44 protein-coding genes (1 of these 44 running past the window's edge) are annotated in these 57,671 nt (G+C 72.5%); 22 read left to right on the top strand and 22 right to left on the bottom strand.

The features are described 5' to 3' along the window. Nucleotides 1–256, bottom strand: partial view of a TetR/AcrR family transcriptional regulator gene (locus tag ABT041_RS10320; RefSeq protein ID WP_351182126.1) — the 5' portion only. 449 nt of this gene lie to the left of the window's left edge; the window shows 256 of its 705 coding nt (coding positions 1–256); its start codon is at nucleotides 254–256; its stop codon lies off the left edge, out of view. A 158-nt stretch (nucleotides 257–414) separates the two neighbouring features. Here ABT041_RS10320 and ABT041_RS10315 point away from each other — a divergent pair, with 158 nt between their 5' ends. From ABT041_RS10315 to ABT041_RS10305, 3 genes are all read left to right on the top strand, one after another. Beyond that, nucleotides 415–1,899 carry a flavin-containing monooxygenase gene (locus tag ABT041_RS10315; protein WP_351182123.1) on the top strand — a complete coding sequence of 495 codons (1,485 nt, stop codon included), beginning with the start codon at nucleotides 415–417 and terminating at the stop codon, nucleotides 1,897–1,899. Continuing rightward, nucleotides 1,896–2,855, top strand: a complete 960-nt coding sequence (locus tag ABT041_RS10310; RefSeq protein ID WP_351182120.1) for an AurF N-oxygenase family protein — start codon at nucleotides 1,896–1,898, stop codon at nucleotides 2,853–2,855. The genes ABT041_RS10315 and ABT041_RS10310 overlap by 4 nt, the downstream gene beginning before the upstream one ends. A 157-nt stretch (nucleotides 2,856–3,012) precedes the next feature. Beyond that, entirely contained in the window at nucleotides 3,013–4,620 is a 1,608-nt protein-coding gene (locus ABT041_RS10305; RefSeq protein ID WP_351182117.1) for an FAD-dependent oxidoreductase, read from the top strand. Between the two features lie 106 nt (nucleotides 4,621–4,726). Here ABT041_RS10305 and ABT041_RS10300 read toward each other — a convergent pair whose 3' ends face one another. Beyond that, on the bottom strand, nucleotides 4,727–5,740 hold the full coding sequence (locus ABT041_RS10300) for a LacI family DNA-binding transcriptional regulator (RefSeq protein WP_351182114.1): 1,014 nt from the start codon (nucleotides 5,738–5,740) through the stop codon (nucleotides 4,727–4,729). A 133-nt stretch (nucleotides 5,741–5,873) separates the two neighbouring features. Here ABT041_RS10300 and ABT041_RS10295 point away from each other — a divergent pair, with 133 nt between their 5' ends. Next, nucleotides 5,874–6,935 (top strand): C45 family autoproteolytic acyltransferase/hydrolase, encoded by a 1,062-nt coding sequence (locus ABT041_RS10295; RefSeq protein ID WP_351182111.1) that lies wholly within the window; start codon nucleotides 5,874–5,876, stop codon nucleotides 6,933–6,935. 92 nt (nucleotides 6,936–7,027) lie between these two features. Here ABT041_RS10295 and ABT041_RS10290 read toward each other — a convergent pair whose 3' ends face one another. Then, on the bottom strand, nucleotides 7,028–7,684 hold the full coding sequence (locus ABT041_RS10290) for an esterase/lipase family protein (RefSeq protein WP_502976438.1): 657 nt from the start codon (nucleotides 7,682–7,684) through the stop codon (nucleotides 7,028–7,030). 388 nt (nucleotides 7,685–8,072) lie between these two features. Here ABT041_RS10290 and ABT041_RS10285 point away from each other — a divergent pair, with 388 nt between their 5' ends. From ABT041_RS10285 to ABT041_RS10275, 3 genes are all read left to right on the top strand, one after another. Beyond that, the gene (locus tag ABT041_RS10285) at nucleotides 8,073–10,421 is read left to right on the top strand and encodes a collagenase (protein WP_351182105.1); all 2,349 of its coding nucleotides are present in this window, start codon (nucleotides 8,073–8,075) and stop codon (nucleotides 10,419–10,421) included. Nucleotides 10,422–10,508: 87 nt separating this feature from the next. Beyond that, nucleotides 10,509–11,468: a proline racemase family protein gene (locus ABT041_RS10280; RefSeq protein ID WP_351182102.1), complete on the top strand. Its 960-nt coding sequence runs from the start codon at nucleotides 10,509–10,511 to the stop codon at nucleotides 11,466–11,468. Between the two features lie 191 nt (nucleotides 11,469–11,659). After that, complete coding sequence (locus ABT041_RS10275; protein WP_351182733.1) at nucleotides 11,660–12,559, top strand: ornithine cyclodeaminase family protein; 900 nt, start codon at nucleotides 11,660–11,662, stop codon at nucleotides 12,557–12,559. 67 nt (nucleotides 12,560–12,626) lie between these two features. Here ABT041_RS10275 and ABT041_RS10270 read toward each other — a convergent pair whose 3' ends face one another. From ABT041_RS10270 to ABT041_RS10245, 6 genes are all read right to left on the bottom strand, one after another. Next, nucleotides 12,627–13,871 carry an NAD(P)/FAD-dependent oxidoreductase gene (locus ABT041_RS10270; RefSeq protein ID WP_351182099.1) on the bottom strand — a complete coding sequence of 415 codons (1,245 nt, stop codon included), beginning with the start codon at nucleotides 13,869–13,871 and terminating at the stop codon, nucleotides 12,627–12,629. A gap of 91 nt (nucleotides 13,872–13,962) precedes the next feature. After that, nucleotides 13,963–14,961 carry an ABC transporter ATP-binding protein gene (locus ABT041_RS10265; protein WP_351182096.1) on the bottom strand — a complete coding sequence of 333 codons (999 nt, stop codon included), beginning with the start codon at nucleotides 14,959–14,961 and terminating at the stop codon, nucleotides 13,963–13,965. Next, on the bottom strand, nucleotides 14,958–15,962 hold the full coding sequence (locus ABT041_RS10260) for an ABC transporter ATP-binding protein (protein ID WP_351182093.1): 1,005 nt from the start codon (nucleotides 15,960–15,962) through the stop codon (nucleotides 14,958–14,960). The genes ABT041_RS10265 and ABT041_RS10260 overlap by 4 nt, the downstream gene beginning before the upstream one ends. Continuing rightward, the gene (locus ABT041_RS10255; protein ID WP_351182090.1) at nucleotides 15,962–16,948 is read right to left on the bottom strand and encodes an ABC transporter permease; all 987 of its coding nucleotides are present in this window, start codon (nucleotides 16,946–16,948) and stop codon (nucleotides 15,962–15,964) included. Before ABT041_RS10255 ends, ABT041_RS10260 begins: the two co-directional genes overlap by 1 nt. Further along, nucleotides 16,945–17,877, bottom strand: a complete 933-nt coding sequence (locus tag ABT041_RS10250; RefSeq protein ID WP_351182087.1) for an ABC transporter permease — start codon at nucleotides 17,875–17,877, stop codon at nucleotides 16,945–16,947. The genes ABT041_RS10255 and ABT041_RS10250 overlap by 4 nt, the downstream gene beginning before the upstream one ends. Before the next feature lie 8 nt (nucleotides 17,878–17,885). Then, entirely contained in the window at nucleotides 17,886–19,628 is a 1,743-nt protein-coding gene (locus ABT041_RS10245) for an ABC transporter substrate-binding protein (protein WP_351182084.1), read from the bottom strand. Nucleotides 19,629–19,848: 220 nt separating this feature from the next. Here ABT041_RS10245 and ABT041_RS10240 point away from each other — a divergent pair, with 220 nt between their 5' ends. The 6 genes from ABT041_RS10240 to ABT041_RS10215 all read left to right on the top strand — a co-directional run bounded on the left by ABT041_RS10240 (nucleotide 19,849) and on the right by ABT041_RS10215 (nucleotide 26,731). Beyond that, nucleotides 19,849–21,024 carry an NAD(P)/FAD-dependent oxidoreductase gene (locus tag ABT041_RS10240; RefSeq protein WP_351182081.1) on the top strand — a complete coding sequence of 392 codons (1,176 nt, stop codon included), beginning with the start codon at nucleotides 19,849–19,851 and terminating at the stop codon, nucleotides 21,022–21,024. Nucleotides 21,025–21,094: 70 nt separating this feature from the next. Then, nucleotides 21,095–21,409, top strand: coding sequence for a (2Fe-2S)-binding protein (locus tag ABT041_RS10235; protein ID WP_351182078.1), 315 nt, complete (start codon nucleotides 21,095–21,097; stop codon nucleotides 21,407–21,409). Beyond that, on the top strand, nucleotides 21,390–22,847 hold the full coding sequence (locus ABT041_RS10230) for an FAD-dependent oxidoreductase (protein ID WP_351182075.1): 1,458 nt from the start codon (nucleotides 21,390–21,392) through the stop codon (nucleotides 22,845–22,847). Before ABT041_RS10235 ends, ABT041_RS10230 begins: the two co-directional genes overlap by 20 nt. A gap of 75 nt (nucleotides 22,848–22,922) precedes the next feature. Continuing rightward, nucleotides 22,923–23,831: a dihydrodipicolinate synthase family protein gene (locus ABT041_RS10225; protein ID WP_351182072.1), complete on the top strand. Its 909-nt coding sequence runs from the start codon at nucleotides 22,923–22,925 to the stop codon at nucleotides 23,829–23,831. Nucleotides 23,832–23,999: 168 nt separating this feature from the next. Beyond that, nucleotides 24,000–25,385 (top strand): aldehyde dehydrogenase family protein, encoded by a 1,386-nt coding sequence (locus tag ABT041_RS10220; protein WP_351182069.1) that lies wholly within the window; start codon nucleotides 24,000–24,002, stop codon nucleotides 25,383–25,385. An 80-nt stretch (nucleotides 25,386–25,465) separates the two neighbouring features. After that, nucleotides 25,466–26,731 (top strand): alpha/beta fold hydrolase, encoded by a 1,266-nt coding sequence (locus ABT041_RS10215; RefSeq protein ID WP_351182066.1) that lies wholly within the window; start codon nucleotides 25,466–25,468, stop codon nucleotides 26,729–26,731. 19 nt (nucleotides 26,732–26,750) lie between these two features. Here ABT041_RS10215 and ABT041_RS10210 read toward each other — a convergent pair whose 3' ends face one another. Further along, nucleotides 26,751–27,647, bottom strand: coding sequence for an alpha/beta hydrolase (locus tag ABT041_RS10210; RefSeq protein WP_351182063.1), 897 nt, complete (start codon nucleotides 27,645–27,647; stop codon nucleotides 26,751–26,753). A 118-nt stretch (nucleotides 27,648–27,765) separates the two neighbouring features. Between ABT041_RS10210 and ABT041_RS10205 the strand changes: the two genes are divergently transcribed. Then, nucleotides 27,766–28,794 carry a helix-turn-helix domain-containing protein gene (locus tag ABT041_RS10205; protein ID WP_351182060.1) on the top strand — a complete coding sequence of 343 codons (1,029 nt, stop codon included), beginning with the start codon at nucleotides 27,766–27,768 and terminating at the stop codon, nucleotides 28,792–28,794. A 147-nt stretch (nucleotides 28,795–28,941) separates the two neighbouring features. Further along, complete coding sequence (locus ABT041_RS10200; RefSeq protein WP_351182058.1) at nucleotides 28,942–29,679, top strand: hypothetical protein; 738 nt, start codon at nucleotides 28,942–28,944, stop codon at nucleotides 29,677–29,679. Nucleotides 29,680–29,753: 74 nt separating this feature from the next. On the opposite strand, the gene ABT041_RS10195 is transcribed toward ABT041_RS10200, so the two are convergent. The 5 genes from ABT041_RS10195 to ABT041_RS10175 form a co-directional block, all read right to left on the bottom strand. Beyond that, nucleotides 29,754–30,833 carry a C40 family peptidase gene (locus ABT041_RS10195; RefSeq protein ID WP_351182055.1) on the bottom strand — a complete coding sequence of 360 codons (1,080 nt, stop codon included), beginning with the start codon at nucleotides 30,831–30,833 and terminating at the stop codon, nucleotides 29,754–29,756. 16 nt (nucleotides 30,834–30,849) lie between these two features. After that, the gene (locus ABT041_RS10190) at nucleotides 30,850–31,335 is read right to left on the bottom strand and encodes a poly-gamma-glutamate biosynthesis protein PgsC/CapC (RefSeq protein WP_351182053.1); all 486 of its coding nucleotides are present in this window, start codon (nucleotides 31,333–31,335) and stop codon (nucleotides 30,850–30,852) included. A gap of 58 nt (nucleotides 31,336–31,393) precedes the next feature. Next, entirely contained in the window at nucleotides 31,394–32,911 is a 1,518-nt protein-coding gene (pgsB, locus tag ABT041_RS10185; RefSeq protein ID WP_351182050.1) for a poly-gamma-glutamate synthase PgsB, read from the bottom strand. A 7-nt stretch (nucleotides 32,912–32,918) separates the two neighbouring features. After that, complete coding sequence (locus tag ABT041_RS10180; protein WP_351182047.1) at nucleotides 32,919–35,162, bottom strand: HAMP domain-containing protein; 2,244 nt, start codon at nucleotides 35,160–35,162, stop codon at nucleotides 32,919–32,921. A 185-nt stretch (nucleotides 35,163–35,347) separates the two neighbouring features. Beyond that, nucleotides 35,348–36,550 carry a CapA family protein gene (locus ABT041_RS10175; RefSeq protein WP_351182045.1) on the bottom strand — a complete coding sequence of 401 codons (1,203 nt, stop codon included), beginning with the start codon at nucleotides 36,548–36,550 and terminating at the stop codon, nucleotides 35,348–35,350. Between the two features lie 14 nt (nucleotides 36,551–36,564). Between ABT041_RS10175 and ABT041_RS10170 the strand changes: the two genes are divergently transcribed. Continuing rightward, nucleotides 36,565–37,533 (top strand): hypothetical protein, encoded by a 969-nt coding sequence (locus ABT041_RS10170; protein ID WP_351182043.1) that lies wholly within the window; start codon nucleotides 36,565–36,567, stop codon nucleotides 37,531–37,533. Nucleotides 37,534–37,537: 4 nt separating this feature from the next. On the opposite strand, the gene ABT041_RS10165 is transcribed toward ABT041_RS10170, so the two are convergent. From ABT041_RS10165 to ABT041_RS10150, 4 genes are all read right to left on the bottom strand, one after another. Next, nucleotides 37,538–39,529, bottom strand: a complete 1,992-nt coding sequence (locus tag ABT041_RS10165) for an ATP-binding cassette domain-containing protein (RefSeq protein ID WP_351182040.1) — start codon at nucleotides 39,527–39,529, stop codon at nucleotides 37,538–37,540. Nucleotides 39,530–39,962: 433 nt separating this feature from the next. Then, the gene (locus ABT041_RS10160; protein WP_351182037.1) at nucleotides 39,963–40,427 is read right to left on the bottom strand and encodes a MarR family winged helix-turn-helix transcriptional regulator; all 465 of its coding nucleotides are present in this window, start codon (nucleotides 40,425–40,427) and stop codon (nucleotides 39,963–39,965) included. Next, nucleotides 40,424–40,906 carry a MarR family winged helix-turn-helix transcriptional regulator gene (locus tag ABT041_RS10155; protein ID WP_351182034.1) on the bottom strand — a complete coding sequence of 161 codons (483 nt, stop codon included), beginning with the start codon at nucleotides 40,904–40,906 and terminating at the stop codon, nucleotides 40,424–40,426. The genes ABT041_RS10160 and ABT041_RS10155 overlap by 4 nt, the downstream gene beginning before the upstream one ends. 91 nt (nucleotides 40,907–40,997) lie before the next feature. Beyond that, a complete protein-coding gene (locus tag ABT041_RS10150; protein ID WP_351182031.1) occupies nucleotides 40,998–41,666 on the bottom strand; it encodes a hypothetical protein in 669 nt (222 codons plus the stop codon). 696 nt (nucleotides 41,667–42,362) lie between these two features. Here ABT041_RS10150 and ABT041_RS10145 point away from each other — a divergent pair. Continuing rightward, nucleotides 42,363–43,760 (top strand): APC family permease, encoded by a 1,398-nt coding sequence (locus ABT041_RS10145; RefSeq protein WP_351182028.1) that lies wholly within the window; start codon nucleotides 42,363–42,365, stop codon nucleotides 43,758–43,760. 194 nt (nucleotides 43,761–43,954) lie between these two features. Continuing rightward, nucleotides 43,955–44,338, top strand: coding sequence for a hypothetical protein (locus ABT041_RS10140; RefSeq protein WP_351182025.1), 384 nt, complete (start codon nucleotides 43,955–43,957; stop codon nucleotides 44,336–44,338). A gap of 41 nt (nucleotides 44,339–44,379) precedes the next feature. Here the strand turns inward: ABT041_RS10140 and ABT041_RS10135 are convergent, their stop codons facing one another. Beyond that, nucleotides 44,380–44,928: a hypothetical protein gene (locus tag ABT041_RS10135; RefSeq protein ID WP_351182022.1), complete on the bottom strand. Its 549-nt coding sequence runs from the start codon at nucleotides 44,926–44,928 to the stop codon at nucleotides 44,380–44,382. 226 nt (nucleotides 44,929–45,154) lie between these two features. On the opposite strand from ABT041_RS10135, the gene ABT041_RS10130 reads away from it, so the two are divergent. Beyond that, on the top strand, nucleotides 45,155–46,663 hold the full coding sequence (locus ABT041_RS10130) for a right-handed parallel beta-helix repeat-containing protein (RefSeq protein ID WP_351182019.1): 1,509 nt from the start codon (nucleotides 45,155–45,157) through the stop codon (nucleotides 46,661–46,663). A gap of 55 nt (nucleotides 46,664–46,718) precedes the next feature. On the opposite strand, the gene ABT041_RS10125 is transcribed toward ABT041_RS10130, so the two are convergent. Further along, on the bottom strand, nucleotides 46,719–47,117 hold the full coding sequence (locus ABT041_RS10125) for a nuclear transport factor 2 family protein (protein ID WP_351182016.1): 399 nt from the start codon (nucleotides 47,115–47,117) through the stop codon (nucleotides 46,719–46,721). Nucleotides 47,118–47,332: 215 nt separating this feature from the next. Here ABT041_RS10125 and ABT041_RS10120 point away from each other — a divergent pair, with 215 nt between their 5' ends. Next, nucleotides 47,333–50,353: an AfsR/SARP family transcriptional regulator gene (locus tag ABT041_RS10120; protein WP_351182731.1), complete on the top strand. Its 3,021-nt coding sequence runs from the start codon at nucleotides 47,333–47,335 to the stop codon at nucleotides 50,351–50,353. A 17-nt stretch (nucleotides 50,354–50,370) separates the two neighbouring features. Here ABT041_RS10120 and ABT041_RS10115 read toward each other — a convergent pair whose 3' ends face one another. Next, complete coding sequence (locus tag ABT041_RS10115) at nucleotides 50,371–50,583, bottom strand: hypothetical protein (protein WP_351182013.1); 213 nt, start codon at nucleotides 50,581–50,583, stop codon at nucleotides 50,371–50,373. Between the two features lie 309 nt (nucleotides 50,584–50,892). Here ABT041_RS10115 and ABT041_RS10110 point away from each other — a divergent pair, with 309 nt between their 5' ends. Both ABT041_RS10110 and ABT041_RS10105 read left to right on the top strand, forming a co-directional pair. After that, complete coding sequence (locus tag ABT041_RS10110) at nucleotides 50,893–52,248, top strand: helix-turn-helix domain-containing protein (protein ID WP_351182010.1); 1,356 nt, start codon at nucleotides 50,893–50,895, stop codon at nucleotides 52,246–52,248. Between the two features lie 243 nt (nucleotides 52,249–52,491). After that, on the top strand, nucleotides 52,492–57,671 hold a 5,180-nt coding region (locus ABT041_RS10105), incomplete at its 3' end, for a non-ribosomal peptide synthetase (RefSeq protein ID WP_351182007.1).

Raw genomic sequence — 57,671 nt, 5'->3', positions numbered from 1 at the left:
CCATGAGCTCGTCGGTGATCCGCGCGCGGATCTGCTCGTCCAGGTCCTCGCGGCTGTGGAAGATCCGGTAGACGACCGAGCGGGGCATGCCGGCCTCGGCTCCGATCGCCGCCACGCTGACCGTCGTTCCCTCGCGTCCGATGACGGCGAGGGCCGCGGTGAGCACCTGGTCCCGGCGCTCGGCGCGGTGGCCGGTCCAGCGGGTGTCGCGGCCGTCGGGGCGCCCGTCGTTGCGTGTGTGTCTGTCCTCGGCCACGGCGTGGATCGTACCCGGCAGCCCGTGAAGGGGTGGGCCAGGAGGGTGGTGCACGTCACGTTACCGCCGGTATCCTGGACGCGGTGACGCAGGTACATTCCGATGCCAGGGAGAGTGGGGAGAATGCACCGCCACCACCGGCCGCAGAAGGGACGCACATGGAGAACCGTCATGTCGACGTGCTGATCATCGGCGCGGGGCTTTCCGGCATCAGTGCCGCCTGCCACCTGCTCGCCGGGAACCCCGGAACCACGTACGCCGTCATCGAGCGGCGCTCCGCCATCGGCGGCACCTGGGACCTGTTCCGCTACCCCGGCATCCGCTCGGACTCGGACATGTACACCTTCGGCTACGGCTTCCGCGCCTGGCACGGCACCAAGGTCCTCGCCGGAGGCGCGGACATCCGCCGCTACATCCGGGCCACCGCCGAGGAGCACGGCGTCACCGACCACATCCGCTTCGGCCGCAGGGCCGTCCGGGCCGACTGGTCGAGCGAGGAGGCCCGTTGGACGGTCGAGACCCTCGACGAGGCCACCGGCGAGACCCACGTCCTCACCGCCCGCTTCCTCGTCGGCGCCACCGGCTACTACGACTACGACGCCGGCCACCGCCCGGAGTTCCCCGGCGAGGAGGGCTTCCGCGGCACCGTCGTGCACCCGCAGCACTGGCCCCGGGACCTCGACCACACCGGCAAGCGCGTCGTCGTCATCGGCAGCGGCGCCACCGCCATCACCCTCGTCCCCGCGATGGCCCCCGAGGCCGCGCACGTCACCATGGTCCAGCGCTCACCCACGTACATCGTGGCCCTCCCCGCGGACGACCCCCTGTCGGTCCTGCTCCGCCGGCTGCGCGTCCCGGCCCCGCTCGTCCACCGGGTCGGGCGCACCCGCAACATCGCGATGCAGCGCGGCCTCTACGCCCTGTGCCGCAAGGCCCCCCGCCTCATGCGCAAGGTGCTCCTCGGGGCGGTACGGGCCCGGCTCGGCAAGAGCGTCGACATGCACCACTTCACCCCGGCGTACAAGCCCTGGGACCAGCGGCTCTGCGTCGTCCCCGGCGGCGACCTCTTCACCACGCTGAAGAGCGGCCGGGCCTCGGTCGTCACCGACCACATCGAGACGTTCACCGAGACCGGCGTCAGGGTCAGGTCCGGCGAGGAGATCCCCGCCGACATCGTCGTCACGGCCACCGGCCTGCGCATCCAGCTCGCCGGAGGCATGGAGCTCGCCGTCGACGGCAAGCCCGTCGTCACCCGCGACCACCTGCTCTACAAGGGCGTGATGCTGGACGGCGTCCCCAACCTGGCCATGATCATCGGCTACACCAACGCCTCCTGGACCCTCAAGGCCGACCTCGCCGCCGACTACATCAGCCGGCTCGTCGCCCACATGGACCGGCACGGGCTCAAGACCGTCACCCCTGTCGCCGCCGAGACCGACCGCTCCTCCGTCTCCGTCATGGGCGAGTCGCTGACCTCCGGCTACATCGCACGCGGCGACGCGATCATGCCCCGCCAGGGCACCCGCGACCCGTGGCGCATCTGGAACAACTACTACCGCGACCGCCGCGCCCTGCGGCGCTCCCCGATCGAGGACCCCGCGCTCCGCTTCGACCACGCGCTCACCGAAGGAGGACGTGGATGACCAGCGTGCAGAGCTATCACGAGAGGCTCCGGACCCTGTCCGAAGCCTCGGTGCACATCCACTTCGACGCGTTCACCGACATCGACTGGGACCACCCCGACTTCGCCATCGACCCGGCGGACCCCCGCTGGGTCCTCCCCGCGGCCGACCCGCTCGGCGGCCACCCCTGGTACCAGCAGCAGCCGTTGGAGGTCCGGACGCGCATCGGACTGTGGCGGTACGCCAACATCGTCAAGGTGGGCATGCAGTTCGAGAACGTCCTCATACGCGGCGTGATGGACTACCTCTTCTCGCTGCGCAACCAGGACCCGGAGTTCCGCTACCTCACCCACGAGGTCACGGAGGAGTGCCACCACACCCAGATGTTCCAGGAGTTCGTGAACCGGGCGGGCGCCGACGTGCCCGGCGGGCGACGCTCCTTCCGCGTCCTCAGCCGCTTCCTGCCGCTGGCCGGCTCCCTCGTCCCCGAGTCCTTCTTCACCGGCGTCCTCGCCGGCGAGGAGCCCATCGACCACCTGCAGAAGGCGATCCTGCGCGGCGGCGAGGACATCCACCCGCTGATGCGCCGGCTCATGCAGATCCACGTCGCCGAGGAGGCCCGGCACATCTCCTTCGCCCACGAGTTCCTGCGCGTCAAGGTCCCGGGCTACGGCAAGGCGCGCCGGGGAGCGCTGTCGGTCGCCTTCCCGGTGATCATGCGGGTGCTCGGGGACGTCATCATGGTCCCCGACCGGAAGACCGCCGAGACGATCGGCGTGCCCCACCGGGTGATCAAGGAGATCTTCTGGAAGTCGCCCGACGGCGAGAAGATGCTCCGCGACCTCTTCTCCGACGTACGGATGCTCGCCGAGGACATCGGCCTGATGAACAGGGCCTCACGGCGCGTGTGGAAGGCGCTCCACATCGACGGCCGCCCGTCCCGCCACCGCGGCGAGCCCGCCCCGCACGCCGCCTGACACAGCCCGCACGCCGCCTGACGCCGGCCCGCACGCGCCTGAGGCGGCTCCGCACGCACCTGACGCGGTCCCCACGCACGCGCCGAGGCGGTCCGCACGCACCTGACGCGGGCCGCCCGCCGTCGGCGCGGTCCGCAGGTCCCCGGAACGGAGAGCCATGCCCTACGTCGTCACCCGGTCGTGCTGCGCCGACGCCTCCTGCGTCCTCGCCTGCCCGGTCAACTGCATCCACCCCGCCCCCGGCGAACCGGGCTTCGGGCAGACCGAGATGCTGTACGTCGACCCCCGCACCTGCGTCGACTGCGGCGCCTGTACGACCGCCTGTCCGGTCGACGCGCTCAAGCCGCACACCGCGCTCACCGACGCGGAGCTGCCGTTCCTCGCCCTCAACCGCGCCTACTACGACGACCGTCCGCACGAGGACCGGGCGCCGATGGCCCTCGTGCCCCCGCAACGCCGCACCTCCGGGGCCGGGTTGCGGGTCGCCGTGGTCGGCGCCGGACCCGCCGGCCTCTTCGCCGCCGACGAACTCCTCCGGTATCCCGGCGTCACCGTCACCGTCCACGACCGGCTCCCCACCCCGTACGGGCTCGCCCGCGCGGGCGTCGCACCCGACCACCAGGACACCAAGCAGGTCGCCCGGCTCTTCCGGGCCGTCGAGAGCCAGCCCGGCTTCTCGTACCGGCTCAACACGGAGATCGGCCGCGACCTGCACCACGAGGACCTGCTCCGCGACCACCACGCCGTGATCTACGCCGTCGGCGCGGCCACGGACCGGAGGCTCGGCATCGACGGCGAGGAACTGCCCGGCAGCGCCTCCGCCACCGACTTCGTCGCCTGGTACAACGGCCACCCCGACCACAGCGCCACCCCGTTCGCCCTGGACGGCGAACGGGCCGTCGTCATCGGCAACGGCAACGTGGCCCTCGACGTGGCCCGCATCCTCACCGCGGACCCCGAAAGACTGTCCCGCACCGACATCTCCGACCGGGCGCTCGCCACGCTGCGCACGAGCCGCATCCGCGAGGTCGTCGTCCTCGGCCGCCGCGGACCGGCCGAGGCCGCCTTCACCCTGCCCGAACTCCTCGCCCTCGCCGCCCTCGACGGCATCGACGTCCTCGGCGAGGGATGGCCGGCGAACCAGCCCGCGGACGCCACGCCCAAGACGAAGGTCCTGGCCGAGCTGGCCGCCCGGAACCCCGTACCCGGGCGGCGCCGCATCGTCCTGCGCTTCCGGACGCGGCCGGTGCGGATCGTCGGCCGAGGGCGTGTGACGGGCCTGACCGTCGAACGGACCGCACCACACCCCCGGACCGCCGTCGAGACCATCGAGACCTCGCTCGTGCTGCGTGCGATCGGCTACCGCGCCCGGCCCGTCCCCGGCCTCCCGTTCGACGAGGCCACCGGCACCGTGCCCCACGACCGGGGCAGGGTCCGGCCCGGCGTGTACGTGGCCGGCTGGATCAAACGCGGCCCCAGCGGATTCATCGGCACCAACAAGTCCTGTGCCCGGGAGACCGTCTCCGCACTGCTCGACGACCTCGAGGCCGGGCTGCTCGCCGCCCCCGTCGGCGGTGCCGCGGCGTCCGGTGCGGACCCGGACGCCGTCGACCTCGACGGCTGGCGGGCGATCGACGAGGAGGAGCGCGCCGCGGGCCGTCTCCGGGGCCGCCCCCGCGTCAAGATCGTGGACAGGGACGCCCTGCTCGCGGCGGCCCGCTCCGGCCGCGTTCCCCACCGCGCCGGTCGGCTCTTCTCCCGCTGACCCACCGCCGGTTCGACTCCCTCACCGAGCTACCGGACGTCGGCTCCACGCCCTCACCGACCGCCCTCGCCGACCCATCGGCCGCCGGCCCGACGCCCTCACCGACCTACCGCCGCGTCGACGCCCTCGGGCGGAACCGGGCGTGTGTGCGGCGGGGCGATTCGGTGGGGCTCCCGGCGATGAGCGCCTGGAGGATGTCGAGGAGGGCCGCCGAGCTGTCGACCGGGTTCAGTTCCAGGGCGGAGATGGCGGGGCGGCTGTTGCGCGCGTGCTCGGAGTCGGACCCGGCGACCACCATGGTGTCGGCCGGCACCCGTACGCCCCGCGCCATCAACCCCCGCTGCACCCCGGCGGCGTGCCGCCCGGTGAGGCAGAAGACGGCGTCCGGCAGCCCGTCGTCGACGAGCCGGCCGGCGAGGGCCGCGCCGCCTTCGACGCCCGCCCGCTCGGGGAGCTCGTACAGCCGTGGCGTACTGCCCCGCTCCTCGCACCAGCGCACGAAGTGGTCCTGGTGTTCCAGGTTCCACGCGTTCGGGTCGGTGCCCCGTACGAGTGCGACCGAGCGGGCCCCGGCGGTCGCCAGGTGGTCGAGGATCAGCCGGGCGGCGGCCTCGTCGTCCTCGGAGGCCCAGTGCGTGAAGTCCGGGCGTCCCGGCGGGCGGCCGTACGTCACGTACGGGATGCCGCGCTCCTCCAGGCGGGCGATGACGGGGTCGTCCCTGTGCGGGTCGGTGACGATGTAGCCGTCGAGGGAGAAGGCGAGGGGCGGGACCGGCGCCCGTGTCAGGTCCGGCACCAGCATGAGGCTGAGGCCGCGGGCCAGGGCCTGGGACGCGGCCGCGCCCACGAACCGCTCGAAGACGTCGACGCCCGCCGGCGCGTAGTCGCCCAGGGCGTCGAGCGAGCGCAGGACCAGACCGACGGCCCCCATCGTGGAGCGGCGGAGACCGCGGGCCAGGGCGTCCGCCTCGTACCCCATCTCGTCCGCGACGGTCCGGATGTGCGCGCGGGTGGCCGCGCTGAGCGTGCCCTTGTCGTTGAGCGCGTGCGAGACGGCCGTGATGGAGACCCCCGCCCTGCGCGCCACGTCCTTGATCGTGATGCCCCGCGTGCGTGCCACCGTCCCACCCGTCCCGAATCACGTGCTCCCGAACCATCTCCCGAAAGCATTGTATAAAACGTTTTACGTCCTTAGTTTGATGCGCGCCGCCTCCCGCCCGCCGTGCGGCCTCACCCGTCTCGAAGGAACGCCCGTGGAACTGCTCACCCTCACCACCCGGACGACCGATCCCCGTGAGCGCGGCGCCCTGCTCGGCACCCGGTTCGGCCCCCGGGTCCGGCGCGTCGCCGAGCTCTACCGGGACCACTTCGCCGCCCTCGGCATGCCGGCGGACCGCGTCCGCTCCCTCGCCACGAGCAGCCACGACGCGCTACGGGCCTGGGCGCCGAACCTTGCCGAGGAGTCGGACGCCTGCGCCGACGCGGCCGGTGTCGAGCGGTGGACGGTGGCGGCGGTCGGCGCCCGCACCGAGATCCTGGCGGGCTGCCCGCAGCCCGGGAAGGGCGAGTGCTCGACCGCGGTGTTCGCGCCCGCGGGGGCCGCGCCCCAGACCGTACAGACCTGGGACTGGCACGACCGGCTCGTCCCGTACGCGCTGCTGCACGAGCTGACGCCGAGCGAGGGACGCAGGGTGAAGCTCTTCACCGAGTTCGGCGCGCCCGGCAAGATCGGCGTGAACAGTGCGGGGCTCGGCGTGCACTTCAACATCCTGTTCCACGCGTCCGACTCCGCCGGCGGCGGCGTGCCCGTGCACGCGGTCGCCCGCCGCATCCTGGACGAGGCGGACACCCTCGACCGGGCCGTCGAGATCGCGTCGACGGCGCGCGTCAGCGCGTCCACCTCGCTGACCGTGGTCACCGCCTCCGCCGCGGCGAGCCTGGAGCTTTCCCCCGCCGGCCTCGCGGTGGTCCCCGCGGCCGAGGACGGCTGGCTCCTCCACACCAACCACTTCCTCGACGCGGGACTCGCGGCCGCGGACACGGGACCGGCCGACTCGATGACGGCCGAACGGCTCGCCCACCTCCGCGAGGTACGCACCGCGATGCCGGGCCTCTCGCCCGCCGAGCGGGCGCGTGCCTTCTGCGGCGACGGCGGGGCCGAGGCCGTCGTCTGCATGCGGCCCGACGAGAACAAGCCGCAGCACGAGCAGTGGGGCACCCTGCTCACCATCGGCCTCGACGTCACCCACTGCGCGATCGACTACCTGGCCGACGCTCCGCACGAGGCCCCGGCGACCGGCCTCGCGCGCTTCTGACACCGGATCCGACCGCCCCGTCCCCTGCCCGGATCCCGGCGACCGGCCACACCTCGGCGTCCACCCACTCCCCACACTCCGGTCGGCGCGCGTCAGGAGCGGAGGAAGGCACGCACCCCCTGGGAGACCGTGCCGTCGCCGAGGAGCGCGTTGTGGTCGAGGCAGCCGGCGCCGTTGTTGACGGCGCCGGCCAGCGGCACGCTGCTGTCGGGGTTGATGACCTCGTCGCAGCTCGACCACCAGGTCGCGTAGCGCACGGCCCCTGGCGTCTCGTCGCCCTCCGCGAGCTTCTTCTGTACGTAGGAGCCGGGGGTCATGTCGCGGCAGGCCTGGTCCCAGAGCGCGCACGCCCAGGCCGTGCTCGTGCCGTGGTTGGGGCCGGCGAGGGAGACCCAGTGGGCGACGGAGGACTGGCCGGCGGCGTCGAACTTCACGTACCAGCGGGTGACGAGGCTGCCGAAGGAGTGGGCGACGAGATCGACCCGGCCGGCCCCCGTCTGTCGCTTGACTCCCTCGACGTACGTGGCGAGTTCGCCGGACAGGACCTCGTTGACGGACCGGTGCGTGTCGTAGCCGAAGGAGAACAGCTCCGCGTCGGTGTACCCGTCGGCCTTGAAGTCCGCGCGCAGCCCGCCCCAGACGCCGGGGTCGGCGTTGTAGCCGTGGACGAAGACGACGGGGGTACGGGCGGACGCCTCGGCGCGGGCGGGAGCCGCGGGCAGGAACAGGGACGTGACGGCGGCGAGCAGCGGAACGGCCGTCCAGGCGCGGAGTCTCAACACGCTTCCCCCTGAGGTGAGTTACGCACGAGTAGTCACGAGCATGGTGGGGGTTGAGGGGGCGGATGGCCAGCCCTCTGCGCGGCTTCGTCGGGTCCCGAGGGGAAGCGCCTCCGCGATGGACGCCCGTAAGGCCGCCGAATCCTGAGGCGTGTGTGACGGATTGCCCCGGCTTGCCCGCGCCTTCGGGGAAGTGATGCCGCCCCAGGGGTTGTCAGTGCAATTTCACATTACTATGTTACAGCGCACACGGTCTGATGAACGTCCGTCATACGCCGTGCAACAGCGACCAGTTCGCGCGCCTGACCAGTGCGCGAACCCATCCCCGCACCAACCCCCCTCACCCGCAGGAGTTCTGTTGTCCCTCCACAGACGTGTGCGCTCGTCCCTGCTCGCCTCCGCCATCGCGGTCACCCTCCTCGCCTCCGCCGGCCAGGCCGGTGCCTCCGCGGCGAGCACGGACGACAAGCCCGCCCCCGCCCCCGCGCTCGGCGCCCCGGCCCCGCAGGCGCAGCCGGGAGCCAACCCCTTCGACGAGGTCGAGCACCGGGCCTCCGCCCCGCGCACCACCTTCGGGCCCGCCCCCGCCCCCGGCGGCCACGCCACGGGCCGCGTTCCCGGCCGGGCCCCCGCCACCACCGCACGCTCGTTCGCGACGGCCGACGCCACGACCACCTCCGGCGTCCCCTGCACCCTCGACGGGATCACCGGCCTCGCCCCGGAGCAGTTCGCCGACTTCCTCACCGACCCCGCGGTCACCGCGGACGGCTGTCTCCGCGGCCTCATATGGACGTGGGACGCCCGGCTCGCCCCCGTGATGTCCGACGCCCACGTGCAGGCCGTCGCCCGCCGCATATCGAGCCTGTCCGCCTCCCACGACGGCAAGAACTCCTCCCACCTGGAGGAGATGTTCACGTACCTGCACGCCGTCGCGTACCACGACTACTCGCGCGACGAGATCGACACCACCGACGCGCCCACCGTGAACACGATCCGGCAGGCCGTCGCCGACTTCGGCGCCGCCGCCCGTACCTTCGACGTCACGAAGACCAACGCGAACACCCTCCGCGAGGCGCTCTACGCGGCCAGCGCGCCCGGCCTCCGGCAGTACCAGCTCGCCCTGATCAAGCGGGTCCTGGCGACCATGGACCCCTCGCACACCGCCACGAACCTCGACCCGGCCTGGGCCGGCGCCGCGCTCGCCGCCCTCTCCGTCAACTACCTCGGCGTCTACCCCGGCAACCAGGACAGCGCCTTCCACGCGGCCGTCGCCGCCGACCCCGGCTACCGCGCGGTCTTCAAGGCCTTCGCCGGCTACGGACACCTGAAGGGGACCGTCAACGCCTGGGTCGCCCGTGACGCGATCGGCGAGTACGGCCGCTTCGGCCAGATCGACGGCCTCAGGGACGCGACCGTCGCCGACCTCGGCGCCATGCTCACCACCGTCGTCAACACCTTCGGCCGCGGCAGCGAACAGTGGGCGAAGATCGTCTCGTGGCTCAACGTCTACGAGGCCTGCCAGCCGTACGGCGTGTGCAAGGAGGACATCGAGAAGCAGCTCTTCCCGTACACGTACACCTACGACAACGGCGCCATCAAGGTCCGCACCGCGCTCGACCGGGCCACCGTCGACCAGCTCTACTACGCGAGCAAGCAGGTCAAGGCGCAGTACCACCGCGTCCTCGGCACCGAGCAGCCGCTCGCCGGCGACAGCAACACCACCCTGAACATCGTGCTCTACGCCTCCCGCGCGGACTACGAGAACTACCACCCCATCCTCACCGGCATGGGCACCAACAACGGCGGCATCTACATCGAGCGCGGCGCCACCTTCTACACCTACCAGCGGCGCGTCCCGCAGGACTCCTCGCTGACGCTGGAAGAGCTCTTCCGCCACGAGTACACCCACTACCTCAACGGCCGCTGGGCCGTCCCCGGCTTCTTCGGCGAGGGCCCCTGGTACCAGGGCGACCGCACCACCGCCATGGACGAGGGCACCGCCGAGTTCTTCGACGGAGCCACCCGCGACAACGGCATCGCCGTCCGCAAGTCCCTCGTCCGCGGCATCATCAACGACACCGCCGGTGGCGGCCCGCGGATGAACCTCGGCCAGATCCTCCACGCCACCTACGACGGCGACGGCTTCCGCTTCTACAACTACGCGGGCACCTTCTTCGAGTTCCTCTGGACCGAGAAGCCCTCGCTGCTCCGCGAGATGTACACCCACCTGCGCGCCAACGACGTGGCCGCGTTCGACGCCTGGCGCGACCGGCTGAGCTCCGACGCCGGCCTCCAGCGCGACTACGACCGCTTCCTCGACACGCAGATCGCCAAGGTCGACCAGCTGTACGTCCCCAACACCACCTACACGCCCAACGCCCAGCTGCGCGACGCGGACCTCGCGTCCGTGAAGTCCTCCTTCTACGCCGCCACCTACAGCAACCCCGACTGCGTGGAGAACGGCGAGCCCGGCAAGCGCCGCTTCCTCTGCACCGGGCGGATCACCGCCAACCTGTCCAACTGGGCCAGTGAGGACCAGAACTTCAAGGACATGTCCGAGACCGTCGACTACTTCATCCTCGACCGCGCCGGCGCCGCCTCGAACAACCTGGCCGACATGAACTGCAGCTTCGGACCGGTCGAGATCTGGTCCAGCAAGGTCGCGGGCACGTCGAGCTACAGCTGCGAGGGCCCCCTCCGCAGCTGACCCGCACCGCACACCGTCCGGGCCGGTCCTTCCACGGGGGGAGGGGCCGGCCCGGCACCGCACCCCTTCTTCCGGAGGCCGTACTTCGTGAGCACCACCCCGCACCCGGTCCGCACCACCGACTACCACACCGCAGGCGAACCCTTCAGGATCGTCGACGAGGACCTGCCGCCGATCCCCGGCGACACCGTCGCCGAACGCCGGGCCCTCGCGCTCCGGCTCGGACCCCTCGACGAGCTGCGCCGCCTCCTGGTCAGGGAACCGCGCGGACACTCCGGCATGTACGGCGGATTCATCGTCCCGCCCGACGACGACGGCGCCCACTTCGGCGTGCTGTTCTGGCACAAGGACGGCTACTCCACCGCCTGCGGCCACGGCACGATGGCGCTCGGTGCCTGGGCCGTCGACACCGGACGCGTCCCGGCACCGGAGGACGGCGACGTCCCCGTCCGCATCGACGTGCCCTCCGGGCGTGTCACCGCGACCGTCCATCGCGCGGGCGGCCGCACCACCGGCGTCACCTTCCGCAACGTCCCGACGCGCGTCCTCGCGCGCAAGGTTCCGGTGACCACCTCGCACGGCACCGTCGAGGTCGACCTCGCCGACTCCGGTGCCGTCTACGCCTCCGTCCCCGCGTCCGCCCTCGGCCTCGACACGGCCAGGTCCTCGCTGCCCGCTCTGGTCCGGGCCGGGCGGGAGATCCGCGCCGCGCTCCCCGAGCACGACGTGTACGGCGTCATCCTGTTCGACGAGCTGCCGGACACCCCCACCGGGCCGCACCAGCGGAACGTCACCGTCTTCGCCGACGGGCAGATCGACCGCTCGCCCTGCGGATCGGGCACCTCCGCACGGCTCGCCCTGCTCGGCGAGGAGGGGCGACTCGCCCCCGGTGACACGCTCACGCACGAGTCCGTGGCCGACACCGTGTTCACCGGACGACTGCTGCCCGGAGGCATCACCGAGGTGACCGGGGCGACCCACCGCACCGGCACCCACACCTTCTTCCTGGACCCCCACGACGACCTCGGAACGGGATTCCTGCTGTGACGGCTGAGACTGCCAAGACGGCAGCGACGGCAGCGACGGCAGCGACGGCAGAGACGGCAGCGACGGCAGCGACGGCAGAGACGGCAGAGATGGCAGAGACGGCCAAGAGGGCGAAGACGGCGAAGACGGCCAACCCGGCGGCCACCGCGACGACCGGCAAGCCCGACCTGCTGCACATCGACGCCCCGACCATGACCCGCCTCCTCACCCCGGCGGCCGCCGTCGACGTCCTCGCCGACGTCCTGCGCGCCGGATTCGACCCCGAGGCCGCCCCGCCCCGCACCGCCGTCCCCGTCCCGGCCGGCGAACTGCTCCTCATGCCCGCCGCCGACCACATGTACGCCGGAGTGAAGATCGCGGGCGTGGCTCCCGGCAACCCGGCCCGCGGGCTGCCCCGCATCACCGGCTCCTACCTCCTCCTGGACGGAGCCGGCCTCCGGCCGCTCGCCCTGCTCGACGGCCCCGCCCTCACCGAGCTGCGCACCCCGGCCGTCTCGGCGCTCGCCGTACGGCAGCTGACGGCGGACGACCGGCCCCTGCGTCTCGTGCTCTTCGGCACGGGGCCTCAGGCGTACGGCCACCTGGAGGCCGTCCTCGCCGTGCGCGAGGTCGCGGAGGCCGTCGTCGTCGGGCGCAACCCGATCGGCGCGCGCGCCCTCGCCGGGTACGCGCGGTCGCTCGGCGTGCCCGCCCGGGCCGGCACGCCCGACGACGTGGCCGGGGCCGACCTCGTCGTCTGCTGCACCACGGCCCGCGAGCCCCTCTTCGACGGCACGCTGGTCGCCCCCGGCGCCACCGTCGTCGCGGTCGGCTCGCACGAGCCGACGGCCCGGGAGACCGACACGGCGCTCGTGGCCCTCGCCGAGGTGTACGTCGAAGCCCGCGCGGCGGCGCTCCGCGAGGCCGGCGACCTGCTCGTGCCCATGGCCGAGGGGGCGGTCGGGGAGGACCACATCGCGGGCACCCTCGCCGACCTGGTGCACGGACGGCTCCCCTCCGGGCGGCCGCGGCTCTTCAAGAGCGTGGGCATGGCCTGGGAGGACCTCGCCGTCGCCGGCGCCCTGTACCGCGCGGCCCGCGGGGCCGCCTGAACACACCGACGCCGGCACCGCTCGTCTGATGCGGCGCCGGCGTCGGCCTGCCAGGGCGGAAGACCGGTCAGGCCTTTCGGTGCCGGAGGTTCACGACCGCCGCCCGCGCCACCATCGCGGGGTGCAGGAAGCGCGGCGGACCGATGAGCCGGGACGCGAACATGTGCATGTGCCGGGCCACGGCCCCGTCGCGCGCCGCCGCCGAGAACATCAGCCGTTCCAGGGGGTTGAAGGGCCGGCCCTTGGCGAAGTCGGCCGCCAGGTACTGGTGCCCGCCGAGCCGGCGCCGGTGCCTGCGCGCGTACGCCGCGAGCGCCCTGTCGAGGTCGTCCGCACCGGTCAGGGCCGGGGCGACCGCCTCCGTCAGCCACTGCGCGGACTCCAGCGCCCACCCGCATCCGACGCCCCACAGCGGATCGCCGGTCAGGGCCGCGTCGCCGATGAGCGCGAGGCCCGGCGCGCTCGCCCTGCGCGTGTGCAGCGGGTAGTCGACGGTGCCGGTGATCTTCGTGACGCGCTCGGCGGCGTCGATGGCCGGAGCGTCGGGCAGGGAGCGGACGAACTCCAGGAAGCTGCCCTCCAGATCCTCCCGGAAGGCCGGGAGGCGCTTCTTGTCCGGGAGCACGGCGACGACCGTCACCCCGTCGTCGTTCGGAAAGGCGTACGCCATGTCGGGCACCAGGAACCAGGCGTGACTGATCCCGTCGCGCAGAGGCAGGTTCCGGAAGTGCGCGAGATAGCCGAAGCGCGCGTTCTCGTGCCGGCGGGTGGGCACCCCGGCGAACCCGGCCACGGCCGAGTCCTTGCCGTCGGCGCCGACCACCAGGCGGGCCCGGATCTCGCGCTCCCCCTCGGGCGTCGACGCCCGCACCCCGACCGTGCGCCCGGCCTCCTCGATCAGCCCGGTCACCTTGTGGCCGAGGAGGACGTCGACGCCGAGGGTCTCGGCCGCACGGGACCTGATCAGCGGGTCGAGGGTGCTGCGCCGGACGTTGTAGCCGTAGGGAAGCTCGGGGCCGGGCGCGGCCCGCGGCTCGATCCATCCCCAACGGGTGTACCAGCGGGCCTCGTTGCGCACGGCGCCGGCCTTCTCCAGGGCGGGTATGAGGCCGAGCTCCCGGAGGACCGGGGTGGCGTTGGCGGTGATGGAGTGGGTGCACAGCGCCTTGTACGCCCCGGGGCGCGAGCGGCGTTCGAGCAGTGCGACGCGGGCACCGCGCCGGGCGAGCAGGATCGCCGCGGTGCATCCGGCGAGGCTGGCCCCGCTGATGACGACGTCGTGGTCGGGTCCGGCGCTCTCGTGCTTGGACATGCTCTGATCGTCCCCCGGTGGTCTGGTGACACTTCTGTCAGGAACATGAGGACGAGAAACATGAACAGTTGTCAAGAGCGCCGGCGCACCCTCACCTTCCCCCGGAGCCCTCCGTGCCCTCCGGGAAGTGGCAGGCCACCTGCCGGGCCTCGCCCGGGCCGGCGATCCGCAGCAGCGGTGCCTCGGTCCGGCAGATCTCCCGGGCCTTGGGGCAGCGCGGGTGGAAGGTGCAGCCCGGCGGGGGAGCGGCCGGGCTCGGCGGGTCCCCGAGCAGCGTGATCCGCTCCCTGGCCCGCTCGGCCGCCGGGTCGGGCAGGGGTACGGCGGAGAGCAGCGCCCGGGTGTAGGGGTGGGCGGGCGCCGCGTACACCCGCTCCTTCGCGCCGATCTCCACGATCCGGCCGAGGTACATGACCGCGACCCGGTCGCAGACGCGCTTCACCACGGACAGGTCGTGCGCGATGAAGAGGTAGGCGAGGCCGAGTTCGCGCTGGAGGCGTTCCATCAGGTTGACGATCTGTGCCTGGACGGAGACGTCGAGGGCGGAGACCGGCTCGTCGGCGACGACGAGCCGGGGCCCGGTGGCCAGCGCGCGGGCGATGCCGATGCGCTGGGCCTGACCGCCCGAGAACTCGTGCGGATAGCGGTCGATGTGCTCCGGGATGAGTCCGACGAGCTCCATCAGCTCCACGGCCCGCTTGCGCGCCTCGGAGGCCGGGGTCCCCTGGACGAGCAGCGGGTCGGAGATGATCCGGGCGACGGTCTGCCGGGGGTTGAGGGAGGAATGCGGGTCCTGGAAGACCATCTGGAGCTCGCGCCGCAGCGGTTTCAGCTCGCGCTGGGAGAGGTGGCTGATGTCGCGTCCGTCGTACGAGACGGAGCCCGCGGTCGGTTCCAGGAGCCGCACGATCATGCGGCCGGTGGTGGACTTGCCGCAGCCGGACTCGCCGACGAGGCCGAGGGTCTCGCCCGCCGCCACGTCGAAGGAGACGCCGTCGACGGCTCGTACGGGCGCCGAGCGGGCCCGGCGCCCGGGGAACGTCATGGTCAGGTCCCGGACGCTCAGCAGGGACGGGGCTGTGGTGGTCATGAGGGAACGCCTTCGTACGCGGGGAAGTGGCAGGCGGCCGGGTGCCCGTCCGGGCCGGCGAGCAGCGGGCGTTCGCCCGTGCAGCGCGCCCGCTCCTCCTCGGAGCCGGCGGCCGCGCGGGGGCAGCGGGGCGCGAACGCGCAGCCCGGTGCCGGGTCGAGGAGGGACGGCGGGCTGCCGGGGATCGCCCGCAGCGGTGCGTCGTCGTGGTCGTCGAGCCGGGGCAGCGAGTCGAGCAGACCCCGGGTGTACGGATGGGCCGGGGCGGCGAACAGGGCGTCCACCGGGGCGTGTTCGGCGGCCCGGCCGCCGTACATCACGAGGACGTCGTGCGCGACCCGGGCGACCACCCCCAGATCGTGCGTGATCATGACGACGGACAGTCCGCGGTCCTGCTGGAGGCGGGCGATCAGCTCCAGGATCTGGGCCTGGACGGTGACGTCGAGCGCCGTCGTCGGCTCGTCGGCGATGAGCAGGTCCGGCTCGCAGGCGAGCGCCATCGCGATCATCACGCGCTGCCGCATGCCGCCGGAGAACTGGTGCGGGTACTCGCCGGCCCGGCGGCGGGGCTCGGGGATGCCGACCTCGCCGAGCGCCTCGACGGCCCGCTCGCGGGCGGCCGCGCGCCGGGACCCGAAGTGCACCCGGTGGTGCTCGGCGATCTGCTCGCCGACCGTGTAGTACGGGTGGAGGCTGGACAGCGGGTCCTGGAAGATCATCGCCATCCTCCGGCCGCGCAGCCGGTTGAGCTCGCGCTCCGGCAGGCCGGTCAGTTCGCGGCCGGCGAGGGCGACGGAGCCGGTGACCTCGGCGCCGGTGTGCAGGCCCATCACGGCGAGCGAGGTGACGGACTTGCCGGAGCCGGACTCGCCGACGATCCCGAGCGTGCGCCCGGGAAGGACGTCGAAGGAGAGGGAGTCCACGGCACGCACGGGGCCGCGCTTGGTCGGGAAGGTGACCGTGAGGTCCCGTACCGACAGCAGGGGGGCCGAGTCGCCCATCAGTACCTCACTCGGGGGTCGACGACGGCGTACAGCAGGTCGACGGCCAGGTTGGCGACGACGATGAAGGTGGCGGCGAGCAGGGTCACCCCGAGGATGACGGGCTGGTCGCCGGTGGACAGGGCGCCGTAGAAGAGGCGGCCGATGCCGGGCAGTCCGAAGATGGACTCGGTGATCACCGCGCCGGCGAGCAGTCCGCCCAGATCCATCCCGAAGATGGTCAGGATCGGTGTCATGCCCGCGCGCAGCCCGTGCTTGACGACCACCGTGCGGCGCGGCAGCCCCTTGGCGCGCGCGGTGCGGATGTACGGCTCCGCCATGGACTCGATCATCGAGCTGCGGCTCTGGCGGGCGTACATCGCGGCGTACAGGATCGCGAGCGCCAGCCAGGGGAGCAGCAGGTTGGTGGCCCAGGAGACGGGGTCGGAGGCGAAGGGCACGTACTGCGGGTAGGGGAGCAGTCCGGAGACCCGGATCAGTCCGTAGATCAGCAGCACCGAGGTGAAGTAGACGGGCAGCGAGGCGGCGGCGACCGCGCCGACCATCAGGGCCCGGTCGGTGAGGGTGTCCTTGTGCAGGGCGGCGGTGACGCCCGCGGAGAGCCCGAGCAGCAGCCAGATCGCGGCCGCGCCCAGGGCGAGCGACGCGGAGACCGGCAGCCGGTCCACGAGCAGGTCCCATACGCTCTGGCTGTTCTCGTACGAGTAGCCGAGGCACGGGAAGTCGCAGTGCAGGGCGTACTGGCCGCTGCCCATGGTGCGGCCCGTGAAGATGCCGGTGACGAAGTCGGTGAACTGCCGCCACAGCGGGGCGTCCAGGCCCATGTGGGCGCGGATCGCCTCAAGGCGCTCGGCGCTGCACGACTTGCCGCAGGCCGCGGCGGCCGGATCGGAGGGCAGGACGTAGAAGATGGTGAAGGTGACGGCGGCGATGGCGACGAGGACGCCGAGCACGCCCAGGAGCCGGCGCCCGAGGTAGGGGATCACGTGCCGCTCCCTCGCGGGTCGAGGACGTCGCGCAGCGCGTCGCCGAGGAGGGTGAAGGCGAGCACGGTGAGGAAGAGGCAGAGGCTCGGGACGACGAAGTACATGGGATCCGTGTCGTAGTAGGCGACGCTCTCGGCGATCATCTGGCCCCAGGACGGGGTGGGCGGGCGGACTCCGACGCCGAGATAGCTGAGGGCCGCCTCGGTGGCGATCATGCCGGGGACGATCAGGGTGGTGTACGCGATGACGGGCCCGGCGACGCCCGGCAGGATGTCGCGGGCGAGGATCCGCCAGGGCCCCGAACCGCCGACGCGTGCGGCGTCGACGTACTCGCGGTGCTTGAGCGACAGGGTCTGGCCGCGGACGACGCGGGCGATGCCGGGCCAGCCGAAGAGGCCGATGACGGCGGTCATGAGGAGGGTCCGGTTGACGTCCCTCGCCACCGACATCATCGCGATCATGAAGATGAGGGAGGGGAAGGACATGGTGAGGTCCATCAGCCGGGAGAGCACGGTGTCGGTGCGCCCGCCGAAGTAGCCGGCGGCGATGCCGGCCGCCGTCCCGGCGACGACGACGATCGCCGTCGCCGAGAAGGCGATGAGCAGGGACACCTGGGCGCCGTGCACGACCCGGGCGAACAGGTCGCGGCCGGTGACGGGTTCGACGCCGAGCCAGTGCTCCGCCGAGACGCCGCCGAGCGCGCCGATGGGCTGACCGCCCAGATACGGGTCGACGGCGCTCTTGTCGAACTCCGCCGGGCCCCAGCCGCCCAGCGAGCCGATCAGCGGGGCGGCCACGGTCAGGAGCGCGAAGAAGACGACGACGGCGAGCGAGAGCTTCACGGAGGTCCGGCGGCGCAGCTCCGCCCGGGCGAGCTGCCAGGGCCCGCTGCCCCCCGTCACGGGCGGGGAGGTCGAGATGGTGGTCATGACGTCCTTCAGCTCGCGCTCTTCGACGGGTCCTTGAGACCGACCGTCGCGAAGTCGAGCTGTCCGCCGAAGGAGGTGTGGCCGAAGGCGCCGGCGATGTTCGTGCCGAGCAGCAGGGGCCTGCGCTCGACGACGACGGGCGCGGTCGGGGCCTTGGCGAGGATCTCCCCGTCGAGCTCCTGCCATGCCTTGTCGGCCTGCGCGGCGTCCGTCATCGCGGCGATCGCGTCCATCCGCTTCATGGTGGCGTCGTCACGGAAGAGTGAGTGGTTGCCGGAGTTGCCCTTCTCCTTGATGTAGCGGCCGTCGAAGACGAAGGGCAGGAAGGTCGACCCGGAGGGGAAGTCGGGGCACCAGCCGGTGTAGACGAGGTCGGTGCGGTTCTTGGTGTCGCCGATCGTGTCGTAGAAGGCGGAGGGGTCGACGGTCTCGATGGTCACCTTGATCCCGGCGCGGCCCAGGGACTGCTGGATCGCCTCGCCGACGGACTTGTCGCCGTTGGAGACGGTGATGCTGGTCGAGAAGCCGTCGGCCTTGCCCGCCTCCTTGAGGAGCTGCTTCGCCTTCTCCACGTCGCCGGTGAGCGGGATCTTCAGGGTGTCGGGCTGCTTGCCGCCGAAGAGGGACGCGGGCATGAGCGCGGTGGCCGGGTCGTTGAGGGCGGGGCCGCCGGACGCGGTGAGGATCGCCTCGCGGTCCAGGGCGTACTGGACCGCCTTGCGCACCCTGACGTCGTCGAAGGGCGCCCGGCCGGTGTGCATCTGGACCATCTCGGTGCAGCTGCTGGACTCGGCGAGGAGCCGCGCCCTGACGTCGGGCTTGGTGAGGACCTTGGGGGTGGACTCGGGGCGGAGCTTGTCCCAGGAGACCGCGGAGGCGTCGGCGCCGGCGGCGGCGATGAGCCGGTCGTCGATCTGGTTGGCCTTCAGGCCCATGGTGACGACGATCCGGTCCGGGTAGGCCTTGCGGACCGTGTCGGTCCCGGGGTCCCAGTGGGTGTTGCGGACGAGGACGAGCTGCTTGTCCCGGGCGTACGAGTCGATCTTGTACGGGCCGGAGGAGAAGGGACGGTTGTCGTACTGGGGCCCCTTGTCCTGCGCCTTGGGCACGGGAGCGAAGGTGGGCAGCACGGTCGCGTAGGGGAACTCGGCGAAGGGCTTGCGGAGTTCGAAGACGATGGTGCGGGCGTCGGGCGTCTTCACCGAGTCCAGGTGCCTGCCCTTGGCGGGGCCCTGGTAGCCCTCGGCGCCGACGAGGTAGCGGGCCGCGTAGTCGGGGCCGCCGGGCAGGTCGGGGGAGAAGGACCGCTCCACGTTGTACTTGACGTCCTGGGCGGTGATCGGCGACCCGTCCTCGTACTTCAGGCCCGGCTTGAGCCTGAAGGTCCAGGTCTTGGCGCCGTTGGAGGAGACGCCGAGGTCCTCCGCGAGGTCGGGTGTCAGCCGGCCGCCCTTCGCGCCGGGCTCCGCCTGGTACGCCAGGAGGGTGCGGTAGAGCAGCCGGGTGCCGAAGTCCATGTCGCCCATCACCCAGTTGCGGGCCGGGTCGAGGTGGGTGAAGTCCTGGTTGGACAGGACGGTGAGCGTGCCGCCCTTCTGCGGGGTCCCGCCGACGATCGCGCCGTTGGTGGAGGTGGCGGGGTTCTTGCGGTCCGGGGAGCCGCCGGCCTTGTCGCCGCCGGAACAGCCGGTCGTGCCGAGGGCGAGGGTCGTCACCAGGGCGATGGCCGTGGTGAGGGTGCGCTGGTTCATGGGTGGTCACTCCGGGAGAACAGCAGTCGGACAGCCGGCTTCGGTGAGCGAGGGCGACTGGAATGTGACCGGTAACATAGTAATGTGAAATTGTACTGACAAGGTGTCGGGAGCTCCGTTACCCATCCGTGTCCGTGAGGTCGGCAGCGGTGGCGACGCGACAACTGAGAAGCTCCCCACGGCCCTTGGCAACTCCAGTGCCATGTGAAATATTACTGCCGTGCCCACGAGAAACACCTCGGATGTCATCGTCGTCGGCGCCGGCGTCGTCGGCGCGGCCTGCGCCCACTACGCCGCCCGAGCCGGCCTCACCGTCACCGTCGTCGACCGCGGTTCCGTCGCCGGCGGAACGACCGGGGCGGGCGAGGGAAACCTCCTGGTCTCCGACAAGGAACCCGGACCCGAACTCGAACTCGCCCTGATCGCGACCGCGTTGTGGCGGGAACTGTCCGAACTGCTCCCGCCGCAGGTCGAGTACGAGGCCAAAGGCGGCCTCGTCGTCGCCTCGGGCGAGCCGGGAATGCGCGCCCTGCGCGACTTCGCGGCCCGCCAGGAGAAGGCGGGCGTCACCAGCCAGGAGGTCTCCGCGGACCGGCTCCACGACCTGGAGCCCCACCTCGCACCCACCCTGGCGGGCGGCTTCCACTATCCCCAGGACGCCCAGGTGATGCCCGCCCACGCCGCCGCCGCGCTGCTGCGCACGGAAGGCGACCGGATCCGGCTCCGCCTCGGCGAGGAGGTCACGGCCCTGCTCACCGGCGCGGCCGGAGAGATTCGCGGCGTACGGACCACGGCCGGCGAGCTCCACGCCCCGTACGTGGTCAACGCCGCCGGAACCTGGGGCGGCGCCCTCGCCGAACTCGCGGGCGTCCACCTGCCCGTACTGCCCCGCAGAGGCTTCGTCCTCGTCACCGAACCGCTCCCGCGCGTCGTGCGCCACAAGGTGTACGCCGCCGACTACGTCGCGGACGTCGCCAGCGGCTCCGCCGCGCTCCAGACCTCGGCCGTCGTCGAGGGCACACCGGCGGGCCCCGTCCTGATCGGTGCCAGCCGGGAACGCGTCGGCTTCGACCGCACGCTCTCCACCGAGGTCGTGCGCCGGCTCGCCGCCGGGGCCACCGCGCTGTTCCCGGTCCTCGGGACCGTACGGGCCATCCGCACGTACCTCGGCTTCCGCCCGTACCTGCCGGACCACCTTCCCGCGATCGGCCCCGACCCCCGCGTCCCCGGCCTGCTCCACGCCTGCGGCCACGAAGGAGCGGGCATCGGACTCGCCCCCGTGACCGGGCGGATCGTCGCCGCCTGCATCACCGGCGCCGCACCGCCCGTCGACATCCACCCGTTCCGGCCGGACCGGTTCGGCGACGCCCCCTCGGCCACCGGCACCGCGCCCTGAGGTACGGGATCCGATCCACCGACACCGCGCCCCCGAGGTGCGCGCACCCACCGTCACGAGAGGAGGGCCCGTGGCCCGCACCCCCGCCGACCTCGTCGGCGCACAGCCCGATCCGCCGTTCGAGATCACCTTCGACGGCCGTCGCGTCACCGCCCTGCCGGGCCAGACCGTCGCCGCCGCCCTGTGGGGCGCCGGCATCCTCGCCTGGCGCACCACCCGGGACGGCGGCCGGCCGCGCGGCGCCTTCTGCGGCATCGGCCAGTGCTACGACTGCCTCGCCACCGTCAACGGCGAACCCAACCGGCGCGCCTGCCTGGTCCCCGCCCGCCCCGGCGACACGATCACCACCCAGGAGGGCCACGGCCATGACCGTCTCACCGTCTGAGCCCGAGACGTACGACCTGGCGGTCGTGGGAGCCGGTTCCGCGGGACTCTCCGGCGCCGTCACGGCCTCCGAACTCGGCCTCACCGTCGCCCTCCTCGACACCTCCGCCCAGACCGGCGGCCAGTACTACCGGCACCCCGCGCCCGCGCTCGGCGCCGTGCGGCCCGAGGCGCTGCACCACGACTGGTCCGCCTTCGCCGACCTCCGCCGCCGCCTCGCCGGAAGCGGCGTCTCCCACCTCGCCGGACACCACGTGTGGTCCACGGTGCGGGAGGGCGACGGGACCTGGACGGTCCACGCGGTCACCGGAGCCGACGGCGACGGAGAGCGGCCCGTGCGCGTCCGGGCCCGCGCCCTGCTGCTGGCCACCGGCGCCTACGAACGCCAACTTCCGTTCCCCGGCTGGACCCTGCCCGGCGTCGTCGGCGCCGGAGGAGCCCAGGCCATGCTCAAGTCCGGCCTCGTGCTGCCCGGCCGCCGCATCGTCGTGGCCGGCAGCGGCCCCCTGCTGCTCGCCGTCGCCTCCTCCCTCGCCGCCGCCGGCGCGCAGGTGCCCGCCGTGGTCGAGGCCGCCGGCTATCTGCGGTACGCCCGCAGCCCCCGGGCGCTCCTGGCCAACCCGGGGAAGGCCGCCGAAGCGGTGCTGCACGGAGCCGGGCTGCTCCGGCACCGGGTCCGCGTCCGGCTGCGCAGCGCCGTCACCGAAGTGCACGGCACCGGCCGGGTCGAGGGCGTGACCGTCTCCCGCCTGGACGCCGACTGGCGCCCCGTACCCGGAACGGGCCGCCGGATCGCCTGCGACGCCCTGGCCGTCGGCCACGGCCTCGTCCCGCAGATCGAGCTGGCCACGACCCTTGGCTGCGCCACCCGGGCGCTCCCCGACGGCACCCTCGGCCTGGCCCTGGACGACTTCCAGGAGACCTCGGAGCGCGGACTGTGGGCGGCGGGGGAGACCGGCGGCGTGGGTGGGGCGGAACTCGCCCGCACGGAAGGCGAGCTGGCGGCCCGGGCCATCGCCGCGCGACTCCTCGGTCGCCCTGCCGGCGAGGGCCGGGTCGCCGAGCTCCGGCGCCGCCGGGACCGGATGCGCGCCTTCGCCGACGTGATGGCCGCGGCCCACGCCCCGGGCCCCGGATGGCAGGGCTGGCTCACCGACGACACGGACGTCTGCCGCTGCGAGGAGGTCAGTGCCGGTCGCGTCCGCGCGGCCGTCACCGAGCTCGGCGCACGGGACGCGCGCACCGTCAAACTCCTCACCCGGGCGGGCATGGGCTGGTGCCAGGGCCGGATGTGCGGGACGGCCGTCGCCTGCCTCGCCGCGCGCGACGGTGCGACCGAACCGCCCGCGGAGCGGCGCCCGTTCGCCGTGCCGGTCCGGCTGTCGGCGCTCGCCGCCCTGGAAGCCCCGGAGGAGGAACCGGAACCCGAGGCTTCCTAGAGCCCGAGAGGCCCGTGCGGGCCTCTCCCCTTTGGAAATCTGTAAAATGTCACACACTATAGAAAGGTCATCGACATGACCGCCACCACCTGGAACACCGACCGCCCCTGGCGCGGCATCATGGTCGCCACCACCCTCCCCTTCCGCGAGGACCTCTCCGTCGACCACGACGCCTACGCCGAGCACGTCGCCTGGCTGATCGCCAACGGCTGCGACGGCGTCGTCCCGAACGGCTCCCTCGGCGAGTACCAGACCCTCACCGACGCCGAGCGCGCCCAGGTCGTCCGTACCGCCGTCGAAGCGGCCGGCGACGGGGCCCGCGTCATGCCGGGCGTCGCCGCCTACGGCAGCGCCGAGTCCCGCCGCTGGGCCGAGCAGGCCGCCGAGGCCGGCTGCGGCTCGGTCCTCCTCCTGCCGCCCAACACCTACCGCGCCGACGCGGCGGCCGTACGCGCCCACTACACCGAGGTCGCCGGAGTCGGGATCCCCGTCGTCGCGTACAACAACCCCTTCGACACCAAGGTCGACCTCACCCCCGACCTCCTTGCCCGGCTGCACGGCGACGGCAGCATCGTCGCGGTGAAGGAGTTCAGCGGCGACGTGCGGCGCGCGTACGAGATCGCCGAACTCGCCCCCGAGCTGGACCTGCTCATCGGCGCGGACGACGTCCTCCTGGAGCTGGCCGTGGCCGGCGCCGTCGGGTGGATCGCCGGCTACCCCAACGCCTTCCCCGCCAGCTGCGCCACGCTCTACCACGCCGCCGTCGCGGGCGACCTGACGACCGCGCTGCCGTTGTACAAGTCCCTGCACTCCTTGCTGCGCTGGGACTCGAAGACGGAGTTCGTCCAGTCCATCAAGCTCTCCATGGACATCGCCGGCCGCCCCGGCGGCCCCACCCGGCCGCCGCGCCACCCGCTCACCGGCACGACGGAGACGGCGGTGCGAACGGCGACGGAGAAGGCGGTGGCGGAGGGACACCACTGAGACCGGGCTCGGGCAGGCGCGGCCGAGGCCGGGGGGCGGATGCGGGCGCGTGACGGCGTCCCAGGGCGCCTCCTGCCCGGCCGCCCCTCCCGGACGTCGCCCTTCCCGGGCACCCCCCGTCCCGGACAACCCTTTCCCAGTCCAACCCCTCCCCGGAGGCCTCCTCCCGTGACCGACGCACCTCCCACCCTCGTCTCCCGCAACCCGGCCGACCCGGCCGACGTGCTCCTGCAGACGGCCGCTCCCGGTGCCTTCGCCGCCGTCGACACCGTCGAGCGGGCCCGGGCGGCGCAGCCCGGCTGGCTGCTCGCCGGGGCCGCCGCGCGGTCGGCCGCCCTCGACGCCATCGCCACCGCCGTCGACGCCGCGGCCGGCGAACTCGCCGAACTCGCCGTGCGCGAGGTCGGCAAGCCGCTCTCCGAGGCCCGGGCCGAGGTGGCCCGTACCGCCGCGATCTGGCGCTACTACGCCCAGGCCCCCTACCAGTCCACCGGCGCCGTCCACGAGACCGCCGCAGGGGCCGGACTCCTCCTGACCCGGCGCCGCCCGCACGGCGTGGCCGGGCTCATCACGCCCTGGAACTTCCCCTTCGCCATCCCCACCTGGAAGGCCGCGCCCGCGCTCGCGGCCGGGAACACGGTCGTCCTCAAGCCCGCCCCCGAGGCCACGGCCTGCGCCCAGCGCCTCGCCGAGATCGTCCAGAAGGCCGTACCGGAGGGGGTGTTCACCGTCCTGCCCGGCGGCCCGACCGAGGGCAACGCGCTCGTCTCGGCCGTCGACGTCGTCTCCTTCACCGGATCCACGCCCGTCGGCCAGGCCGTGGCCCGGGCCGCGACCGCCCGGGGCATCCCGGCGCAGGCCGAGATGGGCGGACTGAACGCGGCGCTCGTCCTGCCCGACGCGGACATCGAACAGGCGGCCGGACACATCGCCGCCTCCATCGCCGGGTACGCGGGCCAGAAGTGCACCGCGACCAGTCGTGTCATCGCCGTCGGCTCCGCACTCGACCCGCTGCGCGAGGCGCTCTCCGAAGCACTGAGGGCCCTCCCGGTCGGAGACCCGTCCGACCCGGCCACCGTGTGCGGACCGCTCATCCAGGAAGGCGCCCGCGACCGGATGGTCGAGGCCTGCCGAGGGCTGAGCACGCTCGCCGGAGGCAGCGCGCTCGACCGGCCCGGCTGGTACGCGGCCCCGACCCTCGTCGAGAAGGTGTCGCCCGGGCACCGGCTGCTGCGCGAGGAGGTCTTCGGCCCCGTCGCGTCTCTGCTCGCCGCCGACGACCTCGCCCACGCGATCCGGATCACCAACTCCGTCCCGTACGGCCTGGTCACCTCGGTCCACACCGCGGACCTCAACACGGCTCTGAACGGCCTCGACCTCCTGGACACCGGCATGATCCGGATCAACGCCCCCTCCACCGGCGTCGACTTCCACCTGCCGTTCGGCGGCTCCAAGGCCTCCAGCCACGGGCCGCGCGAGCAGGGCGGAGCCGGCCTGGAGTTCTACACGTCGGGCCGGACGTACACCCTGGCGCCGGCGGGCCCGGCGGCCTGACCCCGTACGGTGGTGGGCCCCGCTCGAAGGTTCACCACCGTACGCACCGAGGGAACGCCCCCACCGCAGCGAGAGGACCCATGAACCCCGCGTACGCGACCGTCGACCACACCTTCACCGTCCCCCTGGACCACCGGGCCCCCGACGGCCCCACCCTCCAGGTCTTCGCCCGCGAGGTCGCCGACCCGGCCCGCGCCGGTGAGGAACTGCCCTGGCTGCTCTACCTCCAGGGCGGACCCGGCGGCAAATCGCCCCGGCCGTCCGCCGGTACGCCCGGCTGGCTGCCACATGCCCTGAAGACCCACCGGGTGCTGCTCCTCGACCAGCGGGGCACCGGCCGTTCCAGCCCGGTCACCGCGCGCTCCGCCGCCCGCTTCGACTCCCCGCAGCGCCTCGCCGGCCATCTCGCGCACTTCCGCGCCGACTCGATCGTCGCCGACGCGGAACTGATACGCCGCGCACTCTGCGGCGACACCCCCTGGGAGACCCTCGGCCAGAGCTACGGCGGCTTCCTCACTCTTACCTACCTCTCCCGGGCCCCGCAGGGGCTGCGCGCCTGCTACGTCACGGGAGGCCTGCCGGGGCTCACCGCCACGGCCGACGACGTGTACGCGCGCACGTACCCCCGGGTCCGCGACCGCGTCCTGGACTTCTACGCCCGCTACCCGCAGGACGCTCCCCGGCTGCGGAAGATCGCCGACCTCCTCGCGGCCGGCGACGTCCGCCTGCCGGACGGCGACCGGCTCACCCCGCGCAGGCTGCGCACACTGGGACTCGTCCTCGGCATGGGCGACGGCTTCGAGCGCCTCCACTGGCTGCTCGACGAAGCCCAGGACGCCGGCGGCGAGTTGACCGACACCTTCCTGCACCAGGTGATGACCCTGACCGGCTTCGCCGACGCCCCACTCTTCGCCGTCCTGCAGGAGAGCCTGTACGGGCAGGGCGAGGGCCCGACCGACTGGGCGGCCGCCCGCGCCCTGGACGACTTCCCCGAGTTCGCCGAGGACGCCGACCCCCTGCTGCTCACCGGCGAGATGATGTACCCGTGGATGTTCCGCGAGATCAGGGGCCTGCGCCCCTTCGCCGACGCCGCCGACCTCCTCGCCGCACGCACCGACTGGCCGCCCCTGTACGACCCGCGCCGCCTCGCGGCGAACGAGGTGCCGCTCGCCGCCATCGTCTACCACGACGACATGTACGTGGACGCGGGCCTCTCGCTGCGTACGGCCCGTGAGATCGGCGCCACGCGCGTGTGGGTCACCAACGAGTGGGAGCACGACGGCCTCGCGGCCTCGGGCGGCCGGGTCCTCGCCGGGCTGATGGAGAGGGCGGCGGGCCGGGCCTGAGAGAGCGGAGACCGCCGGCTCAGTCGGCGAGGGCGCGGCGGAGTACGGCCCCGAGTTCGGCGTTCTGGCGCTGTGAGACCTCGGCGGAGAGGATCGCCTGCGAGCCGTGGAACGTCCCGGGCCACTGGTGGATCTCGACGGACACGCCCGCCCGGAGCAGCCGGACGGCGTAGGCGAGGTCCTCGTCGCGGTTGGGGCAGTACTCGGCGGTGGCGACGTAGGCAGGCGGCAGGCCGGACAGGTCGGCGGCCCGTGCGGGGGCGGCGTACGGCGTGGCGGGCCGGGAACCCAGGTAGTGCCGCCACGCGGCGATCGCCTTGCCCCGGTGGAACCACGGCGTGTCCGTGAAGTTCCGGGCCGACCACGTGTCGAGCCGGTCGTCGAGGCCCGCCTGGTTGAGCAGCTGGAATCGGACCGGCGGCCCCTGTTCGTCACGCGCCCGCAGCGCCACCGCGGCGGCGAGTCCGCCGCCGGCGCTGTGGCCGCCGACCGCGATCCGCGCCGGATCGATGCCGAGCTCGGCGGCGTGCCCGGCGGCCCAGCGCAGGACGGCGTAGGCGTCGTCCAGAGCGGCCGGGAAGGGGTTCTCGGGCGCCAGCCGGTAGCCGACCGAGATCACCACCGCGCCGGAACTCTCCGCGATACGGGTCGCCCACGGGTGCTCCGTGTCCACGTCGCCCATGACGAAACCGCCGCCGTGCAGCCAGATCACGGCGCCCTGCGCCTGGCGCGGCCGGTAGATCCGTACCGCCACGTCCGGGTCGGCGGGCACGACACGGTCCTCGACCTCCATCCCGGAGGTGTCCGGTGCGGGCACGGCGGCCGCCAGACAGCCGAAGTACATGCGGGAGGAGACCGGGTCGGACAGATCGTTCTGCGGGAAGAAGGGGATGAACGCTTCGAGTTCGGGATCCATGACGGCCATCCTCCGTGCGCGCGTCCGCGCGATCACCCGCCGTCCGTCGCGCATCCCGCCCCGATCACGCGCCGATCGGCGCGCCTCGGTGTGGCCGTGCGTCTGCCATCCTTCTGCCATGGAGGCACTCGCCGTACGGCTGTCGGGACTCGATCCGTACGTGGACGGCGCGATGCGCATCGTGGCGTTCTACGACACCCTGATGCGACGCCGCGTCGATCTCGCGGCCCTCACCCGCGCCTCGGCGGGCCTGGCCGAATGCGTCGCCGGGATCCGGCTCCACGGCACCGGGCGTACGACCCGTGTCTCGCCGCACGGCACCCAGGCGTCCACCCCGCCGGCGCCCGCGTCCACCGAGGCACCGATCACCCTCGACGAGGAGGAGATCGGCACGGTCTGGCTGGAGAGGCCCGGCCCGCCCAACCCGCTCGACGAGGTCCTCCTCGACCGCTTCGCGATCGCGGCCGCGGCCGCCGCCGAACGCTACGGCCCCGCCCGCACCACCATGGCCGACCCCGCCCTCGTCGAACTGGTCGTCAGCTCCGACAGCGACGACGCCGCCCGGGCCCGCGCGCTCCGCCTCCTGGGCTTCGCCCCCGACCTCCCCGTCCACGTCGCCGCCGTACGCACCTGCCTGCCGCTCGACCGCGTCGGAACGCTCGTCTGCCCGGCCCGTCCGGTGAAGGCGGCCCCGCTCGCCGACGTGGGCGTCATCCTGGCCACCACCCTGGACCGTACGGGCTTTCCCGCAGGGGTACGAGCGGGGATCGGCGCCACCGACAGCCCCGACCGCTCCTGGCGCCGGGCCCGCACCGCGCTCCGCTTCACCTCCCCGCGCGAACCGGTCGTCCACCACAGCGACCTGGGCGCGCTCGCCCTCCTCGCGGACATCCCCGAGGACGCCGTACGGGACAACCCCGACGTGACCGCGATCTCCCGCCTGTCGCCGGAGGACCTGGAGACCCTCGACACCTACTGCGCCACCGCCTCCGTCCGCCGCGCGGCCGACCTGCTCCACCTCCACCACAGCAGCATCGCCCGCCGCCTCGATCACATCGGCAAGACCCTCACCCTGGACCTCACCGCCCCCACGGGCCTGACCCGCGCCCGACTGGCCCTCACCACCTGGCGCCTGCTCGACGACTGAACGACCACGTGGAGAAAGGGCGTTGACGGCTCGGGCCCCGCCTGAGAGTCTTCCTGCGATCATGAACAACACCCTCCTGCCCCCGCTGCTCACCCGGACCGCCGAGGAACGGCTGCACCGGGTCCTCGGGGCGTGCGTGATCGCCCGATGACCGCTGAACACCGCCTCACGTACGAGGCGTTCGTCGAACTCGCGTCCGCCGACCCGGCCGTCGTCGGTCTCGTCCTCAAGGGATCCCGGGCGCACGCGGGCATGACCACAGAGCACTCCGACCACGACCTGTACGTCGTCCTCGCCGAAGGCGCGTCGACGCCGCTCACCCGGTACGCGGGGCACCGCACCCGCGAGCTCGACCTCGTCCTCCTCTCCCTCGACTCCTTCCGGGACCTGGGAATGCCGGGTTTCGAGCGGTACGCCCTGGCCCGCGCCCGGGTCGTGCTCGACCGGCTCGACGGAGACATCGGCCGGATCCTGGCCGCCAAGGCCCGCCTCACCGCCGACGAAGCGTCCCGCGCCGCCGCGCCATGGCTCGACGCCTACGCCAACTCCCTCTACCGCTCGCTGAAGAACGACCGGGACGGACACGGTCTCGCGGCCCGGCTCGACGCCACCGACAGCATCGGCCACCTCCTTGAACTGCTCTTCGCGCTCGATCGTCGGCCTCGTCCCTACAACAAGTACCTGGAGTGGGAGCTCGCCCGGTACCCGCTGCCCGGCTGGGACACCGACGAGCTCCTCGACGCCGTGGGCCGCATCTCGGGGTCGGGGGACGCGTCCGCTCAACGCCGGCTCTTCGCCCGGGTGGAGGAAGCAGCCCGACGCCATGGACACGGCGAGGTGCTCGACGCCTGGGGCGAGGACCTGGAACTGATGCGCGGGCGGTAGGCGTACGGGCCGTTCTCGGGGGCGACCGAGGCGACCGGGGGTGGACGGAGCGCGCTGACCGCCTCCTCCGGTCCTCAGAGGCGCTTCGCGCTGCGCAGGGTCTTGGCGTAGTAGCCGTTGCCGTCGAGGCGGGAGACGCCGCCTATGTCGCCGATCGTGGGGCCGTTGACCTCCTCACGGCTGGAGACGAAGATCAGGTGCCCTTCGGTGTCGTGACCGAGGACCATGCCGACGTGGTCGAGCCGCTGCCCGGTGCGCGTGTCGAGCTTGAAGAAGACGAGGTCGCCCGGCTGCAGCTGGTCGATGGCGGTGGGCCGGTCCTGGGGGGCGATCCCGGTCAGCGGCAGCACGTCCACGCCCTGGTCGGAACGGGCCATGCCGTTCGCCGTGCGCGGCAGGCCGTCGCCGGACTTGTCCGAGGACATCAGCGGGTAGCGCGCGCGGTAGCCGAGGACCATGCGCATGTAGCCGGAGCAGTCGAGGGACCGGGCCCGGATGGCCTCCGGTGTACCGACGGAGCCGTCCCGGAAGGGGTACGGGAGGCCCAGGTAGTCGTAGAAGTCGGACTGCTCCAGGCGGAGGTCCCCGCCCTCGGCCCCGGTGGTGTTCAGCGGGCCGAAGTTGGCGTCGCCCGCGAAGACACGGCCCTGCTCGTCCTTGCGCTGGGCCGCACCCGCCACGTACTGGAAGGCGAACGCGAAGATGTCGTCCTCCTTGCTGCCCGCGTTCTCCGCGTACCAGTCCTTGAACCACTTCTCGTTCTCCGCGCCCTTGGCCCAGGGCTTCGGCATGAGCCGGATCCAGTCGGTCGTGGAGACCTTGGAGGCCGTGGAGGTGGGCTCGGCGAAGGTACGCGCCGGGCCCGTGAGCTTCGCCGTCCGCGCGCCGTCGGTCAGAACCGCCTCGACCTGGCCGTCGGCGCCGCGGAGCACGCTGCGCGCGGGGTTCTCCAGACGGGACCATCGCTCCCCGCCCGTGGGTTCGGCCGCACCCGCCTGGTTCCCGGTCCCGTTGAGCACGCCGACGTTGCGCACCTCGGTGACGCCCTGGTCCTCCTGCTTGCGCAGCTCGAGGGTGAGGTACCCCGAGGTCGCGACGAGCCCGAGCACCGCGAGGCCCGAGAGGAGCGGGCGTGACTTCTTCTTCCCTGCCATGGTTCTTCCTTGGTTGTCAGGCGGCGGCGGGCATGACGCCGAGCAGCAGGCCGGCGGCGACGACGATGTAGGCCAGGAGCGAGACGGAGGCCGTCGCCAGGAGCGTGGGCCCCTTGGGCTGGCGGACCAGCTGGTAGGCGATGAGGCCGGGCACGATGAACCCGAGGGTCTGGTTGCCGTACAGCAGGGGGAACTCGAGCGAGAGGACGATCATCACCGTGGCCTGCAGGAGCACTCCGAGGAGGACCACCGCGGCGAACAGCCGCTTGCCGTAGAGGATGACGAGGCGCTGCATGACCTTCGTACCCGCGTAGGTGAGTGCCGTGACGCCCACGACCATGGCCGCGCGCTGGAGGTCCTCGATGAGGGTGAGGGCGAGCCAGCCCGGGGTGATCATCCCGCCGGGGGAGAGGTTGGTCGTGAGATAGCACAGCAGGGAGAACAGCAGACCGATGGCGATGCCCAGGGCGGCCATCTCGGGGGTCAGTGCGGCGGTGGTCAACGGGGGCTCCGGGCGCGGTTACGGGTGGTGAGGCGGGCGGTCGGCGGGGACCGGCGGGTCAGGAGTGCGGCTGGGCGTGGTCGTCGCCCCCATGGGGCGGCTGGTGGAACCAGTCGAACGACTCCTCGGGGCCGGGCACGCTCCATCCGTCGTCGGGACCGCGACGGGCCGTGAGCACCACCGGTCCGGGATGGACGTCGGTGGTCGGCTGGAGCGGGATGCGCACCAGGGGGATCTCCTGGGTCTGGGCGGCCTGGTACCGCTCCTCCTGGGCCAGGGGGTACGAGGCGTACGGGTCCAGGCGCGGCGGCTGGGCGTGGCCCGCCGGTGCCGTCTGCGGCCAGGTGCCGTCCGCGTCGTGGTCGGCGGGGTGGTCGGCGCCGGCGTCGGTGCTGTCGTCGGCCGGGAGTTCGGCGAGGTATTCGAGCAGCTCCTCGCCCTGGCCGTGGATGTTGCCGATGGCGACGAGCGAGGAGCCGTCGGGCATCCGGTCGAGCAGGGCCGGCATGAACTCCTCGGCCGGGCGCCGGTCGCCACCGAGGTCGACCGCCCGGTCCCGCCAGGCGGCGGGGATGGCGTCGATGGCGCTCTTCGAGGGGTGACCGATGACGAAGACGTTGTCCGGCCGCAGGTCGGGGATGATCTCGCCCATCTGCCCGTTGCGTTCGACACGGTCGGGCCGGCAGTTGATGACGACGTTCAGCGGGCGGCTGATGGCTCCGAGGTCGAGCAGCTGGTTCACGTTCATGAGGGTCGACTCGGGGTCGTTCGCCGCGAAGACGTTCGCGAAGGCGAGCCGCCGGTTGCCGGGCGTGACGTAGCGCTCGACCGAGAGCACACCGGGGTCCGGCGGGGCGTCGTACATGCCCTGCAGCGCGACCTCCCGGTCGATGCCGAGGAGCTCCGCGACGGCGAGGGCGATCGCGACGTTCTCCTTGAAGGTGAACCAGCTGAAGCCGCGCAGCTCGGCGTCGCTGACCGTCTCGGGGTCGGCGTAGACGAGCCGGCAGTTCCGGGCGTCCGCCTCCTCCTGCAGGATGTGGAAGCGCTCCCTCTCCGCGGTCACGCAGACGCCGTTCTCCGGCATGGAGCGGGACAGGGAGCGGGCCACGTCGTCCAGGGTGGGGCCCATCTCCGCGAGATGGTCCTCGCGGACGTTGCACAGGACGCCGATCGTCGAGCGGATCAGCTTGCTCTGGTTGACCTCCTGCAGCGCGGGCATGACGGCCATGCACTCGATGACGAGGGCGTGCGGCCGGTACGTGGCGGCCCGCCGCACGATGCCGATCTGCTCCACCACGTTGGCGATGCCGAACTTCCGGTAGACGGGCTCCTCGGTCGCGTCGGGGTGGATGAAGCGCGCCGCCGTGCCCGTCGTCTTGGCGACGGTCACGAGACCGCCGCCGCGCAGCGCTCCCGCGCACAGCCGCGTGATGGAGGACTTGCCGCGGATGCCGTTGACGAGCACCCGGGTGGGGATGATGTGGAGGGCGGCGTAGTGCCGGCGCTGTTCCACGATGCCCGCGATCAGCAGGAGCACTCCGCTGATCAGCAGGACGAAGTACAGGTAGAGCACGGACTTGTCACCTTCCGCCGACGCCGGGCCGGGTCTCCGCGGACCGGCGCGCGTGGTTGTGTCTGTGGGCCTGCGCCTGCTGGCGCAGCAGTTCGAGGCTGCGGACGACGGCGCCCACCTCGTCCTGGTACCGGGGGTACAGCACGGTCTTGAGGTCGCCGTCCACGAGCTTCTCGGCGCTGACGGCGAGGGCGCGCAAGGGCCGTATCACCACGAGGTGGACCCAGCCGAGGCAGAAGATGATCGCGGCGAGCCCGAGCATTCCGGCGAGGACGCTGCGGTCCTCGCGCTCGTACGGGGCGATCTGGAAACGTGCCGCGTCCTGGCGGCTGACGACGGTCCAGCCGATGTCGGCCGTGACGCCGCCGCCGGAGAACGGGGCGGCCGCGGCGACGGTGACGCCGTTCCCCTCCCGGATGAGCAGTCCGTTCTCGACGGGACCCGCGCCGACCCGCATGCCGGCGGCCCGGACGAGGTCCTTCAGGGCGCCGTCCGGGAGTTCCTCGAACGCCAGGAAGCCGTTGCCGGCGGCGACGGTCTGCCCGGCGGAGTCCAGCACACGGACGTCTCCGAGGCCCGGCCGGGCGAGGAGCGAGTCGAGGAAGTCCACCCGGATCTCGCCGACCAGGGTGCCGCCCTCCCGCTCCGGCAGCGGAGCGCCGGCCTGGACGATCGGCTCCTTGCCACCCTGCCCGGACACCCGGACCAGCGGCAGGTCCTTGCCGCGCTTCCAGTCGTGGGGATCCGAGCCCGCCCGCGCGCCGACCTCACCGTCGGCGCCCACGACGTACAGGGCCCGGTAGCGGGGGTGCTTGAGGAGCGCCTCCTCCAGGAGCCGGCCGGTGTCCTCGTGGTGCTCCTCCGTGATCAGACGCGAGGTGGAGACGAGGTCGGCCTGCGCTTCGTTGAGCGCCCTGCGCAGACGGTCGGCGATCAGGTCCGTACGGTCCCGCTGGTCGTTCACCATGGTGGTCGGCACGCTGACCGAGTCGTCCGTACGGTTCAGGAGCAGGCCGACGGGCACGCACCACAGGAGCAGCAGGGCCGCCGTCACCACCAGCGGACCGCGGCCGCCGACCGGGGTCCGGGGGCGGGGGGCGGCCCCGGAGCCCGCGCCGTCACCGGCGAGCTGACGGCGCAGGCGCTCGAGAGCGGCACCGATGCGGGCGGCCTCTCCCCAGCGGGGCACGGAGACCGGACGGGTCAGATCGCCGCGGGCGAGCCGGCGGGACTCCAGGAACAGGCGCAGCAGCGGCCGCTGCACGGTCGCCCACAGGACGGTCACGGCGAGGAGCCCGAGCAGCACGAGGACGCCCGCAGCCGCCAGGCCGTACAGTTCGAGGCCCTGGTCGGAGGTCTGCTGCTTGACCACGGGCAGCAGCGCCACCACCGTGAGCCCGAGACCTGCCGCCTGGCTGTGCTTCTCCTCCGGGTTGGCGGAGGCGAGCGAGGCGTAGCCGGCCGTGGCGACGCGGCCGTTGTACTCGCCGCCCAGGAGGGTGCCGCTGACGCCGGGGTAGCCCCGCGAGCCGGGCTCCTTCGCGCGGACGGGGTGCTGCTCGGTGCGCACCGCGGCCTGGTCGGCCAGGCGGCTCATCTGCTGGTGGAGGAAGGAGAGCTCCTGGCGCTCCTGGTCGGAGTTGAGGGCTTCGGCCTGCTCGAAGCCGGCCGTGCCGAGGATCTCGCCGTTCTCGGCGACCACGGCCATGCTGCGGAAGGGCCCGAGGTTGATGGCCGGCACGGACAGGCTGCTCGATGCGAGCAGCAGCTGCTGCGGCCGGTCGGGCCAGTCCAGCACGGCCATCGTCATCAGGCGCACGTCGCCGGCCTGGAGCCGCACCATGCGGGGCGTCAGCGCCTTCTCGCCGAGGAGGACGTCCTTGTCCAGCCAGGAGAGAGGAATCGTTTCCCCTCGCGCGGCGAGAACGTCCCCGCTCTCCAGGTCGACGATCGTGGTGCCGGTCCACTTCTGGTAGGTGCGGCCCAGGTCCGAAAGGATCCGCTCGGGCTTCACCGGGCGTCCCGCGCTGAGCGCGGCGGCGGTGCGGTCCAGGTCGGTGACCCGCTCGTCGATCGAGGCGCGCAGCGCGATGGCGCCGTCCTCGGCGAAGTACTGCTGAGAGGAGAGCACCGCCGTCGGCACGACCGTGTCCTTGCCGGGGCCGAGCACCTTGGCCGTCAGGCCGGCCAGACCGAGGACCAGCACACACAGGACCGCGATCGGCGGACGGATGCCGCCCAGGAGAGGCATGTCCGCGCGCCTGCGGCTCCGGCGCCGCCCTCCGCGCACGCGGTACGCGGCATTACTCGATGTCACTGCTGCTCTTTCCTGGTTCCTGCGGCCGCCGCACACCAGGGCCGCCGCTGACGCGGGCCCGGCTCGGCTGTGGTCACGCGCGCACGCGGTGCGCGCGGGGGAGGGACGGGGGTGACGGCTCAGTCCTGCAGGGAGAGCTCGGCCAGGCCGTCGCCCCCCGGAGCTCCCCGGTTGAAGAGGAAGCCGCGCGTCCGCTCGGCGGCGAGGCGGTAGCGGGAGAGCCGGTCCGCGGTGAGGCCTTCGGGGTGGTCGAGCATGTGCCGGACGTCCACGAGCCGGTGTTCCTGGACGGCGCCCTCGGGGAGCTTCTCACCGGGCTCGGCATCGGGCGGAACGTCCACCAGCGTGGTGCGGTAGCGGGCGGACACGTCCCACCCGGAGGTGGTCTCCCGGAACTCGAACCAGCCGATCGCCCCCTCCTCGGTCAGCCCCGTGGGCGTGGAGTGCCGGGCCACCTGGTTGCCCAGGCTGTAGGCGACCCACTTGCCGTTCAGCTTCTGGATCGGCTGCACCACGTGCGCGTGGTGACCGATCACCAGATTGATGCCGGTCTCCTTGGTGATCCGCTCGGCGAGCTCCAGCTGGGGGACGCTCGGCTCGTTGTAGTGCTCCAGGCCCCAGTGGAGCGAGAGGATCACCACTTCGGCGCCCTGCGCCCGGGCCCGCTTCTCGGCCTTCTTGATCTCGTCCGTGCCGATCCGGTTGAAGGACCAGCGCTCCTTCGCGGACGTCGGGTTGAGGAAGGACTCCCACGAGTAGGCCAGGTGCGCCACCTTGACGCCCTTGACGTCGCGGATGTTGATCTTCTGGGCTTCCTCGGGCGTACGGGCCGAGCCCGTGTGGCCGAGCCCCACCCGGTCCATCGCGTCCAGCGTGTTGCGGATGGCCTTGAGGCCGTGGTCGTTGGTGTGGTTCGAGGCCGTCGAGCAGGTGTCGTAGCCCACGTCCTTCAAGGTCGTGAGGATCTGCGGCGGCACCAGGAACTCCGGATAGCCCTGCCAGGGCCCCCGGGGGGAGCCGACGGGCGTCTCCAGATGACAGATGGCCAGGTCGGCCCTGCTGATCACCGGCTTCACACCGGCCATCAGGGGGCCGAAGTCCAGTCCGGCCTGCCCCTGGCCCGTCTTCTTCGCGTCCCGGGCGCCCTGCTCGACCAGCTCCGGGTGGATGAGAACATCTCCGGCGGCGGCGACGGTGAACGAACGTCCTCCCGGCTTGCTCTGCGACTCCGTCGGGGTGGACGCACAGCCGACGGTGAGAGCGGCGAGGGCCGCCGTCACTGCCAGCGCACGACCTATGGGGAGAGAATCGCAGAATGTCACCGGCCGATCCTCACATGAGTCTCAAGATCAACTTCCTTGTGGGCGTTACGAGATCATCACTTTTTCTTCACTTCCTCGCTGTCGCGGGACTCGCTCTGGCGCTCGTCGGCTGCCAGTTCGCGGCACCGGGCGGCGCGGAATCGGAACGCCCTCGCGGCCGTGAGCTCGTGGACCTCGACGGCCGGATCGTCGCGTACGCCCAGCAGGCCGGAGACCGTGCGCCGTACACGCCCCCCAGCGCTGCCCAGCGCGAGCGCCTCGCCCGCGGCGTCGGTCATCTGCTGGACGGCGAGCGCGCGGAGGCCGAAAAGGACCTCGCCGCCGTCGGCTTCCATGTGACGGGGCTCACCGACGCCGGCTCCGGCCGCCGCTACGACGAGGTCGCCGCCCTCGCGGAGGGGGCCCCGGCGCGATGGGGACGGCTGTACGTCGACGCCGACGCCGGCATCCGCTGGAGCGTGCAGGTGCCGCACCCGGTGGCCGACCGCGGCACCGAGTCGCTCGGCGCCCGGCTCCTGGAGGAGACTCCGGGCGGCACCCTTGTCCTCGCCGGCGCCCATCGCACCTCCGGCCGCGGCGACGCGGCGGACGTCGCCCACCGCACCGACAGCGCCTTCCACGCGATCGTCACGGAACTGCAGAAACGAGGCGTTCCCGGCCTTCAGCTGCACGGCTTCGCCAAGGACGCGAAGCGCCCCTACGAAGCCATCCTCTCCACCGGCGCCGTCGAGACCGCCCCCGCGGAGGCCGCGGCCCTGGCCTCCCACATGGAGACGCGCGGCCTCCGCGTGTGCAGGGGCTGGGCCGACCGCTGCCCCCTGGAAGGCACCACGAACGCCCAGGGGAAGGCGGCCCGACGCCACCACACGACCTTCATCCACGCGGAACTCTCTCCGGCGGCGAGGGCCGACGGCGCGACGGCCACCAAGACCCGGACAACCCTCTCCGCCCTCCTGGACACATGGACGGCCCAGGGACGCTAGCCCGTCATCGGGGAGCGGTCTCCGGGCCGGTCTGCTCGGGGAGGGCGGGTGCCAGGAACTGGCGGGCCTGCAGGTTGTACGCCTCCCGGAAGGCTCCGGTGCCGAAGGCCGGGTCCATGAGCTGTTCGAACGTGCCGTGCTCGACGACCCTGCCCCGCTCCAGGACGTAGATCAGGTCGGCGTGGCGGACGCTGTGGAGGCGGTGGGTGATGAGGACGGTGGTCTGGCCCGTACCGGAGAGCCGGTGGATCTGGTCGAAGACCCGCTGCTCGGCGACCGGATCCAGGGCGCTGGTCGGTTCGTCGACGACCAGGACCTGTCCGTCCCGGTACCGGGCCCGGGCGAGGCCGATCTTCTGCCACTGTCCGCCGGAGATGTCCTGACCGCCCTGATAGCCGCGGGCGAGCAGCGTGTCGAGGCCGCGGGGCAGCTTGGCCACCACGTCGTCGGCGCCCGCGTAGGCGGCCGCCGCGTCGACGTCGCGGTCGTCGATCGCGCTGCCGGGCCGGCCGATCCCGATGTTGACCCGGGCTGTGAACGGCCATCGCTGGAAGTTCTGGGCGACCATCGCGACCCGGGAGAAGAGCCGGGCCCGGCAGGCCTCGGCCGCGTCCACCTCGCCCCACATCACCCGGCCGCTCGCGGGCATGTGCAGACCGCACAGCAGCTTGGACACCGTCGTCTTGCCGGACCCGTTCTCCCCGACGAGGGCCACGGTCCTGCCGCGGGGGATGACCAGGTCCACCTCCCGCAGCGACGGCTCCGCCGCCCCCTGGTAGGAGAAGCTGACCTTCTCGAAGCGGATCGCGTCGAAGTCCTCCGGCAGGTCCACGCCCGCCTCCGGGATCGCCCGCCGCTCGGCCTCGGTGCAGAGCCGTTCCAGGTCGGCGACGAAGAGGGACTCCTCCTGGAGGTCGGCGACGCGCAGCACCAGGTCGGTGATGCTCGCCGACCCGGCGCGGATCGCGAGCACCGCCGTACCGCCGACGGCGAGCGCCATCTGGCCGTTCCAGAGGAGGAGGCCCAGGACCGCGTACGCGGCGACCGTGGCCACCCCACGGGCGCCGTCGGCGAGCAGTCCCGTGCGGGCCCCGACCCATGCGAGCCGGGTCTGTTCCCGCTCGCTCGTCTCGGCCATGCCCCGGAAGTGTTCGAGGAGGAACGGCCCCACGTCATGGACCCGGACCTCGCCCGCCGCCTGCTGGTCGATCAGGAGCCGGCTGAGCAGCTGTGCGGCGCGCGTGTGCTGGACGAACCGGTGCCAGCTCTCGTACCGCGCCCGGGCCATCGTCAGGGATCCCCACGCGCTCGGCAGCGCCATCGCCACGAGCAGCGGAAGCAGCGCCGGGTGCAGGACCGTCAGCACGCTCGCGGCCGCGATCAGCGAGATCGCCGAGGCGACCACGGCCGTGCAGTAGCCCACCATCCGCCGGGCCGCGTCGGCGCCCCACTGTGCCGAGTCCATCAGCTTGTGGAAGGCGTCGTCCTCGATCGCGTCCATCTCCACCCGGGCGACGAGACCCAGGTACCGCTCGGTGGCCACCCGTTGGACCTTCGGCTCCAGGATCCCGGTCGAGGCGGTCGACGCCGACGTGAGCAGGGAGGAGACGACCGCCATCACCGAGACGAACACCAGGGACGGCACGGCCGCCCGCAGGCGGTCGACGAGGATCCCCGAGGCCAGCAGCTCGGTCAGCAGCGAGTTCACCGCGACCAGCGAGAAGGCCTGCGCGACACCGCGGCCGATCTCGCTGACCGCCACCGTGGAGAGGGCGCGCCGGTCCGCCTGGCGGGCGAGCCGCACGGCGATGCCGACCTGGCGGGGGAAGCTCACGGCCATGCGCCACATGCCCAGCTTCACCCAGGTGCCGCGGTGCTGGCTCCAGCCCTGGTCGTAGGCGAGCTCGCCGCCGAACAGCAGGCGCTCGGACGCCGAGACGGTCTCGGTCGGGGGCGGGGACGAGGCGGCGTGATCACTGTCGGGAAGGGGGCACATGGCGTTCTCCGGGGGCCGGGGGCTTGGCTGTCGGAGAGCTCAACGACATGGCCGACCCGGTCGAACACATGTGTTTCGGTCGGGGCCCGAACCCCGAGGCAGAGCGAATGGGCGTTCGTGCGGGATGCATCGACCCGTGGGGGAGGCGGGTCGTCCCCTCGCCGGAGGGTGGCCGAAACGCCACCGCAGCGCCTCGCCGGCGCTGCGGTGGTCCCGCAGTGGCGCAGACTCCTGCGGCGACTCGGGCTCCCCCCCGTGACCCCGGCTCCCCTCGTGGCCCAGGCTCCCCGTGACCCCGGCTCCCCGCCTGGCCCAGGCTCCCCGTGACCCCGGCTCCCCTCGTGGCCCAGGCTCCCCGTGACCCCGGCTCCCACCGCGGCTCAGGCTCCCGCGGTGACTCGGGCTCCCGCGGTCACTCAGGCCCCGCCGTGACTCAGGCCCCCGCCGTGACTCGGGCCCCCGCGAGTTCGGCGTTCGCGCGCTGCGTGAGGAGGGTCAGGACGCGGCCCGCGACCGCGAGGTCCTCCGCCGGGATGCCGGCGTACAGCCGGGCGGAGATCTCGGCGGTCTCGGCGGTGGTGGTCTCGTACAGCTCCCGTCCGGCGTCCGTGAGCCGCAGTCGGGAGTCGGTCGCCGGGTCCTTCTCGAGCAGCTTCGCGGCCGTCATGTCGTCGATGACCCCGCGCACGACCGACTCGTCGGCCTTCAGTGAGCCGATGACATCGGCGACGAGTTCGTCCCGGCCGGTGGAGTCGCCCGCGACGGCGGCGGCCCGCAGCGTCACGCTCTGCTCGAACGTGATGCCGTGGCGGGTCAGTACGCCCTCCAGGAGGGCGCGTGCGGAGTAGTGCGCCAGGGCGATGACCCGGCCGTTGGTCGTGGGTGCGGTGGTGGTCATGACTGCTCCTCGTCGTTGTCGGTGCGCGGATCGAGCGGTGCGTCGAGCAGGGCGGCGAGCTCGTGGGTGAACTGCCGGGCGCGCGGGCTGTGCTGTCCGCCGAGCGGCTCCAGCATCTGGTCCAGGAGGCCCTGGACCACCGTGATGGCGCGGCGGGTGACGTCGCGCCCCTGCTCGGTGAGGGAGAGCCGCATGGCGCGCGGATCGTCCGGGTCCCGGGTGCGGGCGACGAGTCCGGCCGCCTCCAGCGCGCGGGCGAGCTTGGAGACGTACAGCGCTTCGAGCCCGGTGTGGTCGGCGAGCTGCCGCTGGCTCGGTTCGAGCCCCGAGCGCGCCATGCCGTACAGGGACCCCATCAAGGAGTACTGCGCATGGGTCAGGCCCAGGGGAGCGACCGCCCGGTCGACGGCCACCCGCCACTTCATCGACAGGCGCCAGACCAGGAAGCCTGCCGTGGCGCTCTCGTTTGCTGAACTCACGAGAGATACTGTACATGGCTACTATGTCCATGGCTACTATTTCTGCAGCCGCGTCCGACGGGCAGGGCCGCCCGCCGGACGCGGCGGTGGGCTACCGCCCCTTCGCGGCCGCCTCGGCCGCGGGGGAGTCGGGGCCGCAGGACAGGCGGGCCGCCTCCGCAGCCGCGGCTTCGTCCGGCTTCGCGTTCGTGAGCGTCGTGGAACATTCCACGACGCCGGACCCGTCCGTGGTCCAGCTGATCGCGCGACCCACCGCCTGCTTCCCGTTGCCGCAGGTGTACCGGAAGTCGGCGACGACCTGTCGTACCCAGCTGAAGTCGACGAAGGTGCCGGCGCCGTCGACGCTGGTCGTGCCGGACCGGAGTCCCGGTCCGGGCCTGTGGACGTCGGCGAATCCGTAGTCGCCGCCTCCGGTGGCGTCCGGGTCGCCGATGTGCGCCCCCAGCGAGCGGAGCGTGGCCTCCGCGTCGACCCGCGGGCCCTTCTCGTAGGTGACGGCGGTGACCGGGGTGTGGAGCGGTGACAGTCGGTGCGTCAGTGCGCCGCCGCCCTCGCCGAGCTTCTGCCGCTCGGCGACGCCGGTCAGCACCTCCCGCGTGTCGACGTCGAACCAGGTGTACGTGCCGTTCGCGCAGGCCGTGCCGATCGCCCGGGTGGCCCGCTCGGCCGCCGTCCCGCCGGCCTGATCCGTGCAGCCCGCCGTGCCGGTGAGCAGCGCGGCGACCGCGCACGCGGACAGACCGGTCTTCGTGATCTTCATGTCGGTGTCCCCCTGGTACCTCGCGCCATTGGTCGATGGCGGATCTCGATCTTTTCGGCGGGGTGCCTACCGGACAAGGGACTTGAGCCACTTCTGAGCTCGGTCGCGAGACCGCGGTCCCGCCCCTTGTCCCGAGGGCTCCGGCCAGAAAGGGAGGGCGCCGAGCTGCCGCAGCTGGGAGAGGACGTCCACGGCCCCCCCCGGATCTCGGCGATCCGTCCCTTCGCGACGAGGTCCGGGTCGCCGCTGTTCGTGGCCGCGTGGAAGCGCTTGACCACCGCGATGCCGCTCGCTGCCTCTCTTGCCGGTAAGCGAAGCCTCCTTCTGCTCTCGGAGAGGGCGTTTCGTCAGTACGACGGCAGGGTGGTCGGGGATGTGACACGGCGCGGCCGGGCGTCGGCGGGGCCGTCCGGCGTTCCGGAATGTGGAGCGGCGGTAAAGCGCGGTAAAAGTCCTGGCCGGCGCGGTGCGGTTCCCGTACGGAGCGTTTACGCCGTCTTGGCGCGTTCTTAGCGCTCTCACACCCCGTCCCGGCGTGTCGGAACGACGGATTCCGCAGCGGACAGGCCATTGACCTGCGGTTCTGCTCACGCTTCCATTCAGCCCGGGAGCCCCGGAAACACCTGATCACCAGCCGCCTCGGAGGCGATACCGCTCCCGCTCAGAACCGCCGCTCGCATCGATCGGAACCGCCTGATGACCGACACCCTCAGCGCACCGCACGCGTTGGCCCCTCATACCGGCCCCGTGCCGCAGAAACTCAAGCGTTCCATCGGTGTCGTGGGCGGCACATTGCTCACGCTCTCGTGCGTGACGCCCGCCTCCACGCTCTTCGTGGTCGTACCCGACCTGTTCGACGGAGTCGGCACGTACGCCGCCCTCACCATCGCCATCGGCTCGCTGCTCTGTATCGGCGTGGCGTTCTGCTACTCCGAGCTGGGCACCCTGATCCCCAGCGCGGGCGGCGAGTACGCCATCGTCTCCACCCTCTCGGGCCGTCTCGCCGGCTGGCTGGTGTTCGTCCTGTCCCTGCTGGTGGTGATGATCGTGCCACCGGTGATCGCCATGGGGACCGCCGACTACCTCGCACCCCTGGTACACATCCCCGCCCCGATCGCCGGCGCCGGCGTCATGCTCCTCGCGACCCTCGCGGGCCTCCTCGACCTGCGCGCCAACGCCTGGATCACCGGCATCTTCCTCGTCCTCGAGGTGATCGCCGCGGGCATCGTCGCGGTGCTCGGCTTCTCCCACTCGGAGCGGGGCATCGGCTCCCTCGTGCACGGCCAGGTCGCCGCCGAGGGCGGCACGCACTCGCTCGTCACCGGCGCCATGGTCGTCTCCGGCCTCGCCGTCGCCCTCTTCATCACCCAGGGCTTCTCGACGGCCGTCTACCTCTCCGAGGAGCTGGAGAACCCGCGCAAGTCCGTGGCCCGCACCGTGCTCGCCACCCTCGCCATCTCGACCGCCGTCATCCTGGTCCCCGTCATCGCCATCACCCTCGGCGCCGGCGACCTGGAGACCCTCACCGGCGGCGACATCAGCGGCATGATCGCGGCCTGGTCCAACTCGGCCGTCGGCACCTTCATCAGCCTCTGCGTCGCCCTCGCGATCATCAACGCCGGCATCGTGATGGTCATCCAGAACTCCCGCGTGCTGTTCGCCTCCGCCCGCGACAAGGCCTGGCCGGAGCCCGTCAACAACGCCCTGTCCCGCCTCGGCCGCTTCGGCTCCCCGTGGGTGGCCACCCTGCTGGTCGGCCTCCCGGGCGCGGCCCTGTGCTTCGTCAACCTCGACACCCTCTACGGCGTCACCGGCGTCTCCGTCACCGGCATGTACCTGCTGGTCGCCGTCGCCGCCCTGTTCAGCCGCCGGGGCGCGCACCGCGAGGTGGCGGCGTGGCGCATGCCGCTGTGGCCGGCCATCCCGGTGCTCCTCATCGCCGTCCTCGCGTACGTCCTCTACATGCAGGACGCCGAGTACCTGCTGTGGACCGGCGGCATCACGGCGGTGGCCACCCTCTACTGGGCGCTGTACCTGCGGCCGCGCAAGGACACCCGCTGGCTGGTCAGCATCCCGGAGGACGAGCAGGTCTGAGCCTGCCGACACCGTCCGACCCGAGGGCCGGGGCGCTTCCTGCGCCCCGGCCCTCGGGCGTATCCCGGTCGACGCAGGCAGGCGTGACGATCACTCCGTACGGGGGGTGGACCCGGGCTCTCGCGTGTCGTGACGGCTGCCATGGGCAGCGGAAACGTATCTGTGCATGCATGACCACTGACATGGAACACCTGTTGAACGTACGTCTGTGCGAGCGTTTCGGTGATGTGGCCGACTGGGCCGAGGTCACGTCCCTGATCGCGTCCCACCTCCGGGTCGTCGTCTCGGCGCTCGGACCCGAGTGCGCCGTGACCTTTCTGACGGCGGCGCGTCGAGCCCTCGACGAGGAGGAGTCCCGGGCAGGAACGATTCATCTGGGCTTCGGGGCCCACCTCTGGACGCACCTCGAAGACGTCACCTGGAGCGCGTCGCCCCTGGCCAGGACCTCGGCCTGGGACGCGATGCTGACCATGCACCGTCTTTCCGTACTGGCCCCCGACCCACGCCTCGACGCGCATATCGACAGCGCGCTGGACGCCTGCCGCCTGCGCCTGGTGCCGGCGGCCGCAGGGTTCTGACGGGCGGGACCCGGGTGTGCGAGCGGCCGGGGAACTGCGTCTCAGCGCAGGGCCCCGGCGCGCCGGAGGGTCGCGCGGTCGTCCCCGACGAGCAGGCCGTGCGGAAGCGTCTCGTCGTTCAGCAGCCGGGCCAGTGCGGAGGCGTGTACGCGGAAGGCGAGCCTGCACCGCTCGCGCTCGGGGTGGTCCTCGTCGAGCCCGAGCAGCAGCACCGACCGCTCGTCGTCGGCGTCGACGGGCTCGGACAGGTGCGCAGCGACGACCAGAAGGTCGACCAGGCCCGATCGCACCGCAGCCGAGATGTCGGAGTCGGCGGCGAGGCGGAGAAGGAAGGGCACGGCCGTCGGCATGGCCGCGCTCATGTGGAGGACGCCGTCGAGCAGGGCATTGCCGAGCAGGCGGAGTGCCTCGGCGTCCGTGGTCTCGTCGAGCAGGCAGGGGAAGAGGGCGGGGATCCCGGAAGGCCCCTCAGGAGCGGGCGGCCAGGCGGCTTCGGCGCAGCCCAGAAGCGCGGGGTGGCCGGAGCCGGCGACCCCCGCCCGCGGATGCTCGCGAAGGAACCGAGCGAGGGCGGCCTCTCTGGCCGCCACGTCCGCCACGCACATCCGTACGTCCGCCTCTCTCCTGCCGCGACATCGCCCCGGTGGGTGCGCGGACGAACTCTCGCCCGGCTGACGCCTCGGACGCAAGCGTCCGGGATCGACCAATCAACCGCGAGGTGATCGAAATTCGATCAATCGATGGGATTGCATTGACTCGATCACGGGCCGCACCTACCTTCTGGCCGCACCCGACCGCCAGAAAGGTTGTTGCGTCATGACGAACAGAGCTTTGCCCGCAGGGCAGTTGCTGGGCCGCTGGCTCATCGCCGCCGCCCTCGCACTCGGCGGCACCGCCGCCCTCACCGGCACCCCCGCAGCGGCCGCGGGGAGCGTCACCTATGTGGACTGCTCGCGGGCGGCCGCCGGGGACGGCAGCCAGGCGGCGCCGTTCAACAGCATCGGCCAGGCCAACGGCAGGACGTACGGCCCCGGCGACACGCTCGCCTTCGCCGCCGGCACCACCTGTACGGGCTCCCTCGCCCCGCAGGGCAGCGGCACCGCCACCGCCCCCGTCGTCCTCGGCAGTTACGGCACCGGTGCCCTGCCCGTGATCGACGGCGGCGGCGCCCCGAACGTCGTCTCCCTGACCAATCAGGACCACTGGCGGATCGGCAACCTCAAGCTCACCAACCCCGCCGCCACCCCCGCCCGCCGCACCGGACTGCGGATCTCCGCCAACGACGGCACGGCGCACCGCGGCTACGACATCGCCAACCTGGTCATCGACCGGGTGGCCGGGCAGACGAACAAGAACAGTCCCACCACCGAGGACTTCGTCCAGTCCGCCGGCATCGTCACCGGCGCGAGCGGCACGAACTCGACCCTCAACGACGTCCACGTCCACGACAACCAGATCAGCAACACGGGCGGCGGCGGCCTCAAGATCCGCGTCGGCGCCATGGCCGTCAAGGGCACCGGAGTCCTGATCGAGAACAACACCGTCAAGGACGTCGGCGGCGACGGCATCATCGCCAGCTACGCCGAGGCGCCCATGATCCAGTACAACAACGCCTCCGGCGTCGGCAACGGCGTCTACCCCTTCTCCGGCGGCAACTTCGCCGGCATCTGGGTGCTCGGCGACCACAACCCGACCATCCAGAAGAACGCCGTGTACGGCATCACGCGGATGTCCGTCGCCGACAGCCAGGCCTTCGACTGCGACTGGGGCAACACGGGCGCCTGCACGATCCAGTACAACTTCAGCCGCGACAACATCGGCGGTCTCTTCCTCGACTGCGACGGCTGCGGCACCATCGGCGGCGCCCAGCAGATCATCCGCTACAACATCTCCGAGAACGACTGCCGCATGAGCAGCGTCAGCGCCGGACGCTCCGCACTGCACATGTACAACAACGTCCTCTACTGCACCGACAAGAAGTTCGACATCACGCTCCCCGACGAGAGCGTCGTCGAGAACAACATCTGGGTGGGAACGACCGACTCCCGACTGCCCACGGCCTCCGGGATCTCCTGGCTGTGGAACGTCTTCCAGGGCGTGCCCAGGCCGACCGCCAACGGCATCGTCGGCGACCCGCAGTTCGTGAACCCCGGCACCGGCGGCGACACCATCCTCTCCGCCGACGGCTACAAGCTGCGCGCCACGTCCCCCGCCCTGAACAACGGCGCCGTCATCAGCGGCAACGGAGGCCGCGACTACTGGGGGAACCCGGTGAGCGCGACCACGAAGCCGCACCGCGGCGCGTACAACGGTCCGGGCATGTAGCCCCCTTGTGACGGCGGGAGGCCGAGGACGGGTGGGGTCCGTCCTCGGGCGTCGCTCACGGCGCCACGTGGTGGTACCGGGTACAGGAGAGGACCATGCCGTCGTCGGCGATCGTGAAGACGTCGACGAAGCGCAGGTCCTGCCCGTCGGTGTCCGGGACCACGCGGCGCCCCGTGGCGATCACGCCGCGGTCCTGGCCCACGACCCGGTCGATCTCGTGGCGGGCCCGCGGCGGGGTGTGGGCGAAAGGGGAGTGCAGGACCGCCGGGCGACCGCGGAACGGCGCCAGACCCGGCAGTTCGAGGACCACGCCGTCGTGCAGCAGGGAGGCGCACGAGTCCAGGTCACCGGCGTCGAGGTAGTCGTAGACCAGGCGGACATGGTCGATTCCCACGGCGGTGACCAGGTCGGCCGGTCCCGGCAACCCGGCGCTCGTCTCATCTTGGCGGTTCAACGGCTGAGCCCCTTTCACTCTCGGCCAGGATTCTGGGGGGAGCCGCCAACTCCGCGTTATCCCCCCTCTATCTCCGACCGGGATCTTCACGGCATGGACAGGGCGGGGGTGGTTGTGGAGACTGTCCTCACTCGGACCTGACGTGTCAACTCGTTTCTTTGGTGGGGGAATCGGTGACGGACGACATCGGGGACAGATCCCAGGAACTCCCGGACATGTCGCCCCTCGCCTTCCGGCTCCTGGGACCGCTGCAGGTCCACGGTCCCGGCGGGCCGCTGCGGCTGCCGCCCGGACGCCAGGAGGTCATCCTCGCGGCGCTGCTCCTGGAGGTGAACCGGGTGGTCAGCACGAACCACCTGGTGGACCTCATCTGGGAGGACAACCCGCCGGAGACCGCCCGCACCCAGGTGCAGATCTGCGTGTCGCGACTGCGGAAGCTCCTCGCCGGGGCGGACGGCGAGGTCTCGATCACGACCCGCCCGCCGGGGTACGTCCTGCACACCGACGCGGGGAACGTGGACGCCGCTCTCTTCACCGACCTCGTCTTACGGGCCCGCAGACTGCGCGAACAGGGTGAACTCGACAAGTCCGTACGCCACTTGAGGGACGCGGTCACGCTGTGGCAGGGCGACTGCCTGTCCGGCCTCGACAGCGGCCCGCTCGCGAACAAGGCACGCCAGCTCAACGAGGAACGCCTGACCGCCGTCGAACTCCGCATCCAGCTCGAACTCGAACTCGGGCGGTACGACGGCCTCGTGGGCGAACTGCAGCGGCTCACCCACGAACACCCCCTCCGTGAGAAGCTGCGCGGCCAGCTCATCCAGGCCCTCTACTGGTCGGGACGGCAGGCCGAGGCCCTCGAAGCGTTCCGCGCCGCGCGGCGTCTCCTCGCCGAGGAGCTCGGCCTGGAGCCCAGTCGGGAGCTGAGGGAACTCGAGTCGGCGATCCTCGCCGGCCGGCTCCCCGCCCCCACCGGAGCCGTACCCGCCCGCGTGCCGGGGGAGAAGGCCTCGCACGAGGAGCCGGCGCAGCAGCCTCCGGCCGTGGAGTCCGGGGAGGACACCGAGGCAGCCGCCCCACCGTCCGCAGAATCGGTTCGCCAGGACGCTGTACCCCACCAACTCCCTGCCGCCGTCGCCGACTTCGTGTCCGACGCCGGCCAGATCGCCGCACTCGAGGAGGCGCTGACCGGACGGCCCGGCCGCACCACCGTCGGTCTCGCCGCCATCACCGGAAAACCAGGCACCGGCAAGTCCACCCTCGCCGTGCACGTCGCCCACCTGCTCTCCGAGACCGGCTTCCCCGACGGCCAGCTCTACTGCGACCTGCGCGGCACCACCGGCACCCCGGCCACCCCCGAGGAAGTCCTCGGACGGTTCCTGCGCGCGCTCGGCATCCCCGGCCAGCTCATCCCCGAATCCCTCGACGAGCGCGCCGAGATGTACCGCACCCGACTCGCCTCCCGCCGCGTCCTGGTCGTCCTCGACGACGCCGCGGGCGAGGGCCAGGTGCTGCCGCTGCTCCCCGGCAGCCGCGGCTGCGCCGTCCTCGTCACCGGCCGCGCCCGCCTCACCGCCCTGCCCGGCGCCCACCGTGTGGAACTCGACGTGCTCGCCGAGGACCGGGCACTCGAACTCCTCGCCCGGATCGTCGGACGCGAGCGGGTCGCCGACGAGACCGCCGCCGCGGAAGCCCTGGTCCGCACGGTCGGACGGCTGCCCCTGGCCCTGCGGATCGTCGCCGCCCGCCTCGCCGCGCGCCCCCACTGGACGCTGGCGTCGATGGTGCAGCGCCTCGCCAACGAGCGGCACCGGCTCGACGAACTGACCCACGGCGAGATGACGATGCGCGCCAGCCTCTCGCTCACCTACGAGGGTCTGGCGCCCGAGGACCGCAGGCTCCTCCGCCTCCTGAGCATGGCGCAGGCGCCGACCCTGCCGAGCTGGCTGGCGGGCGCCCTGCTCGACGACCGCCGCCCCTTCCCCTCGGACCTCATGGAACCGCTGGTCGACGTGCAGATGCTGGACGTCGCCGGAGTGGAGCGCACCGGCGGCTTCCGGTACCGCTTCCACGAGATCATCCGCGTGTACGCGCGGGAACAGCTGGCCGCCCACCACACGCCCGAGGTCCGGCAGGAGGCCCTGGCCCGGATGGCGGGCGGCTGGATGCACCTGGTCCAGCAGGCCCACCGCAAGGTGTACGGAGGCGACTTCACCATCCTGCACGGCGACGCGCCCCGCTGGGAGCCCCCGGCCTCGTACACGGAAGAGGTGCTCGCCGACCCGCTGGCCTGGCTCGACGCGGAACAGGCCTCCCTGTGCGGCATGGTCGAGCACACCGCCGACGCGGGGCTCCACGACCTCAGCTGGGACCTCGCGACCTCGCTCGTCACGCTGTTCGAAGTGCGCGGCCACTACGACCTGTGGGAACAGACCCATCTGAGCGCGCTGGCCGCCGTCCGCAAGGCCGGCAACCTGCGCGGCACCGCCGCCGTACGGGCCTCGCTCGGCTCGCTCTACATGAGCCGCAACCAGTTCGACACGGCCCGGCAGGCACTGAACTCGGCGCTCGACGTATTCCAGGCCCTCGACGAGCCGATGGGCGAGGCCCTGTGCCGTAGGGACATGGCGCTCATCGCGCGCATCAGCGGCGACGACACCTCGGCCCTGGAGCTGTACCGGAGGTCCCTGGCGGACTTCGACCGGGCGGGCGACGTCGTGGGCCGTGCGATCGTGCTCACCCAGAGCGCGCACATCCGGATGCGACAGGGTGAGATCGCGGCGGCACAGAGCCAGTTGGACGAGGCGCTCGACATCTACGAAGGGGTCGGTTACACGGGCGGCCGGGCGAGAACACTGCGGCGCGTCGGACAGCTCCTGCTCGAACAGGGCCGCAGCGACCTGGCGGTCCTGACCTTCACGGAAGTCCTCGAACTGTGCCGGGACTCCGGCGACGTGATCGGGGAGGGCCATCTGCTCCGCGACCTCGGGCACGCCTTCGCCCTCATGGGTCGGCCCGACCGGGCCCGGGACTTCTACGACCGCGCGGTGACCGCGCGGGAAGGCGTCATGGATTTCAGCGGCGGCGCGCTGGCGCGCCTCGACCTCGCCCGTCTTCTCGGCGCGGAGCCGGGGCGCTCCCGGGAACTGCTCGTGCCGGCGGTCGAGGTGTTCCGTGAGCGGCGGATGGGGCGGGAACTGGCGGAAGCGGAGAGGCTCCTCGCGAGCGGCTGCTGACCGTGTGAGAGGACCGGTCAGTCCCAGGGGTTGTTGTCGCTGATGCACGGGACGGTGGTGCCGTCGGTCGTCGTCCCCGTCGTGGTGCAGACCGTCGTCGTCGTCGTGGTGGTGCCGGTCGTCTCGTCCGCCCAGCTCGCCTGGACGCCGACGCCCGTCACGACGACGATCAGCGCGGCGGTGACGGCGGCGCGGAGGGACGTGCGGGCGGCGGCGGTGGTGTTCGACATCGGATGGCTGCCTCTCGGTCGTGTGCGGCGTTTCCTTCTGACCACCAACCTAGGAACCGGCGGATTCACGGCACCGCTCGCTGCCTTATCACCCCGCTATCACGCGACCGCCCCCCGCCCGCCCCGCTATCACGGGCCTCGATGCCGCTATCGCCCGGCCTCCTCACCCCGTTAGTGCCGGGATGCCCCCTGAATAGTCGCGTCCGGAGCATTGGTCCCAGCAGACGGCGAGGCGCAGCCCCCGGCCGGCGGCCCGACCGGGCCGTCACCAGGGGCGGAGCGCCCCAACTCGACGAGTGGGAGCTTCTCATGACGACCAGTCTCTCCCCGGAGGGCATCGCGACGGCCACCGCCGCACTCGGCACCCTCATCCGCGGCCACCGGCTCCGCATCGGCCTGACCCAGCAGGAGCTGGCGGACCTCTCCACCATCAGCGTCCGCGCCATCCGCGACCTGGAGAAGGGCAAGGCACAGCGCCCGAGAGCCGACACGATCCGGCTGATCGCCGACGGCCTGCGCCTGGGCCCCCGCGCCCGCACCGCCCTGGAGGACGCGGTGCGGCGAGGACACCGCGGCGGCCTCGGAACCCGCCACCTCACCGCCGAGCAGCCGGCCCCGCCCGTACCGCTGCATCCGCTGATCGAGAGGGACGCCGAGGCCACCGTCCTCACCGAGGAGCTGCGCTCCGGAGCCGAACGGCTGATCACCGTCGTCGGCCTCAGCGGCGTCGGCAAGACGCGCCTGGCCCTGGAAGCGGCGGCCCGCCTCCACGACGCCGGCTTCCCGGTGCTCTGGCACACGGCCCCCGGGGCGGTCGCCGACTGCCTGCCGGCCTGCGACGACCAGTACGACGCGCTCACCGCCGACTGCGCCGCATACCTGCACGGCGACGGCCGCGCCGACGACCTGGCTCCCGAACTCTCCGGAGCGCTCGGCGACCGCGCCGTACTCCTCGTCCTCGACGGCGTCGACACGGCACTGCTCGACTTCCACCGGCTGACCCGGCTCCTGCGCGAGCTGCCCGGACTCCGCCTGCTCGTCACCGCCGACGAACCCTGGAACGTCCCCGGCGAACGCCTCTTCCTGCTCTCCCCGCTGGAGGCGCCCGACCCGTCCGACGGCATCCGTCCCGACGCGCCCGCCGCCCGCTTCCTCCTCAGCCGGCTCCGCCACGTACGCCCCGACATCGTCCCCGACGAGCGCGTCCTCGCGGACATCGCCTGGATCGGCCACCGCCTCGACGGCCACCCGCTCGCACTCTCCGCCGCGGCCTCCTGGCTCACCGTCTGCGACCTCCCCACACTGCGCGGCATCGTCGAGTCCGACCCGGCGCCCCTCCTCGACCACCTGGCCGACGGCCGCTCCGGCTCCCGGCTGCGCGAGCGCGTCGCCCGCACCCTGGCCGCGCTGCCCGACACCCACCGGCAGCTGATCGGCTCCCTGTGCGCCGCGAGCGAGGACGCGTTCGTCCTGGAGGACGTCGTCCGGCTCACCGGCATGCCCCTGCCGCACTGCGGCCGCATGGTCCGCGACCTGCTGGTCAGCGGCGTGATCCGCGCGGGCACGGAAGGCGACCGCTCCGCGTTCCGCGTGCTCTGCGTGGCCCGCGCCGTCGCCACGGGCTCGACGCTGACGGCGAGCCCCGCGGGGACCCCGGCCCACTGAGCGGCCGCTCGTACGGCGGGTGAAGTCGTACGAGTCGTACGACTTCCGTACCCGCTGCCGCTCGATCGCCCAGGGAGTCCGTTACGACTGCCGCAGCCGCTGCCGCCCGACTGCCGCCCCGCCGCCGAACCGCTGGCGTACCGCCGCATCAACTGCCGCTCCCCGCCCCGGCCCACCGGTTGTATGGCCAGTGCCAGCGCCTCTCCTCCCTCTCCTCCGCCGTGACTTCCACAGGAGCCCCTCATGCCGTTCGACACGCCCGTCGCACCCGCTCCGGCTGCCGTCCGGTTGCCGCTCTCGGTGGCCCAGCGTGACATCTGGACGGCACACGCCCTCGACCCCACCGGCGTCAAGTACAACGTCGCCGAATGCCGCGAGATCAACGGCCCGGTGGACCCGCAGCTGATGGCGGCCGCCTGGCGCAGGCTCGTCGAGGAGGCGGACTTCCTCCGCATCCGCCGCTTCGAGGACGACGGCGAGCAGGTGTGGCAACTGCTCGACGCCGACGCCGGCTCGCGCACGCTGCCGTTCACCGACGTGAGCGCCACGGACGACCCGGAAGCCGAGGCCTGGCGCCTGATCGACGCACTGATCTGTGCCCCCTTCGACCTCACCGACCAGCCGCCCGTCCGCTGCGCGCTGATCAAGCTCGGTGAGGAGCGGTACTTCTACTTCTACGGGTTCCACCACCTGGTCGTCGACGGCGTGGGCGTCTCCATGGCCCTCGCGCGGCTGATCGAGCTGTACGAGCGGGCCGTCGCGGGCGAGACCTGGGGCCCCTCCCCGTTCGGGAGCCTCGCCGAACTGCTCGCCGAGGACGCGGAGTACCGGCAGTCCGAGGAGGCGGCCGCCGAGCGCGCCGCCTGGCGGGAGCACCTCGCCGGAGCCCCGGACGCGCCCGCCGGTCTCGTCCGGGGCACCGGACGGGCGACGGCCGCGCACGGCGGCCTGCCCTTCGCGCGGCGGAGCGTACGGGTGTCCCCGGCCGACGCGGAGCGGCTCCGCTCGGTCGCACGCGCCGAGCGCGCCTCCTGGTCCGTCCTCCTCGTGGCCCTGTTCACCGTCTACCTGCACCGCGTCACCGGACAGACGGAGCTGGTGATCGCCCTGCCCGTGACCGGCCGGACGTCCCGGCTCGCCCGCAGCACCCCGGGCATGTCGTCGAACGTCGTCCCGCTGAGGCTCCGCGTCCGGCCCGAGGAGTCCCTCGGCGCCCTGGTCCGCTCGGTGGGAGCCGAGGTCAAGCACGGTCTGCGCCACCAGATGACCCGGTACGAGGACCTGTGCCGCGACGCCGGCGTCATCGACGGCGCCCGCAGGCTCGCCACACCCGTCCTCAACATCATGGGCTTCCACGCGGACCTCACTGTGTGCGGCCACCCGACGGTCAACCACAACGTGAGCAACGGCCCGGTCGACGACCTCAGTGTCGCCGTGCTCGACCTGGGCGCCGCGAACGGGCTGCGGATCGACTTCGACACGCCCGTCGAGGGCGTCGACGTGACGGCCGTCGCCGCCCACCAGGACCGGTTCGCCGCCTTCCTCACCACCGTCCTCGCCACCGAGCGACCCGCAGAACGCCGGACAGCCGACCTGGACGTCCTGTCGGAGGCGGAGCGCGAGCTCCTGACGGGCGCGTGGGCCGGACCGGTCGGGCACGCGGTGGAGACGACGCTCGTGGAGCGGTTCGAGGAGCAGGCGGCCCGCTTCCCCGACGGGGTCGCCCTCATCGACGAGGCGGGCGAGGTCACGTACGCCGAACTGAACGCCGCCGCCAACCGCTGGGCCCGCCACCTTCGCTCCCAGGGCCTCGGCCGCGGCGACATGGCCGGCGTCCTCCTCGAACGCGGAACCCGCTTCGCCACCGCTCTCCTCGCCGTCCTGAAGACCGGCGCCGCCCACGTACTGCTCGACCCGGACTTCCCCGACGACCGGCTGCGCTCGGCGGCCGCCGACGCCGGCATCAGCCACCTCGTCACCCGCCCGCTGCTCGCCGCGCGCGTCGAAGGCCCCTGGGCCACGCACACCGAGGCCCCCGGCGAACTCCTCTCGTACAACCCCGGCAATCCCCGTCTGCCGCTGGGCCCCGACGACCCGGCCTGCCTGATGTTCACCTCCGGGTCGACGGGCCGGCCCAAGGCCATCCTGTCCTCCCACCGCAACCTGGTGGCGACCCTGATCGACCAGCCCTACCTCCCCACGGGCCCGGACCAGGTCTACCTCCAGTGCTCGCCGGTGTCGTGGGACGCGTTCAGCCTGGAGTTCTGGGGCGCCCTCCTGCACGGCGGCACGGCGGTCCTCCAGCCGGGCCAGAAGCCCGAACCGGCCCTCGTGACCGAGCTGGCGCGCCGGCACCGCGTCACGACGCTCCTGCTGTCCGCGACCCTCTTCAACTACCTCACCGACGAGCACCCCGAGGCCTTCGAGACCGTCACCACCGCCTTCACGGTCGGCGAGGCCGCCTCCCCGGCCCACGTCCACAAGCTCCAGCGGCTCAGGCCCGGCATCTCCGTCCTCAACGGTTACGGACCCGCCGAGGTCATGATCTACGCGACCACCCACACCATCGAGCCCGGCGACCGGCCGCACCCGGTGATCCCCATCGGCACCCCGCTGGTCAACAAGCCCGCCTACGTCCTGGACGCCCGGCTGAACCTCTGCCCACCGGGAATGACCGGAGAGCTGTACGTGGCGGGCGACGGCCTCGCCCACGGATACCTGGGCAGGCCGGACCTGACCGCCACCCGCTTCGTACCGAACCCGTTCGCCGCGGAGGGCGGCCGGCTGTACCGGACGGGGGACCTGGCGCGCTTCGACCGGGACGGGCGTCTCCTGTACGAAGGCCGGGCGGACGACCAGATCAAGATCCTCGGCTTCCGCATCGAACCCGGCGAGACCGAGGCCGCGCTCCTGACCCATCCTCAGGTCACCCGGGCCGCCGTGACCGTCCACGAGAGGCGACTGGCCGCCTATGTCGTCGTCGCGGACGGGGAGACGGATCCCGAAGAGATCCGCCGGCACGTCGCCGAGCGGCTCCCCGAGCACCTCGTCCCCACGTACGTGACGCCCCTCGACCGCCTGCCCGTCACACCCAACGGGAAGATCGACAAGCGCGCGCTGCCGGCCCCCGCGACCGTCCTGGGCACGGACCGCACGCCGCGCAACGAGACCGAGAAGACCCTGGCCGCCCTGTTCGGCCGAACCCTGGACCTGACCGGCCCGGTCGGCATCGACGACAGCTTCTTCGCCCTCGGCGGCCACTCGCTGCTCGCCGCCCGGCTCACGAACCACATCGCCGAGGCGTTCGGCGTGCGCCTGACCATCCGGGACGTCTTCGGACACCCGACGGTGGCGGGGCTTGCGGAACTGCTCGGTGAGCAGGGTGCCGTACGGACCGTCCCGCCGCTGGTTGCGGGGGAGGGGGCCGGGGATCTGGTTCCTGCGTCGTTCGCTCAGCGGCGGTTGTGGCTGTTGTCGGAGTTGGAGGGGGACAGTGCGGCCTACAACGTGCCGGTGGTGGTGCGGTGCGAGGGCGGGCTCGACCTGGAGGCGCTGGAGTCCGCGCTGAGCGATGTGGTGGAGCGGCACGCCCCGCTGCGGACGGTGTTCGAGTCGGTGGAGGGCGAGCCGCACCAGAGGGTCCTGCCGCCGGAGCGGGCGCGCGTGTCGGTGGACCGGCGACGGGCCGACGCCGCCTCGCTGGAAGCGGAGTTGGCCACGGAGGCGGGCCGCGTCTTCGACCTGGCCGTGGAGCTTCCGCTGCGGGCGGTGGCGTTCGAGCTGGGGGACGACACGGTTGTCCTCTCGCTGGTGATGCACCACATCGCGACGGACGGGCTGTCGAACGGTGTCTTCTTCGCGGACCTCCAGCGGGCCTATGAGGCCCGGCTCGCCGGGGCCGAGGGGCGTGTCCTGGAGCCGCCCGCCGTCCAGTACGCGGACTACGCGGTGTGGCAGCGGCGGGCGCTGGGTTCGGCCGACGACCCGGAAAGCGTGCTCGGCCGCGAGCTGGACTTCTGGCGGCGGGCGTTGGAGGGCCTGCCGGAGGAGCACGGACTCAACCTGGACCGCCCGAGGCCGGCGAGGGCCTCCCACCGGGGCGGACAGGTCGAACTCGACCTGGGCGCGGACGTGTTCGAGCGCGTCGTGCTGCTCGCCCGCTCGGAGGGGTGCACGCCGTTCATGGTGGTGCACGCGGCCCTGGTCGCGGCGCTGGCCCGGCTCGGCGCGGGGTCCGATCTGGCGATCGGGACGCCGGTCGCCGGGCGCGGTGAGCGCTCGCTGCAGGATCTCGTCGGGTTCTTCGTGAACACGCTCGTGCTCCGGACCAGCACCGCCGGTGACCCGAGCTTCCGGGAGTTGCTGGACCGGGTGCGTACCGCCGACCTGGACGCCTTCGCGCACCAGGAGTCCCCCTTCGACCTCGTGCTCGAAGCGGTGAACCCGAAGCGGACCCTCTCGCGCCACCCGCTCTTCCAGATCAGCCTCGGTTTGGAGACCGACGGCGGCCCCGCCTTCGAGCCGAGCGGGGTCCGGACCGGTCCGGTGGAGACGCTCTCCAGCGGATCCGTCAAATTCGACCTGGAGTTCTTCCTCCGCTCCGACGACGAGAAGGAGCTGCGGGCGACCGTGCTCTTCGCGGCGGAGCTGTTCGACGAGGCCACGGTACGGCGGATGACGACCGTCCTCGGCGAGGTGCTGCTCCAGGTCCTCGACGAGCCGGGACTGCGTCTCTCGGGCTTGGAGGTCCTGTCGGAGACGGAGCGCGAGCTCCTGACGGGTGCGTGGGCCGGACCGGTCGGGGGCGCGGTGGAGACGACGCTCGTGGAGCGGTTCGAGGAGCAGGCGGCACGGTTCCCCGACCGGGTCGCCCTCATCGACGAGGCGGGCGAGGTCACGTACGCCGAGCTCAACGCCGCCGCCAACCGCTGGGCGCGCCACCTGCGCTCCCGTGGCCTGGGGCGCGGCGACATGGCGGGCGTGCTGTGGGAGCGCGGGGTGGAGTTCGCGGCGGCCGTGATCGGCGTCGTGAAGACCGGGGCGGGTTACACGCTCCTCGACCCCGACTTCCCCGACGAGCGGCTGCGCTCGGCCGCGACCGACGCCGGTATCGGCGTCCTGGTCAGCGAACCCCGCCTGGCCGCACGCCTGAACGGCCCTTGGGACACGGTCTCTTGCTCCTCACGGCAGCTGACGGAGCTCAGCGGCGAGAACCTCGGCACGGACCTGGGCGCTGATGACGTGGCGTGCTTGATGTTCACGTCGGGTTCGACGGGGCGGCCGAAGGCGATTCTGTCGTCGCACCGGAATCTGGTGTCGACGGTCAGCGGTCAGTCGTACGGGTTGTTCGGTCCGGGTGAGGTGTTTCTGCAGTGCTCGCCGGTGTCGTGGGACGCGTTCAGCCTGGAGTTCTGGGGTGCGCT

This window comes from Streptomyces sp. NPDC002825 (assembly GCF_040295385.1).
In the GTDB taxonomy this organism is placed as follows: domain Bacteria; phylum Actinomycetota; class Actinomycetes; order Streptomycetales; family Streptomycetaceae; genus Streptomyces.
This window is presented reverse-complemented; position numbering and strand designations above follow the sequence as displayed.

What these genes read in the sequence shown, in the direction of transcription:
- ABT041_RS10315 (WP_351182123.1), top strand. Translation starts at nt 415, where the DNA reads ATGGAGAACCGTCATGTCGACGTGCTGATCATCGGCGCGGGGCTTTCC.
- ABT041_RS10310 (WP_351182120.1), top strand. Translation starts at nt 1,896, where the DNA reads ATGACCAGCGTGCAGAGCTATCACGAGAGGCTCCGGACCCTGTCCGAA.
- ABT041_RS10305 (WP_351182117.1), top strand. Translation starts at nt 3,013, where the DNA reads ATGCCCTACGTCGTCACCCGGTCGTGCTGCGCCGACGCCTCCTGCGTC.
- ABT041_RS10275 (WP_351182733.1), top strand. Translation starts at nt 11,660, where the DNA reads ATGACCCGCCTCCTCACCCCGGCGGCCGCCGTCGACGTCCTCGCCGAC.
- ABT041_RS10270 (WP_351182099.1), bottom strand. Translation starts at nt 13,871, where the DNA reads ATGTCCAAGCACGAGAGCGCCGGACCCGACCACGACGTCGTCATCAGC.
- ABT041_RS10265 (WP_351182096.1), bottom strand. Translation starts at nt 14,961, where the DNA reads ATGACCACCACAGCCCCGTCCCTGCTGAGCGTCCGGGACCTGACCATG.
- ABT041_RS10260 (WP_351182093.1), bottom strand. Translation starts at nt 15,962, where the DNA reads ATGGGCGACTCGGCCCCCCTGCTGTCGGTACGGGACCTCACGGTCACC.
- ABT041_RS10250 (WP_351182087.1), bottom strand. Translation starts at nt 17,877, where the DNA reads ATGACCACCATCTCGACCTCCCCGCCCGTGACGGGGGGCAGCGGGCCC.
- ABT041_RS10245 (WP_351182084.1), bottom strand. Translation starts at nt 19,628, where the DNA reads ATGAACCAGCGCACCCTCACCACGGCCATCGCCCTGGTGACGACCCTC.
- ABT041_RS10230 (WP_351182075.1), top strand. Translation starts at nt 21,390, where the DNA reads ATGACCGTCTCACCGTCTGAGCCCGAGACGTACGACCTGGCGGTCGTG.
- ABT041_RS10225 (WP_351182072.1), top strand. Translation starts at nt 22,923, where the DNA reads ATGACCGCCACCACCTGGAACACCGACCGCCCCTGGCGCGGCATCATG.
- ABT041_RS10215 (WP_351182066.1), top strand. Translation starts at nt 25,466, where the DNA reads ATGAACCCCGCGTACGCGACCGTCGACCACACCTTCACCGTCCCCCTG.
- ABT041_RS10210 (WP_351182063.1), bottom strand. Translation starts at nt 27,647, where the DNA reads ATGGATCCCGAACTCGAAGCGTTCATCCCCTTCTTCCCGCAGAACGAT.
- ABT041_RS10205 (WP_351182060.1), top strand. Translation starts at nt 27,766, where the DNA reads ATGGAGGCACTCGCCGTACGGCTGTCGGGACTCGATCCGTACGTGGAC.
- ABT041_RS10200 (WP_351182058.1), top strand. Translation starts at nt 28,942, where the DNA reads ATGACCGCTGAACACCGCCTCACGTACGAGGCGTTCGTCGAACTCGCG.
- ABT041_RS10195 (WP_351182055.1), bottom strand. Translation starts at nt 30,833, where the DNA reads ATGGCAGGGAAGAAGAAGTCACGCCCGCTCCTCTCGGGCCTCGCGGTG.
- ABT041_RS10180 (WP_351182047.1), bottom strand. Translation starts at nt 35,162, where the DNA reads ATGCCTCTCCTGGGCGGCATCCGTCCGCCGATCGCGGTCCTGTGTGTG.
- ABT041_RS10170 (WP_351182043.1), top strand. Translation starts at nt 36,565, where the DNA reads ATGAGTCTCAAGATCAACTTCCTTGTGGGCGTTACGAGATCATCACTT.
- ABT041_RS10165 (WP_351182040.1), bottom strand. Translation starts at nt 39,529, where the DNA reads ATGTGCCCCCTTCCCGACAGTGATCACGCCGCCTCGTCCCCGCCCCCG.
- ABT041_RS10160 (WP_351182037.1), bottom strand. Translation starts at nt 40,427, where the DNA reads ATGACCACCACCGCACCCACGACCAACGGCCGGGTCATCGCCCTGGCG.
- ABT041_RS10150 (WP_351182031.1), bottom strand. Translation starts at nt 41,666, where the DNA reads ATGAAGATCACGAAGACCGGTCTGTCCGCGTGCGCGGTCGCCGCGCTG.
- ABT041_RS10145 (WP_351182028.1), top strand. Translation starts at nt 42,363, where the DNA reads ATGACCGACACCCTCAGCGCACCGCACGCGTTGGCCCCTCATACCGGC.
- ABT041_RS10130 (WP_351182019.1), top strand. Translation starts at nt 45,155, where the DNA reads ATGACGAACAGAGCTTTGCCCGCAGGGCAGTTGCTGGGCCGCTGGCTC.
- ABT041_RS10120 (WP_351182731.1), top strand. Translation starts at nt 47,333, where the DNA reads ATGTCGCCCCTCGCCTTCCGGCTCCTGGGACCGCTGCAGGTCCACGGT.
- ABT041_RS10115 (WP_351182013.1), bottom strand. Translation starts at nt 50,583, where the DNA reads ATGTCGAACACCACCGCCGCCGCCCGCACGTCCCTCCGCGCCGCCGTC.
- ABT041_RS10110 (WP_351182010.1), top strand. Translation starts at nt 50,893, where the DNA reads ATGACGACCAGTCTCTCCCCGGAGGGCATCGCGACGGCCACCGCCGCA.